50 protein-coding genes and 2 pseudogenes (1 of these 52 cut by a window edge) are annotated in these 55,575 nt (G+C 73.0%); 22 read left to right on the forward strand and 30 right to left on the reverse strand.

Translation table 11 applies throughout. The features are described from left to right. The 5 genes from exaC to xylB all read right to left on the reverse strand — a co-directional run. Positions 1-22: the start of an acetaldehyde dehydrogenase ExaC gene (exaC, locus tag BZZ08_RS14530; RefSeq protein ID WP_104632619.1), read on the reverse strand. Its footprint begins 1,502 nt before the window's first position; 22 of the gene's 1,524 nt are visible here — the first part of the coding sequence; it begins with the start codon at positions 20-22; its stop codon lies beyond the left edge, outside the window. Positions 23-161: 139 nt separating this feature from the next. Further along, positions 162-1,421, reverse strand: coding sequence for a GAF domain-containing protein (locus BZZ08_RS14535; protein ID WP_104632673.1), 1,260 nt, complete (start codon positions 1,419-1,421; stop codon positions 162-164). A 132-nt stretch (positions 1,422-1,553) separates the two neighbouring features. Further along, complete coding sequence (locus tag BZZ08_RS14540; protein WP_104632620.1) at positions 1,554-2,159, reverse strand: N-acetylmuramoyl-L-alanine amidase; 606 nt, start codon at positions 2,157-2,159, stop codon at positions 1,554-1,556. A 350-nt stretch (positions 2,160-2,509) separates the two neighbouring features. Beyond that, entirely contained in the window at positions 2,510-3,718 is a 1,209-nt protein-coding gene (locus BZZ08_RS14545) for an ROK family transcriptional regulator (RefSeq protein WP_104632621.1), read from the reverse strand. Positions 3,719-3,922: 204 nt separating this feature from the next. After that, a complete protein-coding gene (gene xylB / locus BZZ08_RS14550; protein WP_104632622.1) occupies positions 3,923-5,368 on the reverse strand; it encodes a xylulokinase in 1,446 nt (481 codons plus the stop codon). A gap of 155 nt (positions 5,369-5,523) precedes the next feature. Between xylB and xylA the strand changes: the two genes are divergently transcribed. Further along, positions 5,524-6,687 carry a xylose isomerase gene (gene xylA, locus BZZ08_RS14555; protein ID WP_104632623.1) on the forward strand — a complete coding sequence of 388 codons (1,164 nt, stop codon included), beginning with the start codon at positions 5,524-5,526 and terminating at the stop codon, positions 6,685-6,687. A 160-nt stretch (positions 6,688-6,847) separates the two neighbouring features. Here the strand turns inward: xylA and BZZ08_RS14560 are convergent, their stop codons facing one another. Both BZZ08_RS14560 and BZZ08_RS14565 read right to left on the reverse strand, forming a co-directional pair. Then, positions 6,848-8,116: an SWF or SNF family helicase gene (locus BZZ08_RS14560; RefSeq protein WP_104632624.1), complete on the reverse strand. Its 1,269-nt coding sequence runs from the start codon at positions 8,114-8,116 to the stop codon at positions 6,848-6,850. Continuing rightward, entirely contained in the window at positions 8,113-10,977 is a 2,865-nt protein-coding gene (locus BZZ08_RS14565; RefSeq protein ID WP_104632625.1) for a DEAD/DEAH box helicase, read from the reverse strand. The genes BZZ08_RS14560 and BZZ08_RS14565 overlap by 4 nt, the downstream gene beginning before the upstream one ends. Positions 10,978-11,247: 270 nt before the next feature. On the opposite strand from BZZ08_RS14565, the gene BZZ08_RS14570 reads away from it, so the two are divergent. Then, positions 11,248-11,430 carry a hypothetical protein gene (locus BZZ08_RS14570; RefSeq protein ID WP_073731279.1) on the forward strand — a complete coding sequence of 61 codons (183 nt, stop codon included), beginning with the start codon at positions 11,248-11,250 and terminating at the stop codon, positions 11,428-11,430. A 4-nt stretch (positions 11,431-11,434) separates the two neighbouring features. Here BZZ08_RS14570 and BZZ08_RS14575 read toward each other — a convergent pair whose 3' ends face one another. The 3 genes from BZZ08_RS14575 to BZZ08_RS14585 form a co-directional block, all read right to left on the reverse strand. Next, positions 11,435-12,829, reverse strand: coding sequence for a tannase/feruloyl esterase family alpha/beta hydrolase (locus BZZ08_RS14575; RefSeq protein WP_104632626.1), 1,395 nt, complete (start codon positions 12,827-12,829; stop codon positions 11,435-11,437). 176 nt (positions 12,830-13,005) lie between these two features. Beyond that, the gene (locus BZZ08_RS14580) at positions 13,006-13,848 is read right to left on the reverse strand and encodes a hypothetical protein (RefSeq protein ID WP_104632627.1); all 843 of its coding nucleotides are present in this window, start codon (positions 13,846-13,848) and stop codon (positions 13,006-13,008) included. A gap of 142 nt (positions 13,849-13,990) precedes the next feature. Beyond that, positions 13,991-14,299: a hypothetical protein gene (locus tag BZZ08_RS14585; RefSeq protein ID WP_198601472.1), complete on the reverse strand. Its 309-nt coding sequence runs from the start codon at positions 14,297-14,299 to the stop codon at positions 13,991-13,993. A gap of 133 nt (positions 14,300-14,432) precedes the next feature. Here BZZ08_RS14585 and BZZ08_RS14590 point away from each other — a divergent pair, with 133 nt between their 5' ends. After that, positions 14,433-15,293, forward strand: a complete 861-nt coding sequence (locus BZZ08_RS14590) for an oxygenase MpaB family protein (RefSeq protein WP_104632629.1) — start codon at positions 14,433-14,435, stop codon at positions 15,291-15,293. On the opposite strand, the pseudogene BZZ08_RS39540 reads toward BZZ08_RS14590, so the two are convergent. Further along, positions 15,279-15,437 (reverse strand): annotated as a pseudogene (locus BZZ08_RS39540) (PadR family transcriptional regulator); the annotation flags it as partial. The gene BZZ08_RS14590 and the pseudogene BZZ08_RS39540 sit on opposite strands and share 15 nt — an antisense overlap. A 2-nt stretch (positions 15,438-15,439) precedes the next feature. Between BZZ08_RS39540 and BZZ08_RS14600 the strand changes: the two are divergent. Beyond that, positions 15,440-15,859 (forward strand): annotated as a pseudogene (locus BZZ08_RS14600) (alpha/beta fold hydrolase); the annotation flags it as partial. 1 nt (position 15,860) lies between these two features. Here the strand turns inward: BZZ08_RS14600 and BZZ08_RS14605 are convergent. After that, positions 15,861-16,460 carry a class I SAM-dependent methyltransferase gene (locus tag BZZ08_RS14605; RefSeq protein ID WP_104632630.1) on the reverse strand — a complete coding sequence of 200 codons (600 nt, stop codon included), beginning with the start codon at positions 16,458-16,460 and terminating at the stop codon, positions 15,861-15,863. A gap of 152 nt (positions 16,461-16,612) precedes the next feature. On the opposite strand from BZZ08_RS14605, the gene BZZ08_RS14610 reads away from it, so the two are divergent. The 5 genes from BZZ08_RS14610 (at position 16,613) to BZZ08_RS14630 (ending at position 21,585) form a co-directional block, all read left to right on the forward strand. Then, positions 16,613-17,389, forward strand: a complete 777-nt coding sequence (locus tag BZZ08_RS14610) for an MHYT domain-containing protein (RefSeq protein ID WP_104632631.1) — start codon at positions 16,613-16,615, stop codon at positions 17,387-17,389. Between the two features lie 62 nt (positions 17,390-17,451). Beyond that, on the forward strand, positions 17,452-20,049 hold the full coding sequence (locus BZZ08_RS14615; protein WP_104632632.1) for a sensor histidine kinase: 2,598 nt from the start codon (positions 17,452-17,454) through the stop codon (positions 20,047-20,049). Next, entirely contained in the window at positions 20,046-20,483 is a 438-nt protein-coding gene (locus BZZ08_RS14620; RefSeq protein ID WP_104632633.1) for a roadblock/LC7 domain-containing protein, read from the forward strand. Before BZZ08_RS14615 ends, BZZ08_RS14620 begins: the two co-directional genes overlap by 4 nt. A gap of 18 nt (positions 20,484-20,501) precedes the next feature. Then, on the forward strand, positions 20,502-20,915 hold the full coding sequence (locus BZZ08_RS14625) for a DUF742 domain-containing protein (RefSeq protein WP_104632634.1): 414 nt from the start codon (positions 20,502-20,504) through the stop codon (positions 20,913-20,915). 64 nt (positions 20,916-20,979) lie between these two features. Further along, a complete protein-coding gene (locus tag BZZ08_RS14630; protein WP_104632635.1) occupies positions 20,980-21,585 on the forward strand; it encodes a GTP-binding protein in 606 nt (201 codons plus the stop codon). Between the two features lie 29 nt (positions 21,586-21,614). On the opposite strand, the gene BZZ08_RS14635 is transcribed toward BZZ08_RS14630, so the two are convergent. Then, positions 21,615-22,043, reverse strand: a complete 429-nt coding sequence (locus tag BZZ08_RS14635; RefSeq protein ID WP_104632636.1) for a PPOX class F420-dependent oxidoreductase — start codon at positions 22,041-22,043, stop codon at positions 21,615-21,617. A 104-nt stretch (positions 22,044-22,147) separates the two neighbouring features. On the opposite strand from BZZ08_RS14635, the gene BZZ08_RS14640 reads away from it, so the two are divergent. Both BZZ08_RS14640 and BZZ08_RS14645 read left to right on the forward strand, forming a co-directional pair. After that, positions 22,148-22,561, forward strand: coding sequence for a roadblock/LC7 domain-containing protein (locus tag BZZ08_RS14640; protein WP_104632637.1), 414 nt, complete (start codon positions 22,148-22,150; stop codon positions 22,559-22,561). 138 nt (positions 22,562-22,699) lie between these two features. After that, positions 22,700-23,671 carry a DUF6397 family protein gene (locus tag BZZ08_RS14645; protein ID WP_104632638.1) on the forward strand — a complete coding sequence of 324 codons (972 nt, stop codon included), beginning with the start codon at positions 22,700-22,702 and terminating at the stop codon, positions 23,669-23,671. A gap of 1 nt (position 23,672) precedes the next feature. Here the strand turns inward: BZZ08_RS14645 and BZZ08_RS14650 are convergent, their stop codons facing one another. Both BZZ08_RS14650 and BZZ08_RS14655 read right to left on the reverse strand, forming a co-directional pair. After that, a complete protein-coding gene (locus BZZ08_RS14650) occupies positions 23,673-24,539 on the reverse strand; it encodes an acyl-CoA thioesterase (RefSeq protein ID WP_104632639.1) in 867 nt (288 codons plus the stop codon). 19 nt (positions 24,540-24,558) lie between these two features. After that, positions 24,559-27,072: a DEAD/DEAH box helicase gene (locus BZZ08_RS14655; protein ID WP_198601473.1), complete on the reverse strand. Its 2,514-nt coding sequence runs from the start codon at positions 27,070-27,072 to the stop codon at positions 24,559-24,561. A gap of 145 nt (positions 27,073-27,217) precedes the next feature. Between BZZ08_RS14655 and BZZ08_RS14660 the strand changes: the two genes are divergently transcribed. Further along, entirely contained in the window at positions 27,218-28,012 is a 795-nt protein-coding gene (locus tag BZZ08_RS14660; RefSeq protein WP_104632640.1) for a metal-dependent hydrolase, read from the forward strand. A 20-nt stretch (positions 28,013-28,032) separates the two neighbouring features. Here BZZ08_RS14660 and BZZ08_RS14665 read toward each other — a convergent pair whose 3' ends face one another. From BZZ08_RS14665 to BZZ08_RS14680, 4 genes are all read right to left on the reverse strand, one after another. Next, positions 28,033-28,305, reverse strand: coding sequence for a type B 50S ribosomal protein L31 (locus tag BZZ08_RS14665; protein WP_104632641.1), 273 nt, complete (start codon positions 28,303-28,305; stop codon positions 28,033-28,035). Between the two features lie 63 nt (positions 28,306-28,368). Next, a complete protein-coding gene (locus tag BZZ08_RS14670; RefSeq protein WP_104632642.1) occupies positions 28,369-28,839 on the reverse strand; it encodes a DUF5709 domain-containing protein in 471 nt (156 codons plus the stop codon). 339 nt (positions 28,840-29,178) lie between these two features. Further along, positions 29,179-30,960, reverse strand: a complete 1,782-nt coding sequence (locus tag BZZ08_RS14675; protein ID WP_104632643.1) for an ABC transporter ATP-binding protein — start codon at positions 30,958-30,960, stop codon at positions 29,179-29,181. Beyond that, positions 30,957-32,834: an ABC transporter ATP-binding protein gene (locus tag BZZ08_RS14680; protein ID WP_104632644.1), complete on the reverse strand. Its 1,878-nt coding sequence runs from the start codon at positions 32,832-32,834 to the stop codon at positions 30,957-30,959. The genes BZZ08_RS14675 and BZZ08_RS14680 overlap by 4 nt, the downstream gene beginning before the upstream one ends. Before the next feature lie 230 nt (positions 32,835-33,064). On the opposite strand from BZZ08_RS14680, the gene BZZ08_RS14685 reads away from it, so the two are divergent. After that, on the forward strand, positions 33,065-33,823 hold the full coding sequence (locus tag BZZ08_RS14685; RefSeq protein WP_104632645.1) for a L,D-transpeptidase family protein: 759 nt from the start codon (positions 33,065-33,067) through the stop codon (positions 33,821-33,823). A 59-nt stretch (positions 33,824-33,882) separates the two neighbouring features. Here BZZ08_RS14685 and BZZ08_RS14690 read toward each other — a convergent pair whose 3' ends face one another. Next, on the reverse strand, positions 33,883-34,344 hold the full coding sequence (locus tag BZZ08_RS14690; protein WP_104632646.1) for a MarR family winged helix-turn-helix transcriptional regulator: 462 nt from the start codon (positions 34,342-34,344) through the stop codon (positions 33,883-33,885). Between the two features lie 146 nt (positions 34,345-34,490). On the opposite strand from BZZ08_RS14690, the gene BZZ08_RS14695 reads away from it, so the two are divergent. After that, the gene (locus tag BZZ08_RS14695) at positions 34,491-36,293 is read left to right on the forward strand and encodes an ABC transporter ATP-binding protein (RefSeq protein WP_104632647.1); all 1,803 of its coding nucleotides are present in this window, start codon (positions 34,491-34,493) and stop codon (positions 36,291-36,293) included. Between the two features lie 241 nt (positions 36,294-36,534). Next, on the forward strand, positions 36,535-37,290 hold the full coding sequence (mltG, locus tag BZZ08_RS14700) for an endolytic transglycosylase MltG (RefSeq protein ID WP_104632648.1): 756 nt from the start codon (positions 36,535-36,537) through the stop codon (positions 37,288-37,290). A gap of 12 nt (positions 37,291-37,302) precedes the next feature. Here the strand turns inward: mltG and BZZ08_RS14705 are convergent, their stop codons facing one another. Beyond that, positions 37,303-38,382 carry an NAD(P)-binding domain-containing protein gene (locus BZZ08_RS14705; RefSeq protein WP_104632649.1) on the reverse strand — a complete coding sequence of 360 codons (1,080 nt, stop codon included), beginning with the start codon at positions 38,380-38,382 and terminating at the stop codon, positions 37,303-37,305. A 55-nt stretch (positions 38,383-38,437) separates the two neighbouring features. Between BZZ08_RS14705 and BZZ08_RS14710 the strand changes: the two genes are divergently transcribed. After that, on the forward strand, positions 38,438-38,860 hold the full coding sequence (locus tag BZZ08_RS14710) for a secondary thiamine-phosphate synthase enzyme YjbQ (protein WP_104632650.1): 423 nt from the start codon (positions 38,438-38,440) through the stop codon (positions 38,858-38,860). Positions 38,861-38,888: 28 nt separating this feature from the next. Here BZZ08_RS14710 and BZZ08_RS14715 read toward each other — a convergent pair whose 3' ends face one another. The 4 genes from BZZ08_RS14715 to BZZ08_RS14730 form a co-directional block, all read right to left on the reverse strand. Next, positions 38,889-39,212, reverse strand: a complete 324-nt coding sequence (locus BZZ08_RS14715; protein WP_104632651.1) for a putative quinol monooxygenase — start codon at positions 39,210-39,212, stop codon at positions 38,889-38,891. A 258-nt stretch (positions 39,213-39,470) separates the two neighbouring features. Further along, complete coding sequence (locus BZZ08_RS14720) at positions 39,471-40,970, reverse strand: tripartite tricarboxylate transporter permease (RefSeq protein WP_104632652.1); 1,500 nt, start codon at positions 40,968-40,970, stop codon at positions 39,471-39,473. A gap of 1 nt (position 40,971) precedes the next feature. Further along, positions 40,972-41,517 (reverse strand): tripartite tricarboxylate transporter TctB family protein, encoded by a 546-nt coding sequence (locus BZZ08_RS14725; RefSeq protein WP_104632653.1) that lies wholly within the window; start codon positions 41,515-41,517, stop codon positions 40,972-40,974. Next, on the reverse strand, positions 41,514-42,500 hold the full coding sequence (locus BZZ08_RS14730; RefSeq protein ID WP_198601474.1) for a Bug family tripartite tricarboxylate transporter substrate binding protein: 987 nt from the start codon (positions 42,498-42,500) through the stop codon (positions 41,514-41,516). Before BZZ08_RS14730 ends, BZZ08_RS14725 begins: the two co-directional genes overlap by 4 nt. A gap of 274 nt (positions 42,501-42,774) precedes the next feature. Between BZZ08_RS14730 and BZZ08_RS14735 the strand changes: the two genes are divergently transcribed. Together BZZ08_RS14735 and BZZ08_RS14740 are read left to right on the forward strand one after the other, a co-directional pair. After that, the gene (locus tag BZZ08_RS14735) at positions 42,775-44,421 is read left to right on the forward strand and encodes a sensor histidine kinase (RefSeq protein WP_104632655.1); all 1,647 of its coding nucleotides are present in this window, start codon (positions 42,775-42,777) and stop codon (positions 44,419-44,421) included. After that, on the forward strand, positions 44,418-45,200 hold the full coding sequence (locus tag BZZ08_RS14740) for a response regulator (protein ID WP_104632656.1): 783 nt from the start codon (positions 44,418-44,420) through the stop codon (positions 45,198-45,200). The genes BZZ08_RS14735 and BZZ08_RS14740 overlap by 4 nt, the downstream gene beginning before the upstream one ends. Here BZZ08_RS14740 and xdhR read toward each other — a convergent pair. Beyond that, a complete protein-coding gene (gene xdhR, locus BZZ08_RS14745) occupies positions 45,163-45,753 on the reverse strand; it encodes a purine salvage operon transcriptional regulator XdhR (protein ID WP_104632657.1) in 591 nt (196 codons plus the stop codon). The two genes, BZZ08_RS14740 and xdhR, sit on opposite strands and share 38 nt — an antisense overlap. Positions 45,754-45,950: 197 nt before the next feature. Here xdhR and BZZ08_RS14750 point away from each other — a divergent pair, with 197 nt between their 5' ends. The 4 genes from BZZ08_RS14750 to BZZ08_RS14765 are packed head-to-tail and all read left to right on the forward strand — an operon-like array spanning position 45,951 to position 50,818. After that, on the forward strand, positions 45,951-46,553 hold the full coding sequence (locus tag BZZ08_RS14750; protein ID WP_104632658.1) for a 2Fe-2S iron-sulfur cluster-binding protein: 603 nt from the start codon (positions 45,951-45,953) through the stop codon (positions 46,551-46,553). Continuing rightward, complete coding sequence (locus BZZ08_RS14755) at positions 46,550-47,542, forward strand: FAD binding domain-containing protein (protein ID WP_104632659.1); 993 nt, start codon at positions 46,550-46,552, stop codon at positions 47,540-47,542. Before BZZ08_RS14750 ends, BZZ08_RS14755 begins: the two co-directional genes overlap by 4 nt. Continuing rightward, on the forward strand, positions 47,539-49,689 hold the full coding sequence (locus BZZ08_RS14760) for a xanthine dehydrogenase family protein molybdopterin-binding subunit (RefSeq protein WP_104632660.1): 2,151 nt from the start codon (positions 47,539-47,541) through the stop codon (positions 49,687-49,689). Before BZZ08_RS14755 ends, BZZ08_RS14760 begins: the two co-directional genes overlap by 4 nt. Next, positions 49,682-50,818: an XdhC family protein gene (locus tag BZZ08_RS14765; RefSeq protein ID WP_104632661.1), complete on the forward strand. Its 1,137-nt coding sequence runs from the start codon at positions 49,682-49,684 to the stop codon at positions 50,816-50,818. The genes BZZ08_RS14760 and BZZ08_RS14765 overlap by 8 nt, the downstream gene beginning before the upstream one ends. Positions 50,819-50,895: 77 nt before the next feature. On the opposite strand, the gene BZZ08_RS14770 is transcribed toward BZZ08_RS14765, so the two are convergent. The 4 genes from BZZ08_RS14770 to BZZ08_RS14785 all read right to left on the reverse strand — a co-directional run bounded on the left by BZZ08_RS14770 (position 50,896) and on the right by BZZ08_RS14785 (position 55,399). After that, positions 50,896-52,674, reverse strand: a complete 1,779-nt coding sequence (locus BZZ08_RS14770) for a glycoside hydrolase family 15 protein (RefSeq protein ID WP_104632662.1) — start codon at positions 52,672-52,674, stop codon at positions 50,896-50,898. 10 nt (positions 52,675-52,684) lie between these two features. Then, a complete protein-coding gene (locus BZZ08_RS14775; protein ID WP_104632663.1) occupies positions 52,685-53,515 on the reverse strand; it encodes a polysaccharide deacetylase family protein in 831 nt (276 codons plus the stop codon). Positions 53,516-53,619: 104 nt separating this feature from the next. Then, positions 53,620-54,528 carry a DMT family transporter gene (locus BZZ08_RS14780; protein ID WP_104632664.1) on the reverse strand — a complete coding sequence of 303 codons (909 nt, stop codon included), beginning with the start codon at positions 54,526-54,528 and terminating at the stop codon, positions 53,620-53,622. Positions 54,529-54,544: 16 nt separating this feature from the next. Further along, positions 54,545-55,399, reverse strand: coding sequence for an SDR family NAD(P)-dependent oxidoreductase (locus BZZ08_RS14785; RefSeq protein WP_198601475.1), 855 nt, complete (start codon positions 55,397-55,399; stop codon positions 54,545-54,547). Between the last annotated feature and the right edge of the window lie 176 nt (positions 55,400-55,575).

Raw genomic sequence — 55,575 nt, forward strand, 5'->3', positions numbered from 1 at the left:
CGGGCGCCGCGTAACGGGTCATCCTCTGTGCCTCCCTCATCGAGCGCTGCCCGCCGTTGGACAGCTCTGCGCGTGAGGCTAGGAAGCGGGACGTTGCAGCGACGTTGCGCGCGCCGCCTGCCGACGTGTGCTCTTGCGGAGGGCCGCTGACCGGCGGGCGCTCATCTCGCGTTCGGCGCCGCCAGCTCTGACTCCAGCGCCGCGAGCCGGGAGCACGTCGGCGCCGTGGGCCGGACCGCCGCGAGTGCGCGCCACACGTCGAGGTCGTCCTCCCCCCACGGTGTGTGGGCCCAGTCGGCCAGCAGGTCCGGATCACCGCAGGTGATCAGCGCGGCGCGCAGACCGTCGGCGAGCCGGCGCCTGAGCCGTACGACCGCCGGCGCCTGGGAGCCGGGCAGCAGCGGACCCGCGTACCTCGTCGCCGCCGCCGTCACCGCCCCGGCCCGCAGACGACGTTCGACGACACCCGCGTCGGACTCGACGGGCAGCGTGAGCCGGTACGGCCGGGACGCCAGTCGGCCGGGCCCCAGGATGCCGCGCAGGCGTGCCAGTTCCGCCCGCAGCGTCACCGGGGGCACCGTCTCGTCCTCGTACAGCGCGCAGAGCAACTCGTCGCCCGTCAGACCCTCCGGATGGTGGGCCAGCAGCACCACGATCTCGCTGTGCCGCCGGCTCAGCCGGACCCTGCGACCGTCCGCGCTCAGCAGGGCCTCGTCACGGCCCAGCGCGGTCAGCTCGGCCGCCTCGGGACCGGACCGCTCGGGCGTGAGCAGCGCCAGCTGCGACTCCGCGGCACGCGCCACCGCCTGTACGAAGCCCAGACTGTGCGGATGCGCCAGACCGTCCCCGCCCGTGATGTCCACGGCACCGAGCACCCGCCCGGTACGGGGATCGTGCACCGGAGCGGCGGCGCAGGTCCAGGGCTGGACCCGGCGTATGAAGTGCTCGGCCGCGAAGACCTGCACCGGCCGGCCGACGGCCACCGCCGTGCCCGGCGCGTTCGTCCCAACGGCCGACTCCGACCAGCGGGCCCCCGGCACGAAGTTCATCCGTCCCGCCCGGCGCCGGGTGGCCGCATCCCCCTCGACCCACAGCAGCCTGCCGTGCGCGTCGCACACGGCGAGCAGATGCTCGCCGTCGGAGGCGAACGTCCCCAGCAGCTCCCGGACCAGCGGCATCACCCGCGACAGGGGGTGTTCCGCCCGATAGGCGCCGAGGTCGCCGTCCATCAGCTCCACGCTCGCGGTGCCGTCCGGGCCGACACCCGCCCGGACCGACCGCCGCCACGACTCCGCCACCACGGTGCGCACGGGCCGCGGCACCGTCCCGGCTTCGGTGAAGGTCTCGTGGGCCCGGCGCAGGGTCCGCGCGCGCTCGGCGGGGTCGGCTCCCGGTTCCAGAGCCAGCCATGAATCAGTCAACGCGGCCTCCCCGGACGGTGTGGCGGTGTGGGACATCGTGACTCCGCTGCTACGCGCGGACAACCACTTCGACCAGCCGGATCACCCGAAGGTGGCGTTCCGGGGGACCGGGCGAAGAGGCCGGGGGAGCGGTCAGGAGAGGTTGACCAGTCTGATGTAGCGGGTCCAGTCCCAGAAGGGCCCCGGGTCCGTGTGGTCGCTGCCGGGCACCTCGTGGTGCGCGATGATGTGCGTGCGGTCCTTGGGAATCCCGTAGGAGGTGCAGATCGCCGCGGTGAGCCGGGCCGATTCCTCGTAGAGGGCGTCGGTGAAGTACTCGGGCCGGTCCACCCACCCTTCGTGTTCGATCCCGATGCTGCGGGTGTTGTAGTCCCAGTTGCCCGCGTGCCAGGCGATGTCCGCCTCCCGGACACACTGTGCGACGTGCCCGTCGGAGGACCGGACGACGTAGTGCGCGGACACCTGCCTCTCGGGATCGCGGAAGATGGACAGGGTGTCGGCGTACGTCTCCTGCGTGACGTGGACGACCACGTAGTCGACGGGATAGGCCGTGGGACGGGTCGACCGGCTGTAGTTCGACGTGTTCGCCGGCAGCCACTCCGCGGAGGGGTAGTCGACGGCACGGCTACGCGCGGTGGCCTGTGTACCGGAGAGCAGGGTGTACGGGACGGTGGCCAGCGCGGCGCCCTGGAGGAGCCGCCGCCTGGTCGGAGCGGGTGCTGTCCTTTCCCTTTCCATGGGATTGCCCTTTCGTCGGAGGGGCCCTGGGCCCGGTGGGGGTGGCTGCTCGGCCGTGCGACTCGGGGGAACGACATGCCGTAGCGACAGGCCGCACCGACAGGCCGCACCGACAGGTCACAGCGACGGGACGGAGCGGCATGAACCGCGAAGCAGAACGCCGACGCGGACGTCCGACCGCCCCGGGGCGAGGTGCGTCCGCGTGAATCACCGTACGGCGGGCGGGGGTTGCGCAGTAGAGCGCCGCGCCGTTCCGTGGACAGCCACCGCCTTGTGGACACACCGCTCACTCGATCGAGTGAATCGGAGTGATCGGGCAGGCCGTCGGCGAACCCCCTGCCGGACAGGCGTCAGGCCCGCTCCGCCAGGGCGCCCGGGTCGTCCAGGACGGCCCGCACCACGGAGTGCGCGGCGCCGAGCAGCGGTCCCTGCGGACCCAGCTCCGAGACCGCGACCGGGCAGGCGGGGCCGGCCGTGCGCCGGGCCAGTTCGTCACGCAGCGACGGCAGCAGCCAGGGCGCGAGACCGGCCAGGGCGCCGCCCAGCACCACGCCCTCGGGATCCAGCAGGTTCACCGCCCCGGTCAGGGCGATGCCGAGTGCCGTGCCCGCCTCGCGCAGAGCACGCCGTACGTCCTCGTCGCCCTGTGCGGCACGTCCGGCGAGCAGCCCGACGCGGTCTTCTCCGGGCTCCACACCCGCCGCCCGCAGTACCGCCTTCTCGCCGGCGTACTGCTCCAGGCACCCGCGCCCGCCACAGGCACACGCGGGCCCGTCGGGATGGACCGGCACATGCCCCAGCTCACCGGCGAACCCGCGGGTACCGCGCAGCAGCCGGCCGTCGAACACCACGGCCGCACCGATGCCGATCTCGGCCGAGACGTGCAGGAAGTCCCGGGGCGTGCCGTCACCGAGCCAGAGTTCGGCGAGCGCGCCGAAGTTGGCCTCGTTGTCCACCGTCGGCGGCAGGTCCGCGGGCAGCAGCGCGCCGAGGTCGGCGTCGTGCCAGTCAAGGTTCGGGGCGCGTACGACGGTCCGGCCGTCCCGGGCCACGAGACCCGGCACGGCCACCGCGAGCCCCGCCGGCCACAGTCCCTCGGCCTCCGCCTCCGACACGACCTGACGCACCAGCGCGGTGAGCTGCGCGAGGACCGGCTCCGGCGAACGGCCTCGATTGCTGCCGTACCGCACGGCACGCGCGCGTACCCGGCCGCGCAGGTCGACCGCGCAGACCGCGAGATGGTCGACGCCGACCTCCGCCCCGACGCCGGCCGGGCCCTGCGCGCTGACGGCGAGCGCGGACCCGGGCCGGCCCACACGGCCGGGGCGCTCGGGACCCAGCTCCTCCAGCAGGCCCGAGCGGACGAGTTCGTCCACGAGGGTCGACACCGCCGCTCGCGTCAGCCCGATCCGTGAGGCGACCGCGGCCCGGGACAGCGGGCCCTCGGCGCTGACGGTGTGCATCACCCGCGCGAGATTGCGGCGGCGCATTCCCTGCTGGGTGTCCGGCAGCGCGCGCCCGGGACGGGCCGGGTGGGCTTCGTGCGGCGGTGCGGTCATGCCTCCGTCAGTCCTCGTTCCGTCGTCGCTCGATCCGGCCTCGGGCCGGTGACCGCTGGTCGCGGTGCACGGTGTGCCGTCCGATGCCGGACCCGCCGGCCGGGGTGCCTACGACACGTCAGGTCCGGCCGCGACCCCCGCTGCGGCGCCCCCGCGACCGTTCGCGTACCGTCCGCCGGTGGCCGGGCCCGCGCGGGCACGTCCTCAGCGGGAGGCCGCGTCCCGTTCCAGCAGCGGTGCCGCGTCGGAGAGTACCCCGGTGATCCTGTTCAGCGTCGCCTGGTCCCGTTCCACGGCGTCGAGCACCGGTCCGGCGGCCGTGTTCCAGCGCCGGGCGACGGCGGCCGCGTCCTCGCCGGTCAGCAGGCCGGCCGCCTGTGCCGCGGCGCCGAGCGCGACCAGCTCCCTGGCCTCCGGGATCTGGACCGGGCGTCCCGACAGCCGCCGTACCGTCTGCTGCCAGGCCGTGCCCCGGGCGCCGCCGCCGATCAGCAGCAGTGGCGCGGACGGGTCCGCGTCGGCGTCCAGGACGAGGTCGAGCGCGCCGAGCAGCGAGTGGACGGCGCCGTCGTACGCGGCCTGGAGCAGCTGGCCGGCGGTCGTGTCGTGCCGCAACCCGTACAGGAGACCGGAGGAGTGCGGGAGGTTCGGTGTGCGCTCGCCGTCCAGGAAGGGCAGGAACGTGGCGTCGGCGCCCGGCTCGACGGCTTCCCGGTCCAGGCCCAGCAGGGACGCGACGCGGTCGACGGCGAGCGTGCAGTTGAGGGTGCAGGCCAGCGGAAGCCAGTCGCCGCGCGCGTCGGCGAAGCCCGCCACCGTGCCGGTCGGGTCGGCGGGCCGGCGCTGCGACACGGCGTACACCGTGCCCGACGTGCCGAGGCTCATCACCGGGACGCCGGGGCGCAGGCCGAGGCCCAGCGCGGCCGCCGCGTTGTCGCCGGTGCCGGCGGCGACCAGGGTGCCCTTGGAGAACGGCAGGCCGTGGCCGTCGCGTACCGTGCCGGCCACCTCGCCGGGCCGGACGACCCGGGGCAGCAACGCCGGATCGAGTCCCACGCGCGCGAGGATGCCCTCGTCGTACGCCTCCGTGCCCGACGCCCACCAGCCGGTGCCGGACGCGTCGCCGCGGTCGGTGGTCCCTTCGCCGGTGAGGCGCTCGGTGAGGTAGTCGTGGGGAAGCCGTACGGCCTTCACCGCGCGGACCGCGTCCGGCTCCTGCTCGGCCAGCCACGCCCACTTGGTGACCGTGAAGGAGGCGCTGGGGACGCTCCCCGTGCGCTCCGCCCAGGCCTTGGCCCCGCCCAGCTCGTCGATCAGCCGGCGGGCCTGCGGGGCCGAGCGCACGTCGTTCCACAGCAGGGCGGGGCGCACCGGCTCGCCCCGCGCGTCCAGCGTGACCAGGCCGTGCTGCTGCCCGCCGATGGAGACCGCGGCGGCCTCGCGGGCGGCGTCGCCGCACTGGGCCAGGGCCTCGCCCAGCGCTTCCCACCACTGGCGGGGATCGCTCTCGCGGCCGGCCCCGGACGACACGGTGTGGGGCGCCTGGCCGCTCGCGACGACCCGGCCGGTGGCCGCGTCGACGACCAGTGCCTTGGTGGACTGGGTGGACGTGTCCACGCCGACGACGAGCGGACCCTCGGCTGCTGACATCGGGCTTCTCCCTCTTCCGCGGGTGCTGGGACCCGGCCTTCACTCCTTCGGGGACACCTTGTCCCTTCCCAGGACCGTGTGTGCATACTAATTTGTAAAGTGCCATGACGAAATAGTCGGCAGCGATTGATCGGCAGCGAGTGAGGAGCCGCGGAATGAACTACCAGCCCACTCCCGAGGACAGGTTCACGTTCGGTTTGTGGACGGTCGGCTGGCAGGGCCGTGACCCGTTCGGTGATGCCACCCGGCGGGCCCTGGACCCGGCGGAGTCCGTGCGGCGTCTGTCGGAGCTGGGCGCGTACGGCGTCACGTTCCACGACGACGACCTGATTCCGTTCGGGTCGAGCGACACCGAGCGCGAGTCGCACATCAAGCGGTTCCGGCAGGCCCTGGACGCGACCGGCATGAAGGTGCCGATGGCGACGACGAACCTGTTCACGCACCCCGTGTTCAAGGACGGCGCCTTCACGGCCAACGACCGGGACGTGCGCCGTTACGCGCTGCGCAAGACGATCCGCAACATCGACCTCGCGGTCGAGCTGGGCGCGAGCGTCTACGTCGCCTGGGGCGGCCGGGAAGGCGCGGAGTCCGGCGCGGCCAAGGACGTGCGGGACGCCCTGGACCGGATGAAGGAGGCCTTCGACCTGCTGGGCGAGTACGTCACCGAGCAGGGCTACGACCTGAAGTTCGCGATCGAGCCGAAGCCGAACGAGCCGCGCGGTGACATCCTGCTCCCGACGGTCGGGCACGCCCTGGCCTTCATCGAGCGCCTCGAGCGGCCGGAGCTGTACGGCGTGAACCCGGAGGTCGGCCACGAGCAGATGGCCGGTCTGAACTTCCCCCACGGGATCGCCCAGGCGCTGTGGGCGGGCAAGCTCTTCCACATCGACCTCAACGGCCAGTCGGGCATCAAGTACGACCAGGACCTGCGGTTCGGAGCGGGCGACCTGCGGGCCGCGTTCTGGCTCGTCGACCTGCTGGAGCGGGCCGGGTACGCGGGTCCGCGGCACTTCGACTTCAAGCCGCCGCGGACCGAGGACCTCGACGGCGTGTGGGCGTCGGCGGCCGGCTGCATGCGCAACTACCTGATCCTGAAGGACCGGGCCGCGGCTTTCCGCGCCGACCCGCAGGTGCAGGAGGCGCTGGCCGCGGCCCGGCTGGACGAGCTGGCCCGTCCGACCGCCGAGGACGGTCTCGCCGCGCTGCTGGCCGACCGGAGCGCCTACGACACCTTCGACGTGGACGCGGCCGCCGCGCGCGGCATGGCCTTCGAGCACCTCGACCAGCTCGCCATGGACCACCTCCTCGGCGCCCGCTGACCGCTCCGGCCCCCGTGTGCGCGCTCCGGCCCCCTCCCTCGCGGACGGGGCCGGAGCCCGTCCGGATCGCCGACAGCCCGGATCCCCGGGCCCCGGACGGGACGGCGAAGAGACAGCACGGGGCCGGGCCAGGCAGCGCTGAACCGGGCCGGGCCCGGTGTTACGGCTCGTCCCCCGTCGCGAGGGCCGCCGCGGACAGGGCCGTCGCCGGGTCCTGGCCGGCACCGCCCACGGGGACCCATCGGCCGTGCTCTCTGCGGTACGGCCACCAACGCCCCTCGCGGTCCAGTCGGAGCTGGTGCGGTGCGCCGACGACGGTCCACCGGTTGGCCCGCGCCCGCAACGACGGCCGCTCGTCCTCCTCCCATGCCGACTCCAGTGCCGCACGCGCGCGTGCGAGCGTGTCGCCCTCCACCGCCCACTCCTCCTCGAGCACGGACAGGGCGGCCTCACCGCCGAGCCGCCAGGCGTGTACGGCCACGGCCAGTGCCTCTCGTGTGCGCCCCGAACCCGCACCGAGGCGGTCCAGCACATCCGGTCCAGGATCCCCCGCGGCCAGGCGCACCGCATCCTGCGCCACGGTCGGCTCCGCGGCCACGGCCCGTCGGTCGTGCCCGCCGCGCAGGGCCTCGGCGAGCAGGCGGTGGGCCTCCGCCGCCGTCCGGGAGGCCAGGAAGAACAGGCCGGACGGGTCGACGCCCGGCGGGGAGGCCGCCTCCGTGTCCAGGGACGGCGGCAGCCCCGGGCCGTCCCCGAGGCCGGGCGGCGCGGGCAGGGGAGGCAGCACATGCCCCGCCGCGTACGCCTCGGCGGCGTCCACACCCTCCGGTCCGGAAGCGACCTCCTGAGCGGGTGCCGAGCCGTGGCTCTGAAGGGCTTCCAGCACGGCGCCCTCCGCACGGCCCCGCATCAGCAACAGGACGAAGGGATCCTGGTCCAGCAGCCTGGCCACCTGGTAGCAGAGCGCCGCGGTGTGCCCGCAGTGGTCCCAGGCATCGCAGTCGCACTCCGGTTCCAGGTCGCCCATGCCCGGCAGCAGGTCGATGCCGGCGGCCGCGGCGTCCTCCACGAGGTGCGGCGGCATGTCGCGGTCCAGCAGCGCCGCGACATGCCCGGAACGCTCGATCGCCATGTCGACGAAGCGGTCCCACTGCGCGTCGGAGAGCTGCTCCAGAAGAACGTCGGCCCGATGCGCCGTGCGGTCCCGGTCCTGGACGACCGCGGTGATGCGTCCCGGCCGCACCGAGACCGCGCCGACCGCTCCCGCGCGCGCGAGCCTGCGCCCCGTCTTCACCTGCGCCGCGTCCATCGCCGCGTCCTCCAGCGACTTCAGCCAGGCGCGACCCCACCAGGTCTGCGCGAAGCCCTGCCCCTGTGCGGGCGGCAGCGCGACGAACGTCCGTTCCGCCTCGTCGTCGTACCGAGTCATCGCGTACCCCCTCGCAGTTCGACCAGGTCGGCCAGTTGCGCGTCCGTCAGTTCCGTGAGCGCCGCGTCGCCCGAGCCCAGAACGGCGTCGGCGAGTTCCCTCTTGCGGTTCAGCAGGGCGGCGATGCGGTCCTCGATGGTCCCCTCCGTGATCAGCCGGTGCACCTGCACGGGGCGGGTCTGACCGATGCGGTGGGCGCGGTCGGTGGCCTGCGCCTCGACGGCCGGGTTCCACCAGCGGTCGTAGTGCACGACGTGCTCCGCGCGCGTGAGGTTCAGTCCGGTGCCCGCTGCCTTCAGCGACAGCAGGAAGACCGGGACCTCGCCGTCCTGGAACCGCCGCACCAGCGACTCCCGAGCGGTGACGGACGTGCCGCCGTGCAGGAACATCGACGACACGCCGCGCGCGGCCAGGTGCTGTTCCAGGAGTCGTGCCATCTGCACGTACTGCGTGAAGACCAGCACGCTCGCCTCCTCGGCGAGGATCGTGTCGAGCAGCTCGTCCAGCAGCTCCAGCTTCCCGGAGCGACCGGTGATCTTCGGCCGGTCCTCCTTGAGGAACTGTGCCGGGTGGTTGCAGATCTGCTTGAGGCTCGTCAGCAGCTTCACGATCAGGCCGCGCCGTGCCATGTGGTCCGCCCCGGCGATCTCCGCGAGCGCCTCGCGCACCACCGCCTCGTACAGGCCCGTCTGTTCCGCCGTCAGCGACACGGGATGGTCCGTCTCGGTCTTCGGCGGCAGCTCCGGTGCGATCCCGGGGTCCGACTTGCGGCGCCGCAGCAGGAAGGGCCTGACGAGCCGGGCCAGTCGCTCCGCCGCCGCCGGGTCGTGTCCGCCCTCGACGGCCTGGGCGTAGTGCCGGCGGAAGCCGCCGAGCCGGCCCAGCAGCCCGGGTGTGGCCCAGTCGAGGACGGCCCACAGTTCCGAGAGGTTGTTCTCCACCGGGGTGCCGGTGAGCGCCACGCGCGCGCGGGCGCCGATGGAGCGCAGTTGCCGCGCGGTCTCGGAGTACGGGTTCTTCACGTGCTGCGCCTCGTCCGCCACGACCATGCCCCACGGCACGGCGGAGAGCCGGTCGGTGTCCAGGCGCATGGTGCCGTAGGTCGTCAGCACGAACTCGCCGTCCGCCAGGTCGTCGAGGTCGCGGCGGGTGCCGTGGAAGCGGCGTACGGGCGTGCCGGGCGCGAACCGCTCGATCTCCCGCTGCCAGTTGCCCATCAGGGAGGTCGGGCAGACCACCAGGGTGGGACCGGCGGCGTCCGCGTCCGTCTGCCGGTGCAGATGCAGGGCGATCAGTGTGATGGTCTTCCCGAGCCCCATGTCGTCGGCGAGACAGCAGCCGAGGCCCAACGACGTCATGCGGACCAGCCAGTTGAGGCCTCGTCGCTGGTAGTCGCGCAGCGTGGCCTCCAGGGCGGCCGGCTGGGCCACGGCCTCCTGGGCCTCGGGGTCGGCGAGGCGCTCCCGCAGGGTCGCCAGCCACCCCGTGGGACGCACCTCCACACGGCGCCCGTCGACCTCCGTCGAACCCGTCAGGGCGGCGGCGAGCGCGTCGACCGGCGTGACCTTGCGGTCCTGCCGGGCACGGGCCCGGCGGGCCTCCTCGGGGGCGACGAGCACCCACTGGTCGCGCAGGCGCACGACCGGGCGGTTGGCCTCGGCGAGCAGGTCAAGCTCCTCGCGCGTGAGGCCCTCGCCGCCCAGGGCGAACGTCCAGTTGAAGGCGAGCAGTGCGTCGGCGGACAGGAAGGACCCGCCGGCCTCGGACGCAGCGGTACGCGGCTCCCGATCGCCGTCGGGTGGTCCCACCTCGGCGCGCTCGGTCAGGTCGCGGACCAGCTCCCTGGGCCAGTGCACGTCCACTCCGGCGCCGGCGAGCGCCCGGGAGCCGGGCCCGAGCAGCTCGGCGACCTCTTCGTCGGTGAGGTCGACCGCGTCCGGTACGGCCGCCGACAGCAGGGGCGTGAGCGAGGGCCAGGCCCGTGCCGCCCGGCGCAGGGCGAGCAGGGCGTCCATCCGCGCGCGCGTGCCGAACGCGGCGCCCACGGTGCCGGCCCACACCTGAGCGGTGTCCGCGACGAGCGCGGGATCACTGACGCTGTGTACCTGGGGCACCGCCCGGAACGTCGGCCGGGCGTCCCGGGGAGCCGCGGCCGACAGCCCCCGCACCTCGATACGCAGTGACAGCCTTACGCCCGTGTCCTGCCCCGCGGCGACGTCCAGGGCCCATTCGCGCAGCTCGGGCGAGAGCCGGGGCTCCCTCGAGGCGTAGGCGGGTCCGGCCGTCAGGAGTTCGGCGGCGGGGGAGCGGGGCAGCGTGTCCGCGACGGCGTCCAGGAAGGAGCGCACCAGGTGTTCCGGATCGGGCAGGCGCGGGGGAACCGTGTCGTCGACCGGGACCGCGTGCGCCTCGGGCGGCATGGCGGCGGCGAGATGGCGGACGCGCTCGGTCTCCTCCGCGCCCAGCGGGCCCGCGCGCCAGGCGTCGTACCCGGCCGCGGACAGGCCGGGCAGTAGCAGCCCCCGCGCCACGAGATGCAGGGCCTCGACCGCGACCGCTCCCCAGAACACCGACGCCGGATGTCCGTCTGCACGGGCACGCGCGCGTGTGAGCACCGGCAGGGCGGCCCGTACCGGGAGCAGCACCGCCGGCACACTCACCGCCTCCACGCCCTCGTCGTCGGGCACTACGACCGTCAGGCTTCCCGCGGTCCCCGAGGGGACGGTGCCGGGCGCTTCGCCGTCGGGCCGCCAGAAGGCGACCGCGCCGGTGCGGGCTGGATCGCCGGGCAGGAAGACGGCGCAGCAGTCGACGAGTGCGGTGATCTCGGAGGGGGTCGGAAGAGCGTTCTGCGCAGCGATGACGTATTCCTCAAATTTGACTAGCCGGGGCGCGGCGGCCGAGTATATGCGATCGCGGAACCCTTGGGTTGCGATTGGTTTGTGGCATGGCTCACTCTTCGGATGGGGAGGTGTCTCCCGGAGCCTCCGGACTCAGTCGGGACGACGAGCTCTCAGGGGCGCCTAAGGGTCGGTCCTCAGGGAGTTCTCAGGGTCGCGTCGCGGAACCGGCGGGAGCGCGGGTCCGTTTTCAGGACAGAGAGCGGCAGTGGCCGCGAAGGAGGCGACATCATGTCGAAGAACGCCAAGGTCGCAGCGGGGGGTGTGGCGGTCGGACTCATCCTGCTGATCTGGCTGCCCTGGTGGGCCGCCCTGCTGATAGTTCTGGGAGTCCCGGCCGCCGCATACCTCACCCTCGACCCGTCACAGCGGCGCAGGCTGCGCCGCGTCACGCGCAAGGAGATAGGCCGTTGACGCGCTAACGCCGCGTCGTGGCCGGTCCGGTCAGGGCGCAGGAGTTCAGCACATCGCCGTCCGAGGGTTCACCGACCGTGTGGTCCGCCGGTGGCCGGGTGCCCCGCTCCACCCACCCGGTCAGCACGTCGAACGCGGAACGGAAACAGGGGAGGATCGGCCGCAGCCTGTCGGGATACGTGTCGTACAGCCCGTCGACGTGGGTTCCGCCCCGGACCGTGTAGTAGCGGTGCAGTCGGCCGCGCCCGCTCACGTCGACCATCCGTGCGTACACGTCGGAGTCGGCGGCCTGGGGAAGCAGCGCGTCCAGATCGCCGTGCAGTGTGATCAGCGGCTTCCCGATGCGTCCGGTCAACGCCACCCGTGCGACCGCGCGGTGGACGGAGGCAGGACGTGTCGCGTAGTCGTACGTCGCGTCGGACGGGCAAGGCGCCAGTATCTCCTCGGCGGAGGACCCGGCGGTGGGCCCGGGACAGTGGGGGTCGTAGGCCGGGTCGAACTCGGCTCGGTAGATCTTCTGCGTCACGCCCCAGTAGGCCTTCTCGTGGTACGGCCACAGAAACTCCGAACCGCGCGCGAATCCCACCGCGTACAGGTCCTCGTCCCGGGCCGTGCCCAGCGTCCGGGCCACCGTCGCCGGAAGCGAGGTGAGCAGTCCGGGGCCGTCCTCGGCCCACAGTGCCCCCTCCCAGTCCACGCCGCCGTCGTAGAGCTCGGGGTGGTTCTCCAACTGCCAGCGGGTGAGGTAGCCGCCGTTGGAGATGCCGGCGATGTACGTGCGCAGCGGGGCGTGTCCGTAGCGCCGGGCGGCGGTCTGCCGGGCGGCCCGGGTGAGCTGGGTGGTCCGTGCGTTCCACTCCGCGACCGCGTCTCCGGGCCGCTTGCCGTCCCGGTAGAAGTCCGTTCCGCTGTTGCCCTTGTCGGTCGCGGCGTACGCGTACCCCTGCGCCAGTACGCGGTCGGAGATCGCCTTGTCCGTGGCGTACTGCTTGCGGGTGCCCGGTGCTCCCGTCACGACGAGGCCGCCGTTCCAGTGGTCCGGCAGCCGGAGCACGAACTGGGCGTCGTGCCGCCAGCCGTGGGTGGCGTTGAAACGCGAGGAGTCCGGGAAATACCCGTCGACCTGGATGCCGGGAACCCCGGACGGTGTCCGTGTCCCACTCGCCGTCAGCCCGGCCTGGTCCGCGAGGTCGGTGTACGGGGTGCCCGCCAGTCCCGTGGTCGTCAGGTCGGCCAGGCAGGCGCTGCGCTGCACAGCCGCGCCCGGCACCCGCACGCGCTCCTTCCGGGCGCAGTGTGCGCCGGTGTCGGCGGCGGCCGCGGCGGTGGGCGACGGCCCGGTGAGCGAGACGGCGGTCAGGACGGCGGCGAGGAACGGGACACCACGGGGCAGACGCATCAGGTCCTCCGAGCGATGGGGGAGTGGAGCCGAGGGCTGCCCCATCGTGCGGGTCCGCCACGACCTGCTCCATGGGCTGGAGCCACATGTGTGGAGCGTGGGTCATGGCGGTTGAAGACAGTCGAGGACGCCTGCTTCCCCTCGGCCGAGGGGTGGGGCGCCTTCCGTGTCCCGGGTCAGCTCGGCCGTACGGCCATCTTGTCGAGGGCCTCCAGGAGTCCGGGCAGCGACGGTCCCCGCCCCACCGGCAGGACCTCACCGGGCTCCTCGTCGAGCAGGACGAACGCGATGTCGTCGGTCCTGGCGACGAGCGACCAGCCGGGGCCGTCCGCACGCAGCGTCCGCGCGTCTCCCGGCGCGAACGAGGACCGGACCCGGCCGAGCGGCGGCGGCGTGCCGATGTAGCCGCGTGCCTCCGCGAGGACCCGTCGGACACCCTCGTGCCGGAAGGTTTCGGCGCCGGACGGGTCGTCCACGGCGACGGCCTCGTCCGCGGTGTCGCCGCCCGGCGTCGGGAACTCCGCGTCGTCGATCTGCTCCCGCCACTGGGCCCACTGCAGGGCGATCTCGTCGGCCCCCAGTCGGCGCTGCGCCGGGCCCCAGACAGTGGTGTCAGGCGGGCACAGCGCGGGCTGGTCGGTGGACTCGGGTCCCGGGTCGTGCGGTTCGGGCACACCGGGTGCTGCCACGGCGACCGCGAGGGGCCAGCCGGGCAGCGCGGTGACGACCGTTCGCTCGTCCGGGGACAGGTCGTACTCCATGCCGCAGTCCCAGGATGCCACGGCGACCGCGACCAGGGAGACGTCGTCGATGACGACGGTCCACCGGGCGCCGTCGCCGTCCTGGCCGAGCACCAGGCCGTAGCCGTCGGCCAGCGGTGGGAGACCGAGCGCGGCGCACGCCTCCGGGTAGTCGTCGCCCAGCACACTCGGGAACTTCGCCGGCGTCAGCAGCACCGCCGTGAGCACGTAGAGCGCATCGTCCGCGGCGGCGACGGCGTCCTCGTCCGTCCCAGCCATCCCAGCCTCCCCATCGGTTCGTCCAATGGCGGGCACCCTAGTGCGCCCGGGAAGCCCTTGTCACGACTCCCAGACGCACCCGAGCTGCAGCTTTCCGGTTGGACGGGGGCGAATCGACCACACGCCACCCGGGGTGCGATGCTCAGCTCGCGGGCAGTCCGAGGAGCGCGCGTGCCACGTCCCGCGGGGGCTCGTCCCGTTCCCGCGCGAGGGCGATCACGGCCCGGCACGCCAGTTCGTTGACCCCGAACGACAGGGCCTCCGGCGACACGCGGCCTGCCGCCTCGTCGATCCGGTCCTGATCGTCGTCCACACACGCCGAGACGTAAGCGGCCGCGGCCTCGAAGAGGTTGTGCGAGCGGGACCCGCCTCCCGCGTTCCCTTCCTTGATCTGCTCCGTGCGCCGAGCGGTGCGGGATCTGTCCCAAGCCTCGCGGATCCTGCCGAACAAGCGGACCACCCTCCCCAAGCGATCACCCTGACTGACCGTGCGTCTCTCGCTGCTCAACGTAGAGTCGAAGCCTCGACGGCAGAAGGGGGCGGTCAGGGTGCGGCGGTTCGAACTACTGGCACGGATCCGGCGCATGGATCCCTACGAGGACGCCTCGGAGATCTATCGGCTCTCCTCGGCCTACGAGTTCCCCTGGGACTTCGCCCGTGCCCTGGAGTTGGCGCTCTACCGCACCTACGCCGTGCCGAGCATCGGCCGGCTGCTCGCCGAGACGGCGGAGTTCACCGACCGGCCCCAGAAGCGGTACGACGACACGGCGCTGCTGCTCGACGCCGTGGTCGAGCACGGCTTCGACAGCGAGCAGGGCCGCACGGCGATCCGGCGCATCAACCGGATGCACCGCAGCTACGACATCACCAACGACGACATGCGGTACGTCCTGTGCACGTTCGTCGTGATCCCCAAACGCTGGATCGACACCTACGGGTGGCGCAGGATGTCGCGCCACGAGACCGTCGCCTCCGCCGTCCACTACCGCACGCTGGGACGGCACATGGGCATCCGGGACATTCCCGGTTCCTACGAGGAGTTCGAAGCCTGTCTCGACGCCTATGAGGAGGCCCACTTCGCCTGGGACGAGGGTGCGCGCCGCGTCTCCGACGCGACGCTCGACCTCATGGCGTCCTGGTATCCCCGCCCCCTCGCGCCGCTCCTGCGCGCCGGGACCCTCGCCCTGCTCGACGAGCCCCTGCTGCGGGCCTTCGGCTACACCCCGCCGCGCCCCGCCACCCGCGCGGCCGTGCGCCACGCCGTCAGACTGCGCGGACGCGTGGTCCGTCTGCTGCCGCCGAGGCGTGCCCCGCACCACGCCCGTCAGAACCGGGAGATCAAGGGCTACCCGAACGGCTACCGGCTGGCCGATCTGGGCACCCGCCCGGTCCCCGGCGTCCGGGGCTGCCCGGTCCGCCACATCGGCGCGTCAGCCGCCGAGTGAAGCGATCGTCTCCCGCAGCCGGCTGAGTTCGGCCCGCGAGGCCCTCGCGGCGATCAGTACGCCACGCCGGACGGGGTCGTCCTACTCCTCGGCGCCCAGTGGGCGGTCACCGTCGTAGAAGAAGCTCGCGGGCTCCCATCGGAAGCCCGGAACTGGTCTCCCGCCTGATCCTCACGGAGGCCAACCTCGACGCTGCTCCGCCGCCGACCGCGGGCAGCAGCATCATCGCCTCCTACCAGGAGGACGATTTCGCCCACGGCGGCCACGCGCGCGTGCTGGAGGCCGTCGGCCCCCAGTGGGCGGCGACGACGCGGCTGACGGATCCACGCGCCCTGCACCGCTCCGCCGTCGGGCTGTGCCGGGGATCGGATCCCGTAATGCGCACCCTTCTCGAAGGGCTCACGGTCGAGCGCGTGTACCTCCAGGGGGGACTCGGCGGCGAACTGGAGGGCCGGGAGTCCCTGGAGGCCGCGGGCGTGCGGGTGACGACCGTGCGGGGAGCCGGGCACAACGTCATGCTCGACCGCCCCGACGCGTTCGCGGCGGCGGTCGCCGGACGGGGCTGACTCAGCCCGCGCGGGTCGCCAGGGCCAGGAAGCGGGCGTCCTCGTCGACGTACGCCGTCATGTCCCATCCGGAACCGGCCAGCAGCGGACGGAGGTTGCGCTCGGCGCGCAGGTCGTCCGGCGTGAGTTGCCGTCCCTGCCGGGCCGCGAGCGCCGCCCGGCCGATCGGGTGGAACAGCGCCAGCACACCGCTGGGACGCACGACGCGCGCCAACTCCCGCAGATTCCCGGCGGGGTCGGGCAGGTGCGCGACGAGACCCGCCGCGAACACCGCGTCCAGCACCCGGGAACGCAGTGGCAGCGCGGCCACGTCGGTCAGCAGCAGGCGCCCGTCACGGTCCCTGCCGGCCCGTACGGCGGCCTGGAGCATGGCAGGAGTCAGATCGGCCCCGACGACCAGCCCCGCCGGCCCCACGGCCGTACGCAACGGGGGCAGCGCCCGGCCGGTGCCGCACCCCGCGTCCAGTACGCGATCACCTTCGCGCAGCCCCAGCTCGGCGACCGCGGCCGTGTAGGCCGGGCCGTCGTCGGGGAACCGGCGGTCCCAGTCGGCGGCCCGGGAGCCGAAGAACTCCTGCACGTGCGTGTGATCGTCGCTCATGCCTCGCATGATGTCTCAAGAGCACGGAAGATGCCGCAGCGCACATGTTCGAGCGTGACGCGATCGTTCCAGCGCCCCTCTGTGTCAGATAGCGACGCCTTTCGAAATGCGCCCCCGTTGTGCGCCCCGTTCGGGACTAGCGTCCCTGGGCCATGGGACACCTGGACCACGCCGCCCTGGGCTGGCTGACACCCGCGCTGTCGTACGCGATGGCCTGTACCGGCGCAGCCCTCGGCCTGCGCTGCACCGTGCGCGCGCTGGCCGCCACCGGGCGCACACGCCGCAACTGGCTGCTGACCGCGGCCTCGGCGATCGGCACGGGCATCTGGACGATGCACTTCGTCGCCATGCTCGGCTTCCGGGTCGGCGGCACCGACATCCGGTACGACGTACCGCTCACCCTCGTGAGTCTGCTCGTCGCCGTGCTCGTCGTCTGCGCGGGCGTCTTCGCCGTCGGCTACGGCCGCAACCGGGTGCGAGCACTGCTGCTCGGCGGACTCACCACGGGGTTCGGTGTCGCGAGCATGCACTATCTCGGCATGGCGGCCATGCGCCTGCACGGCGAGGTGAGCTACGACCCGGTACGCGTGGGACTCTCCGTACTCATAGCCGTCGCAGCCGCCACCGCGGCCCTGTGGGCGGCGCTCAACACCGAGTCGCCCCTCGCGGTCACCCTCGCCTCGCTGGTCATGGGGGCGGCGGTGAGCAGCATGCACTACACCGGCATGTTCGCGGTGAGCGTGCGCGTCACGCCCTCCGGCGAGCCACTGCCCGGGGCCACGGCGATGCAGTTCATCTTCCCTCTCGCCGTCGGTCTCGGGTCCTACCTCTTCTTGACGTCGGCCTTCGTCGCGCTGTCGCCGACGGCCGGGGAGCGCGAGGCGCCCACCTCGGCCCGGCAGCAACCCGCTGGGAGCGCCGCCCCGTAACGGCGGACCCGGGCCGCAGGGCCCGGCGACAACGCACCGACCCCGCCCCGAGCGAGGAGGCCATGCGCCCACCCCGAGCCACCCCCGTACCTCCCACGCCCGAAGCAGGCGTCGGGACGCCGCCCCAGCCGCCCCAGCCCTCCGTGCGCGGCCGACGCGCGCACGCCGGACCACCCGCCGACGAGGGTCCGACGGAGCCCGCCGGCGTGGCGGGCGACCCCGCCACGCGCGCGTGGCCCGGGCGTCTGCAGCCCCGCACCGTGCGCGCCAGGATCGTCTGCCTCCTGATGGTGCCCGTCGTCTCCCTCCTGGCCCTGTGGGCGTACGCCACCGTCACCACCGCCCAGGACATCTCCCGGCTACGGCAGGTCCAGCGCGTGGACGCCCGGGTTCGGGTCCCCGTGAGCGCCGCCGTCGCCGCCCTGCAGACCGAGCGGCTCGCGGCCGTCCGGCACGCCACCGACCCGTCGTCGGTCCCGGGTGCCGACTTCCGGGAATTGACCGCGCGCACCGACCGCGCGGTGGGAAAGCTGCGGCTCGGCGACCACCACACCGTGGCCGACAGCGGGGAACTGCCCGCCGGAGTGGCCCGGCGGCTCCAGGCGTTCGTCGCCGGGGCCGAAGGACTGGGGCCGCTGCGCACCGCCGTCCTCGACGACCGCGCGGACTGGGAAGAGACCTATCGCCGCTATACGGCAGCCATCTCGACGGCCTTCCACGTGGGCGGCGCGCTGAGCGGTGTTCAGAACGCCGATCCGGGCTCCGACGCGCGCGTCCTGGTCGAATTCGCCCGCGCGGGCGAGGCACTGGCCCAGGAGGACACCCTGCTGGCCGGTGCCCGCCTGGCCGACGGACTCGCCGGTGCGCGACTGCGCCTGTTCACCGGCGCCGTCGACACCCGCCGGACGCTGACCGAGTCCGCCGTCGCCGATCTGCGCGGCGACGAACGCGCGGCCTGGCGGGACCTGGCCGACAGCGACGCCTACCTGGCCGTGGGCGCCACGGAGGACCGGCTGCTCGACAGCGGTTCGCGGGGAGGCCCCGTCGAGGCGACGGCACCCCGGTCCGCCTGGGACGAGGCGCACCCGCGCGTACGGGACGGCATGCGGGCGATCGAGCGGGACGCCGGGCGTTCGGTCGCCGACCGGACCGACCCGTTCACCCGCGGTGTGCTCACTCCGGCCGGGGCGGCGGTCCTCTTCGGCCTCCTCGCCGTCGCCGCGTCGCTCGTCATCTCCGTCCGCATCGGCCGTGGCCTGGTGGTGGAACTGGTGAGCCTGCGCGACAGCGCCCTGGAGATAGCCCGGCACAAACTCCCCGAGGCGATGCGCAGGCTGCGCGCGGGGGACGAGATAGACATCCGGGCCGAGGCACCGCCCCGGCCGCCTGCCGAGGACGAGGCGGGGCAGGTCGCCGAGGCCCTGGCCAGCGTGCACCGGGCCGCCCTGCGCGCCGCGGTGGAACGTGCCGAACTCGCCGGCGGCATCGCCGGGGTCTTCGTCAACCTCGCCCGCCGCAGTCAGATTCTCGTCCACCGTCAACTGAGTCTCCTGGACAGCATGGAACGCCGTTCCGACGACCCGGACGAACTCAGCGACCTCTTCCGGCTCGACCACCTCACCACCCGCATGCGGCGCCACGCCGAAAGCCTGATCATCCTCTCCGGTGCGGCACCAGGCCGCGCCTGGCGGATGCCGGTCTCCCTGACCGACGTGGTCCGTGCCGCCGTCTCCGAAATCGAGGACTACGCGCGCGTGGAGGTACGACAACTCCCCGAGGCCTCCGTCAAGGGCGCCGCCGTCGCCGACGTCACCCACCTCCTGGCCGAGATCATCGAGAACGCCGCCCAGTTCTCGCCACCCCACACGCGCGTGCGGGTCACCGGTGAACCGGTGGGCAACGGCTACGCGATCGAGGTCGAGGACCGCGGCCTCGGCATGGGCAAGGACGCCCTCGCCGAGGCCAACCACCGCATCGCACGGTCCGAGACGCTCGACCTGTTCGACAGCGACCGGCTCGGCCTGTTCGTCGTCAGCCGACTCGCCGCGCGACAGGACATCAAGGTGCACCTCAAGACCTCCCCCTACGGCGGTACCACCGCGGTCGTCCTCCTGTCCACCGCCCTTCTGCACGGCGAAACGGCGGCGACTCCTCCGGAGGCGGCACACGAGGCGGCCCGGCCCGAGGAGCACCTGTACGCGCGCGTGCCCGGCACTGCCGGGCGGCAGGACCCCGTAACCGCCCCGGTCGACCGGCCGGCACTGGCATCCGCCGCACCGGCGGGGACACGCGCCACCACATCCGGCCGGCCTCCGGGAGCACCTGCCCTGCGACTGCACCGGTCCTCCGACGACCCCGATGCCTCCCGCGCCCCAGCGCAGAGCGCCGGCTCACACCCACCGCAGCCGACCGGGGAGTCCGACGACCTTCCCCGCCGGGTCCGGCAGGCCAGTCTCGCCCCCCAACTGCGCGACGGGGGCCCCGTGGGCCCGGCGCGGCCCGGCCCCGCACGCGGCGACGAGGAGCGCACCCCCGAGGTCGTGCGGGACCGCATGACCGCCTACCGCGACGGCTGGTCGCGCGGCCGTGGCCGTCGCCCCGGCCGCCCGGCACCGCCGGAGCCGCCGACCGGCGACCGTACCGAAGGAGACCCCGCATGATCCAGAATTCCGGCACGGGAACCGCCCGGCGGACCCGCGAACTCGACTGGCTCCTGGACGACCTCGTCGGACACGTGCACGAGGTGCGGCACGCCGTGGTGCTGTCGAACGACGGGCTCGCCGTGGGCGCGTCGAACGACCTGGGCCGCGAGGACGCCGAGCACCTCGCCGCCGTCGCCTCCGGCTTCCACAGCCTGGCCAAGGGGGCGGGCCGGCACTTCGGCGCCGGGGGCGTGCACCAGACCATGGTCGAAATGGACGACGGCTTCCTGTTCGTGGCCGCGGCGGGAGACGGCTCCTGCCTCGCCGTCCTCACCGCCGTGACCGCGGACATCGGTCTGGTGGCCTACGAGATGGCACGGCTGGTGAGACGCGTCGGCGAGCACCTGCACACCGCGCCACGTGCCGCCGCCCGACCACCCTTCGGCGCATGACCGGGAAGGGCCCCGAGGATGACCGACGACATCACGGGCGGCGACCGGGAAGGGTCGGGCAGCCAGTGGTACGACAACGAGGCCGGACCCCTCGTCCGCCCCTACGCGATGACCGGCGGCCGCACCCGGCCGGGCCCCTCGGGAGTGCGGTTCGACCTGATCGCCCTCGTCACGCGCGTGGTCGGCGCACCGGACGTCGACGACACCGTGCTCGGACCGGAACACCGCACCCTGATCGGCCTGTGCCGCACCGAGACCCAGTCGGTCGCCGAACTCGCCGCCGACGCGGATCTGCCCGTGGGTGTCGTCAGGGTGCTCCTCGGCGACCTGGTGGAAGTGGGGTGCGTGACGGTCAGCCGCCCCGTGCCGCCGGCGCAGTTGCCCGACGAACGGATCCTGCGCGAAGTGATCGACGGACTGCGCGCCCTGTAGAGAAGCCCGAAAGACCATGACCGGCACCCACGTGCACGACCACCCGCACCGAGAGAAGTGATCGATGGTCTCCGAACGCCTTGACGCCACGGACGGCGACACGACCGCGCTGGCGCTGAAGATCCTGGTCGCCGGAGGGTTCGGCGTGGGCAAGACCACCCTGGTGGGCGCCGTCAGTGAGATCAGGCCGCTGCGCACGGAGGAACTGCTCAGCGAGGCCGGACGGCTGGTGGACGACACCGACGGCATCGACCGGAAGGTCACCACGACCGTCGCCATGGACTTCGGCCGCATCACCATCCGTTCCGGCCTCTCCCTCTACCTCTTCGGCACGCCGGGACAGGACCGGTTCTGGTTCCTCTGGGACGAACTGGCGCAGGGCGCGCTCGGCGCCGTCGTCCTCGCGGACACCCGGCGCCTGGCGGACTGCTTCCCCGCGGTGGACTACTTCGAACACCGGCACATCCCGTTCGTGGTGGCCGTGAACTGCTTCACGGGAGCACGCCGCCACGACGAGCACAGCGTCCAGCGGGCTCTCGACCTCGACCCGGGAACGCCCGTGGTGCTGTGTGACGCCCGGGACCGCGACTCGGGGAAGGAGGTACTGATCCGGCTCGTCGAGTACGCCGGGCGGATGCACACCGCCCGGCTCCTCGACTCCGTCCGCTGACCGGACCGACGCCCCCGGCAGGGAGGCCGTCAGTCCGCCACCGACTTCTGGGCCAGGACCTTGTCCACGGTGACACGGACGAGGAGTTCGCCCGGGACGCCGTTGCGCGCCCCGAACTCCTCGGCCCGTTCCTCGCCCATGTAACGGGCGGCGATGCGGGCGGCCCAGTGCCGCAGTTCGCCGAGGTCCTCCGAGATCCGCGCACGCCCCTGCAGCACGACGAAGTCGAAGGGCGGCCGGTCGTCGTCCACGCACAGGGCGATACGGCCGTCACGGGCCAGATTGCGCCCCTTCACGGTGTCCTTGCCGGTGTTGAACACCAGGTCGTCCCCTTCCAGCAGGAACCAGATCGGCGCCACGTGCGGGCTGCCGTCGGCCCGAACGGTCGAGAGCTTTCCGGTGCGGGTGCCGTCCGAGACGAACGCCCGCCATTCCTCATCGGTCATCTTCTGTGCCATGCCCCCATCCTCCTTGCCCGGAGCACGGGCGTGGTGAAGGCTGGCGGACGGATCCCCCGGCCAGGGGGAGGCAACGCGTACGGGGAGACACGGGGAGACCGATCATGGTGCAGAACCAGGGACTGGGCTGGTTGCTCGACGACCTGACCGCGCGCGTCGAACACGTACGGCACGCGTTGGTCCTGTCCAACGACGGATTGGTGACCGGGGCGAGTACGGGCCTGCGACGCGAGGACGCCGAGCACCTCGCCGCCGTCTCGTCCGGACTGCACAGCCTGGCCAAGGGCTCGGGCCGTCACTTCGGCGCCGGTCAGGTACGGCAGACGATGGTCGAGTTCGACGACGCCGTGCTGTTCGTCACCGCCGCGGGTTCTGGCAGTTGCCTGTGCGTGCTCAGCGGGGCGGAGACCGACATCGGGCAGATCGCGTACGAGATGACACTGCTCGTGAACCGGGTGGGCGAGCACCTCGACGTCGATGCGCGGCAGCCGGGACGGATATCGCCCACCGAGCCCTGACCTGCGCTTTCGGTGTCCCCGGTGGTCGGCCGCAGAGTTATCCACAGGCTCGCCACGGATGCCGCGGCAGCGGCTACGGTTTTTTGTGTCAGCGGGCGCGGACGGCGCCGGCCACACACTCCACGGGGGAGACGCATCATGTCCGGCAACACCATCACGCACGGGGTCGCCCCGGTCGGCGAGCCGACCGGCACCACCAGGGGCGCCTCGGTCACACTCCATCGCGCGGCGCGGGAACTGGGCCTCAGGCGAAGCGAGCTCGACCTCGCCGTGCGGCTCGGCCGGGTTCGCACGGTGTTCGACGACGGAGGAGGCGGGCGGCGCGTCCCCCGCGACGAGATCGACCGGATCCGGGCGTCGGACGGTTTCCCCGAGGTGCTCCGGGCCGGTGTCCGGGCCGTCGGGACCACGGAGGGCGCGGCCCTCATGGACGTGACCACGGCCCGGTTCACCCGTCTCGCGCGGCTGGGAGTGCTGGTGCCCGTGCAGTTCTACGTCAACCGGTACCGCGCCGTCGTCTGGCTGTATCTGGCGGAGGAGCTGCGGCAGTTCAGGGCCGACGAGCGCAACACCGCACTGCTGAAGGGCCGCACACCCGAAGGACTGCGGGACCAGCTGGAAGAAGGGCTTGACCTGCGTCCTCGCAACTGGCGGGGAAGGCATCTCGGATTCCTGCTCCGGCGGGCTGACGACCCCTGGGCCCGGGCCGCGGCGGTTGCGTCGCTGCTCGACGCCGCCGAGATCCCGGACGTGGTCACCGATCCCTACGAGCGCTCCCATCTGCTCCGGTTCCGCCCCGCACCCGTCACGCACGGCTCGCCGGGCTCCCCGGCCGCGCAGCTCGCCGAGGAGATCCTGACGGCCGCCGACCCGGACGAGGTCGCCTGGCTCCGCTCGGACCTGGCGGCCGCGGTGAACACGGCCCGCCGACACCGTCCGGCTCCCCGCCCGGCCCTGCACGCCGTGCCGGGCCCGCCCGGTCCGCGATCCGTACAGGGCGAGACGGCACAACCGGGGCGGCCCGCGGCGGAGCACCCCGCACCACCCGGGGCGGAGTACCCCCGACGGTTGAGCGGCCTGTTCGGCAGGCTCTGGCGCAGAGACTCCTGACCTACAGAGCCCGGAAAAGCCCTTCCTGCACCACGGACACCAGCATGCGTCCCTCCGTGTCGTAGATCCGCCCACGGGCCAGCCCGCGCCCGCCGGTCGCGATCGGCGACTCCTGGTCGTACAGGAACCACTCGTCGGCCCGGAACGGCCGGTGGAACCACATGGCGTGGTCCAGCGACGCCATGTCGAACCCCCGGGGACCCCACAACGGCTCCACCGGGATGCGCACCGCGTCCAGGAGCGTCATGTCACTGGCGTAGGTCAGGGCGCAGGTGTGCACGAGCGGATCGTCGCCGAGCGGTCCGACCGCGCGCATCCACACGGCGCTGCGCGGCTCGGCGCCCTCGACCTCCTCGGCACTCCACCGCAGCCGGTCGACATAGCGGATGTCGAAGGGCTGACGGCGGGCCATGCGCTCGAACTGCTCCGGCAGCGCACCCAGGTGCTCCCGGACCTCGTCGGCGACCGTCGGCAGGGACTCCGGATCGGGGACCTTGCGGGCCGGCGGCAGCTGGTGCTCGAAACTCCCCTGCTCAGGCTTGTGAAAGGAGGCGGTGAGCGTGAAGATCGTGCGGCCCTGCTGCACCGCGGTGACCCGGCGGGTGGTGAACGACCGTCCGTCCCGGTCCCGTTCGACCTGGTACACGATCGGCACGCCGGGGCGTCCGGGACGCAGGAAGTACGCGTGCAGCGAGTGCACCGGGCGGTCGCCGTCGGTGGTGCGGCCCGCGGCGACCAGCGCCTGGCCGGCCACCTGGCCGCCGAAGACCCGCTGCAGCGACTCCTCGGGGCTTCGGCCACGGAAGATGTTGACCTCGATCTGCTCCAGGTCGAGGAGGGCGACGAGGCTCTCGGCCGGATTCGTCATGGGTGGGGTTCTCCTGTGCTCACAGCTGGCCTACATCGGAGACACGGACGACCGCACGGCCCTCCGTGTCGGAGGCGGTGAGATCGACCTCCGCACTGATGCCCCAGTCGTGGTCGTCGTTCGGGTCGTCGAAGATCTGCCGCACGCGCCACAGCCCGTTCTGCGGTTCCTCCTCGATGATCAGCAGCTTCGGACCGCGGGCGTCCGGGCCGGTGCCGAGGTCGTCGTACTCGTCCCAGTACTTGTCCATGGCCTCGCCCCACGCGTCGGCGTCCCAGCCCGCGTCGGCGTCCATCTCGCCCAGCTCGCCGACCTGGTCCAGGGCGGCCAGCTCGACACGGCGGAACATGGCGTTGCGAACCAGCACACGGAAGGCGCGCGCGTTGGCGGTGACCGGCCGTACCTGATCGGCCTTCTCCTGCGCCTCCTCGGCGGTCATCTCCTCCGGGTTGGCGAGCTGCTCCCATTCGTCGAGGAGGCTGGAGTCGACCTGGCGCACCATCTCGCCGAGCCACTCGATCAGGTCCTGGAGGTCCTCGGACTTCAGATCGTCCGGCACGGTGTGGTCGAGGGCCTTGTAGGCGCTCGCCAGGTAGCGCAGCACGATGCCCTCGGTGCGGGCCAGTTCGTAGTGGGAGACCAGCTCCGTGAAGGTCAGTGCCCGTTCGTACATGTCACGGATGACCGACTTCGGGGACAGCGGGTGGTCACCCACCCAGGGGTGGCTCCTGCGGTACGTGTCGTAGGCGTGGAAGAGCAGCTCCTCCAAGGGCTTCGGGTACGTGATGTCCTGGAGACGCTCCATGCGCTCCTCGTACTCGACGCCGTCCGCCTTCATCGCGGCCACGGCCTCACCACGCGCCTTGTTCTGCTGGGCGGCGAGGATCTGCCGCGGGTCGTCCAGCGTGGACTCCACGACCGACACCATGTCCAGCGCGTACGACGGGGACTCCGGGTCCAGCAGTTCGAAGGCGGCCAGGGCGAACGTGGACAGCGGCTGGTTCAGCGCGAAGTCCTGCTGGAGGTCCACCGTGAGACGCACGACGCGTCCCTCCGCGTCCGGCTGGTCGAGCTTCTCCACGATGCCGCCGTCCAGCAGCGAACGGTAGATGGCGATGGCCCGCCGGATGTGCCTGAGCTGCTGCCGGCGTGGCTCGTGGTTGTCCTCCAGCAGGTGCCGCATCGCGGAGAAGGCGTCGCCAGGGCGGGCGATCACCGACAGCAGCATGGTGTGCGTGACCCGGAAGCGGGACGTCAGAGGTTCCGGCTCCGAGCCGATGAGCTTGTCGAACGTGCTCTCCGACCAGGCGACGAACCCCTCGGGAGCCTTCTTCCGGACGACCTTCCGCCGCTTCTTCGGGTCGTCACCGGCCTTGGCGAGCGCCTTCTCGTTCTCGACGACGTGCTCGGGCGCCTGGGCGACCACGAACCCCTCCGTGTCGAACCCGGCCCGCCCGGCCCGCCCGGCGATCTGGTGGAACTCCCGGGCCCTCAGCGTGCGGACCCGGGTGCCGTCGTACTTGCTCAACGCCGTGAACAGCACGGTGCGGATCGGGACGTTGACGCCCACGCCGAGTGTGTCCGTTCCGCAGATCACCTTCAGCAGGCCGGCCTGCGCGAGCTTCTCCACCAGCCGCCGGTACTTGGGCAGCATGCCGGCGTGGTGGACCCCGATGCCGTGCCGCACGTAGCGGGAGAGATTGCGGCCGAACTTCGTGGTGAAGCGGAAGTTGCCGATGAGGTCGGCGATCCGCTCCTTCTCCTCGCGCGTGCACATGTTGATGCTCATCAGGGCCTGTGCCCGCTCCACGGCCTGCGCCTGGGTGAAGTGCACGATGTACACGGGGGCCTGCCGGGCCGCCAGAAGATCGGTGAGCGTCTCGGTGAGCGGTGTGTAGCGGAACTCGTAGGAGAGCGGCACCGGCCGGGTGGCCGAGCGGACCACCGCGGTGGGACGGCCGGTACGGCGCGCGAGGTCCTTCTCGAAGAAGGAGACGTCACCGAGCGTCGCCGACATCAGGACGAACTGGGCCTGCGGCAGTTCCAGCAGGGGAATCTGCCAGGCCCAGCCGCGGTCCGGCTCCGCGTAGAAGTGGAACTCGTCCATGACGACCTGGCCGATGTCCGCGTGCTTGCCGTCACGCAGCGCGATGGACGCCAGGACCTCGGCCGTGCAGCAGATGACGGGGGCGTCGGAGTTCACGGAGGCGTCGCCGGTCAGCATGCCCACGTTCTCGGTGCCGAAGATCTTGCACAGCTCGAAGAACTTCTCCGACACCAGCGCCTTGATCGGTGCCGTGTAGAAGGTGACCTCGTCCCGGGCCAGGGCGGCGAAGTGCGCGCCCGCCGCGATCATGCTCTTGCCGGAGCCGGTGGGCGTCGACACGATCACGTTCGCGCCGGAGACCACCTCGATCAGCGCCTCCTCCTGGTGGGAGTAGAGCGTGAGACCGCGTTCCTTGGCCCACGCCTCGAACGCTTCGTACAAGGCATCGGGGTCGGCGGTCCGCGGCAGCTGATCGATGAGGGTCACGCCCCCATCTTGCCTGCCCCGGGCCGCGATGGGGGAATCGGCTGTCCGTGTGAAGATCACGAACGCTACGCTGGGTCGCCGGCGCGGCAACAGCGGACCCGGACAACTGCACAGCGGCACACGAGGAATGGGGCGGGCAACGGCGATGATGGGACCAGCACACTCACTGTCGGGTGCCGCGGCGTGGCTCGGCGTCGGGGCGGCGACCGCCGCCGCGGGACGGCCGATGCCCTGGCCGGTGCTGCTCGCCGGAGCCCTGATCTGCGCCGGAGCGGCGCTCGCCCCGGACCTCGACCACAAGGCTGCCACCATCTCCCGGGCCTTCGGACCGCTCTCCCGGGGGCTGTGCGAGATCGTCGACAAGCTCTCCTACGCCGTCTACAAGGCCACGAGGAAGCCGGGCGACCCGCGCCGCTCCGGCGGACACCGCACGCTGACGCACACCTGGCTGTGGGCGGTCCTGATAGGCGGGGGCGCGTCGGTCCTGGCCATCACGGGCGGCCGTTGGGCGGTGCTGGCGCTCCTCTTCGTGCACATGGTGCTGGCCATCGAGGGGCTGCTCTGGCGGGCCACCCGCGGTTCCAGCAGCGACGTGCTGGTCTGGCTGCTGGCCGGGACCAGCGCGTGGATCCTCGCCGGCATCCTGGACAAGCCGGACGGCGGCGCGGACTGGCTGTTCACGGCGCCGGGCCAGGAGTACCTGTGGCTGGGGCTGCCGATCGTGCTCGGCTCGCTGGTGCACGACATCGGGGACGCGCTGACCGTTTCGGGCTGCCCGATACTCTGGCCCATACCGGTGGGCCGCAAGCGGTGGTACCCCATCGGCCCGCCGAAGGCCATGCGGTTCCGAGCGGGCAGCTGGGTGGAGCTGAAGGTACTGATGCCGGTGTTCATGCTGCTCGGGGGAGTGGGCGGCGCGGCGGCGCTCAACTTCATCTGAGCGACGCGGGCCCGGCCGGCTCAGCCGGTTTCCCCGGTGTCCTGCCCCTCGCCCGCGCCGTAACGCCGCTCGAAGCGGGCGACGCGGCCCTCCGAGTCCACCGTTCGCGCCTTGCCCGTGTAGAAGGGGTGGCTCTCCGAGGAGATCTCCACGTCCACCACCGGGTACGTCTCGCCGTCGTCCCACGCGATGGTCTGGTCGCTGGTCGCGGTGGACCGGGTCAGGAAGGCGTACCCGGCACTGCGGTCACGGAAGACGACGGGCCGGTAGTCGGGGTGCTTGTCCTGCTGCATGGCTGCTCCTCGTACCGCACGGTTCATGGGAGCGACGGCACGGGGCTGCCGCCGCGATTGGTGTCAGCCGGGCAGGGAGTCCTCGTCGACCACGTGCATCGCGGCCTCCTCGGCGGAGGCGGCCGCGCCGTCGATGCCCACGTCCATGGCGACCAGCGCCGGCTCCTCGTCCTCGTGCGCCCCTTCGTCGGGTGCCACGAGCCGGCCGGAGCGGCCCGCGCCGACCTCGTTGTCCAGCAGTTCCCCGTCGGTGCCGTCGGAGTCGCCCAGCCCGTCACCGTCGGGCGCGAGCTCGTCCGGCCGCTCCTCGGCGAGCCGCTGGTCCAGCGTTTCGCCGCGGCGGCGTTCGGCGGCGGTCACGCCGGTGTGCTCCACCGCCCAGGGGCGCTCGGGCGGGGACCAGCCCCGGTCGAGGGGATCGTCGACACCGTCCTCCTCGAGGGTGTCCTCACCGTCGAGGAGCCCGGTGTCCTCCCGCTGCTCGGATCCGTCGGGCTGGTAGACGTCATCTCCCCATCCGTCGACGCTGTTCACGGATACCTCCAGGGGGTGGGGACCGGCCCCTTCTCACCGTGGACGGCGGCGGGCCGCCGCTGCACGGGGCACAGGCCTCATCTGTCGCGGAACCGCGCGGTTCCCGGGCCTACCTCGAGCCGGTGCCTGCTCCCAGCCTTCCACTCCCTTTCGGGACCGCGCAACGGCACGGACCCCGCCGGGTTACGCGGCAGGCCCGCCCCGGCGGCTTCGCCGGGCCGGCCGACCCACGCCGGGCGCCGCGGCACCTGCGGCGCGTCCGCCCCGGGGCCACCGCCCGGCCTCCCACCGGAGCCCCGCCCGACAGGGCCGACTCGGCCGCGAAGGTGCGCGGGGCGGCTACCCGTGCCAGGACCGCCACAGCGCCGCGTAGGCACCGTCGGTCGCGACCAGCTCGTCGTGGCTGCCCAGCTCACTGATCCGGCCGTTCTCGACCACGGCGATGACGTCCGCGTCATGGGCGGTGTGCAGGCGATGGGCGATCGCGATCACCGTGCGTCCGTCCAGGACCCGGGCCAGGGACCGTTCGAGGTGACGTGCGGCCCGTGGGTCGAGCAGGGACGTCGCCTCGTCCAGCACCAGGGTGTGCGGGTCGGCCAGCACCAGGCGGGCCAGCGCGATCTGCTGGGCCTGCGCCGGGGTGAGCGCGAAGCCGCCCGAGCCGACCTCGGTGTCCAGCCCCTCGTCGAGCCCACGGGACCAGTCGTCCGCGTCGACCGCTCCCAGCGCCGCCCACAGCTCGGCGTCGGTGGCACCGGTCCTGGCGAGCCGGAGGTTGTCGCGCAGGGAGCCCACGAAGACGTGATGCTCCTGGTTGACGAGGGCGACGTGCGAGCGGACCCGTTCGGCGGACATCCGGGACAGTTCCGCGCCGCCCAGGGTGATCCGGCCCTCGCGCGGACCGTAGATGCCCGCGAGCAGCCTGCCCAGGGTGGACTTGCCCGCACCAGAAGGGCCGACGAGGGCCAGCCTGGTCCCGGGGGCGACCTCCAGCGACACCTTGCGCAGCACGTCAACGCCCTCCAGGTAGCCGAAGCGCACGCGGTCGGCGTGCACGTGCCGTCCGTCGGGGGTCAGCGTGCCGTCACCGGCGTCCGGCTCGATGTCCCGGACGCCCACCAGCCGGGCCAGGGAGACCTGGGCCACCTGCAGCTCGTCGTACCAGCGCAGGATGAGGCCCACCGGGTCGACGAGCATCTGCGCGATCAGGGCGGCCGTGGTCAGCTGGCCGACCCCGATCCAGCCCTGGAGGACGAAGACACCACCGATGAGCAGGACGGAGGCGAGCACGGTCACATGGGTGACGTTGATGACGGGGAAGAGCACCGACCGCAGCCAGAGGGTGTAGCGCTCCCAGGCCGTCCACTCCTTGATCCGGCGCTCCGACAGCTCGATCCGACGGGCGTCGAGACGGTGGGACTCGACGGTGCGCCCGGCGTCCACCGTCTCGGCGAGGGCGGCGGCCACCGCGGCGTACCCGGCGGCCTCCGAGCGGTAGGCGGCGGGCGCCCGGCGGAAGTACCAGCGGCAGCCGATCACCAGCAGCGGCACCGCGATCAGCACCGCGGGAGCGAGCGGCGGTGCCGTGACCACCAGGCCGCCGAGCAGCAGCACCACCCATACGGCGCCGATCGCGAGCTGGGGCACGGCCTCGCGCATGGCGTTGGCGAGCCGGTCGATGTCCGTGGTGATCCGGGAGAGCAGGTCGCCCGTGCCGGCCCGTTCCAGCACACCGGGCGGCAGCCCGACCGAACGCACGAGGAAGTCCTCGCGCAGATCGGCCAGCATCCGCTCGCCGAGCACGGCCCCCCGCAGCCGTACCTCGCGCACGAAGACGGCCTGTACCACGAGGGCGAGCACGAAGAGCGTGGCCGTGAGGCCGAGACGCAGTTCGCGCGCGTCGTCCGAGACCCGCTCCACGAGCCCGCCCAGCAGGTAGGGGCCCGCCATCGAGGCGATCACGGCGACGGTGTTGACGGTGACGAGGAAGAGGAACGCCCGACGGTGCCGGCGCAGCAGTTCCCCGATGTAGGCACGCACGGTCGGGCGGGCGCCGACGGGCAGGGTGCCGGCCGTCGTCGGGACCGCCGGGTCGTAGGACGGTGGCGCGACGCCGATCATGCCGTCTCCTCGATCTCTTCCAGTCGGTGCAGTACGTCGTCGTCACTCAGGGCGCCGTCACGGTCGTCGACGCGGCCGTCGTCGTTCAGGGGCCGCGCCGGCTTCCTGCCGGCCGGTACGGCGTCCGGGTGCGCCGCGGCCTCCTTGTCGGTCTCGCGGGTCACCACCGCCCGATACCGGGGTTCGGCGTGCAGCAGTTCCCGGTGCGCGCCGACAGCGGCGACCTCGCCGTCGTGCAGGAACACGATCCGGTCCGCGCGGTCCAGCATCAGCGGTGACGAGGTGAACACCACCGTGGTGCGCCCGGCGCGCAGTGCCCGCACGCCCTCCGCGATCCTCGCCTCGGTGTGCGAGTCGACGGCCGAGGTCGGTTCGTCCAGAACCAGCGCCTCCGGGTCCGTGATCAGGGACCGGGCCAGTGCCAGGCGCTGTCGCTGGCCGCCCGACAGCGACCGGCCCCGTTCGGTGATGCGGGCGTCCATCGGGTCGTCGGCGCCGAGCGAGCCCTGCGCGAGTGCCGCCAACACGTCACCGCACTGGGCGGCGGCGAGCGCGTCCTCGGTGGCGACGGCACCGGACGCGGGCACGTCCAGCAGCTCGCGGAGCGTTCCGGAGAGCAGTACCGGGTCCTTGTCCTGCACCAGGACCGCGGTGCGCGCGGACTTCAGGGGCAGCTCGTCCAGTGGCACCCCGCCCAGCAGGGCGGACGCACCCTGCTCCGAGGGATGCCCGCCGAGCCGTTCCGCCAGCAGCCCGGCCGCGTCCGGGTCACCGCACACCACGGCGGTGAGCCCGCCCGCCGGAGCCAGGAGACCGGTGGTCGGGTCGTACAGGTCCCCGGTGGGGATCTCGGCGGCGCGCGAACCCCCGGTGTCCGTGGCGCGTTCCAGGGCCAGCACCCGAGCGGCCCGTTTCGCCGAGGGGCGGGAGAAGGAGTACGCCATGGCGATCTCCTCGAAGTGCCGCAGCGGATAGGTGAGGATCATGACGGAGCTGTAGACGGTGACGAGTTCACCGACGCCGATGCGGCCCTGTCGGGCCAGGTGGACGCCGTGCCAGACCACCGCGATCAGCAGCAGTCCCGGCAGCAGCACCTGGATCGCGGAGATCAGGGACCACATGCGGGCGCTGCGCACGGCGGCGTGGCGCACCTCCTGGGAGGCGCTGCGGTAGCGGTCGAGGAAGAGTTCCTCGCCGCCGATGCCGCGCAGCACGCGCAGTCCGGCGACGGTGTCCGAGGCGAGCTCGGTGGCGCGGCCGGCCTTGTCGCGCTGGACGTCGGCCCGCCGGGTGGCGCGGGGCAGCAGGGGCAGCACCGCGAGGGCCAGCACCGGCAGCCCCACGATCACGACGACGCCGAGCGCCGGCTGGTAGACGACCAGCGCCACGCAGACCAGCACGATGGTGAGCGCGGCGGCGGTGAAGCGGGAGACGGCCTCCACGAACCAGCCGATCTTCTCGACGTCGCCGGTGGACACGGCCACGACCTCACCGGCCGCCACGCGCCGGGTCAGCGCCGAGCCCAGCAGCGCCGTCTTGCGGGCCAGCAGTTGCTGGACGCGGGCCGCGGCGGTGATCCAGTTGGTGACGGCGGCGCGGTGCAGGAAGGTGTCGCCGAGCGCGTTGCCGACGCAGCACAGGACCATGACGCCGCCCGCGAGGGCGAGCCGGCTGCCGGAGCGGTCGACGACCGCCTGGATGGCGAGACCGACACAGAAGGGCAGAGCGGAGACGGAGGCGAAGTGCAGCAGGCCCCAGGCCAGTGACTTGAGTTGGCCACCGAGCTGGTTGCGGAACAGCCACCACAGGAATCGGGGGCCCGAGCGTGCGTCCGGCACACCCGGGTCGGGATACGGAAGGTCTTGGATCTGCATGACGTCCCAGTGGCTCGTGTCAGGGGATGCCGTTGCCATACGGCGTCAAGAGGCTGCAAACCGTGCAAGGTTGGCGTCGCCACGTGCCCAAAATCAAGCGGTTTTCCGCGGCGGCGTACGAATCCGGCTGCGGAGCGCCGCGCGCCGTCCGCCCATGTCGGCAGCAGTCCACCCGCCCCCGTCCGCCGCCGTCCTGACGGCATGGGCGCAGGGGATGCGACGATGGACGAATGGCACGTGGTGGTGGACGGCGTACAGCGGTCGTGACGGCGGCTCTCGGCTCCCTGTTGGCGGTGACGGCGCTGTCCGCCTGCGGCGGCCCGTCGGGGGACGGCGCGGACGCCCGGGCGAGCGGACCCCCGGGCGGGGACGGCCGGAGCAGTGCGGCGGCCGACCCGACGAGGATCCCCGGTGTCGGCGACCGGCTCCAGAAGCGCATCCCCAGCAACTCGCGCCAGGTCGTCGCGGTGTACGGAGACGGCAGGGATTCCGCCGACTCCACGGTCGTGCTCTACACGAAGCAGGGCTCCGCCTGGCACCGCGCCCGCAGTTGGGCGGCGCACAACGGCACCAAGGGGTGGACGACCGACCACCACGAGAACGACAAGCGCAGTCCCGTCGGCGTGTTCACGCTCAGCGACGCGGGCGGCGTGCTCCCGGACCCGGATCCGGCCCCCGGCACGGGGCTGCCGTACAGCAGGTCCGCGAGCTTCGCGGCCCCGCGGTGGTGGGCGAAGTCGTACTGGCACGACTTCGACTACGTCATCGCCATCGACTACAACCGTGTCAAGGGCACCCCGCCGAACGACCCGACCCGCCCCGAGGGGACGTCGAAGGGCGGTTCGATCTGGTTGCACATGGACCACGGCAGCGGTACGTCGGCCTGCGTCAGCCTGCCCAAGCCGGCGATGGAGTACCTGCTGCGCACGTTGGACCCGGACCGGCACCCCGTGGTGGTGATGGGGGACAGGGCGCACCTGAAAGCCTGAGCGCGGGGCTTTCGGCACCCGGCCACCCGGATCACCCGGGACCGGACCGACTGCCCGGATCACGCCGTCCGGCGGCCCTCGCCCGGGTCCGGCCCGTCGATCAGGGTGTCCAGCAGCCCGCCCAGCACCGCGCGCTGCTCGTCCGTCAGCGGGGCCAGGATCTCCTCGGCGGCGGACCGGCGCGCACCGCGCAGTTCCCCGAGGGCCGCGCGCCCGTCGTCGGTCAGCTCGATCCGGATGACCCGGCGGTTGGCGGGATCCGGGACGCGGCGCACCTTCCCGGCCGCTTCCAGCCCGTCGACCAGAGTCGTCACCGCCCGGGGCACGACCTCCAGGCGCTCGGCGAGATCCGCCATGCGCGGGGGCGAGCCGTAGTGCGCCAGCGTGCGCAGCAGCCGGGACTGGGCCGGGGTGATGCCGAGGTCGCGGTGCTCGAGATGGCGCTTCTGGATGCGGTGCACCCGGCGGGTGAGCCGCAGCAGCTGCTCGGCGAGCAGGCCGTCGGAATCGGGGGCGGTCATGGGGGAACAATATCAGGATGATGTTCATTGTGAGTATAGGTAACAATGACCTATGATCCGTAGGTCCGCGCATGCCCGCGGCAGGCCCCCGAGGTCTGCGCTGCGAAGGCGCCGCGGGCCTCCCCTCGCCGCCTCCGAAGGAGCCCATGCACCCCGATCGCGAATCCGCCTGGACCGCACCCGCCGACGCCAAGGAACAGCCCCGGCAGGTGCGTCGCATCCTCAAGCTGTTCCGCCCCTACCGCGGCCGCCTTGTGGTCGTCGGCCTGCTGGTCGGCGCCGCGTCCCTGGTGTCGGTCGCCACGCCCTTCCTGCTCAAGGAGATCCTCGACGTCGCGATCCCCGAGGGGCGTACGGGCCTGCTGAGCCTGCTCGCCCTCGGCATGATCTTCGGCGCCGTCCTCACCAGCGTCTTCGGCGTGCTGCAGACCCTGATCTCCACGACCGTGGGCCAGCGCGTCATGCACGACCTGCGCACCGCCGTCTACGGACGGCTCCAGCAGATGTCCCTCGCCTTCTTCACCCGCACCCGCACCGGCGAGGTCCAGTCCCGCATCGCCAACGACATCGGCGGCATGCAGGCCACCGTCACCTCCACGGCGACCTCACTGGTGTCCAACCTCACCAGCGTGGTCGCCACGATCGTCGCCATGGTCGTCCTCGACTGGCGCCTGACCGTCGTCTCGCTGCTCCTCCTCCCGGTGTTCGTGTGGATCAGCCGCCGCGTCGGCAGGGAACGCCGGAAGATCACCACCCGGCGCCAGAAGCAGATGGCCGCGATGGCCGCCACGGTCACCGAGTCGCTCTCCGTCAGCGGCATCCTGCTCGGCCGCACCATGGGCCGTTCCGACTCCCTCACCCGCGCCTTCGCGGACGAGTCCGAGAGCCTGGTCGACCTGGAGGTGAGGTCGAACATGGCGGGCCGCTGGCGGATGGCCGTCATCACGATCGTCATGGCCGCCATGCCGGCCGTCATCTACTGGACCGCGGGCATCGCCCTGCAACTCGGCGGCCCCGACGTCTCCCTCGGTACGATCGTCGCCTTCGTCTCGCTCCAGCAGGGGCTGTTCCGCCCGACCGTGAGCCTGTTGTCGACCGGTGTGCAGATCCAGACCTCGCTCGCACTCTTCCAGCGCATCTTCGAGTACCTCGACCTGCCGATCGACATCACCGAGCGGGAGGACCCCGTCCACCTCGACCACATCAAGGGCGAGGTCCGCTTCGAGAACGTCGAGTTCGGCTACGACGGCAAGGGCGGCCCGGTGCTCGACGGCATCGACATCACCGTCCCCGCCGGCAGCAGTCTCGCCGTCGTCGGTCCCACCGGCGCAGGCAAGTCCACACTCGGCCACCTGGTGCCGCGGCTGTACGACGTGACGGGCGGCCGGGTCACCCTCGACGGGGTCGACGTGCGCGACCTCGACTTCGACACCCTCGCCCGCGCGGTCGGCGTCGTCTCGCAGGAGACATACCTCTTCCACGCCTCCGTCGCCGAGAACCTGCGCTTCGCCAAGCCGGACGCCACGGACGCGGAGCTGGAGGCGGCGGCGAGGGCGGCCCAGATCCACGACCACATCGCCGCCCTGCCCGACGGCTACGACACCGTGGTCGGCGAGCGCGGGCACCGGTTCTCCGGCGGCGAGAAGCAGCGCCTGGCCATCGCCCGCACCATCCTGCGCGACCCGCCCGTCCTGGTCCTGGACGAGGCGACCAGCGCCCTGGACACCCGTACCGAGGCCGCCGTGCAGGGCGCCATCGACGCCCTGTCCGCCAACCGCACCACGATCACCATCGCGCACCGCCTCTCCACCGTCCAGGGCGCCGACCGGATCGTGGTCCTCGACTCCGGACGACTGGCCGAACAGGGCACGCACGAGGCACTGCTGGCGCAGGACGGGAGGTATGCCGCGCTGGTGCGCCGGGACGCCCGACTGGAGCCGACAAGATGACGATATGCCGGGTTTGGGACCGTATGGGGGTTACCGTGCCCGCATGCAGATGAACACTCCGCCACGGAGCGCGAGAAGCGTGAGAAGCGCGAGGAGCGCCGGAGGCCCCAGAGCGAGCCTCAGAGGGTCCACAGGACTCAGGGGTCCCAGAAGCCCCAGAAGCCCCAGGCGAACGATCCGGCTGACGCGCCGGGGCCGTATCGCCCTGATCGCGGCCGGCGCTGTCGTCGCCGGTACCGCCGTGGCGGTGCCGCTGCTGACGACGGAGGACGAGGGCGAGTCCCGTCCCACCTCCCTGGTGATCCCGGAGGGCTGGCGCGCGACCCAGGTCTACGGGGCCGTCGACAAGGCCCTCGCCCTGCCCGCGGGCACCACCAAGAAGTCCCTGGCCAAGGCCGACCTCAAGCTGCCGAACGACGCCGAGGGCAACCCCGAGGGCTATCTCTTCCCCGCGACCTATCCGCTGGGCGAGAACCCGGCCCCGGAGAAGCTGCTGACGGCCATGGTCGACACGGCGAACAAGAGGTTCACCGGCGCGCCGGTCGCCGCGGGCGCCCAGCGCAACGCGCTGAACGTCTACCAGGCGGTCACCATCGCCAGCATCGTGCAGGCGGAGGCCGCCGCCAAGGAGGACATGGGCAAGGTCGCCCGGGTGATCTTCAACCGGCTGGAACGCGGCATGCCGCTGCAGATGGACTCCACCATCAACTACGCCCTGGGCCGTTCCACCCTGAAGACCACCGACAAGGACACGAAGATCGACAGTCCTTACAACTCGTACCAGCGCATGGGGCTGCCGCCCACCCCCATCGCCAGTCCGGGCGACGAGGCGATGACCGCCGCGATCAATCCGACCCCCGGTGACTGGCTCTACTTCGTCACGGTCAAGCCGGGCGACACCCGCTTCACCGCCGACTACGCCGAACACCAGCGCAACGTGGACGAGTTCAACCGCCTCCAGCAGAGCGCGTCGAAGCAGGCCGAGGCCGCCAAGTGACCGGTCGGGGCGTCACGCGGCGACCGGCTCCTCCTCGGCCAGCAGCCGCCTGATGTCCCGCACGGCCGCGCGTCCCGCCCGGTTGGCGCCGATGGTGCTGGCGGAGGGCCCGTAGCCGACGAGATGGATCCGCGGGTCGGCCAGCGCACGCGTCCCCTCGACACGGATACCGCCACCCGCCTCCCGCAGCCGCAGCGGCCTCAGATGGTCGATGGCGGCCCGGAACCCGGTCGCCCACAGGATGACGTCCGCGGCCACCCGCCGCCCGTCGCCCCACTCCACCCCCTCGGGCGTGATCCGGTCGAACATGGGCTGCCGGTCCAGCACACCCGACTCCAGCCCGGCCCGGACCGCCTCGTTCAGCGGCAGCCCGGTCACCGACACGACACTCTTCGGCGGCAGCCCCTGCCGCACCCGTTCCTCCACGAGCGCCACCGCCGCCCGGCCCGCGTCCTCGTCGAAGGGCCCCTCGCGGAAGACGGGGGGCCTCCTGGTCACCCACGTGGTGGCCGCCGCGTACGGGGCGATCTCCATCAGGTGCTGGGTGCCCGAGGCGCCGCCGCCGACCACGATCACGCGCCGACCGGCGAACTCCTCCGGCCCGGCATACTGCGCGGTGTGCAGCTGCCGTCCCCGGAAGGTCTCCTGCCCCGGATAGCGCGGCCAGAAGGGCCGGTCCCAGGTGCCGGTCGCGTTGATCAGCGCACGCGTCGCCCACGACCCGGCCGACGTCTCGACGTCCAGCCGTCCGTCCGTCCCCTCGCGCACGGCACGCACATCGACCGGCCGCAGCACCCGCAGGTCGAAGGTCCGCTCGTAGTCCGCGAAGTAGCCGCTCACCACCTCGGCGGACGGCCGCGCCGGATCCGCGCCGGTCAGCTCCATCCCCGGCAGGGCGTGCATCCCGTGCACCTTGCCGTACGTCAGGGACGGCCACCGGAACTGCCAGGCACCGCCGGGCCCGGGGGAGTGGTCGAGCACCACGAAGTCGCGCTCGGGCTCGAAGCCCGTGCGCCGCAGGTGATAGGCGGCGGCGAGCCCGGCCTGACCGGCACCGATGACGACGACCTCGACCTCGCGTGTGTGGTTCACGCATCTACCAACTGCGTGGCAGGCCCCGATCTTCCCCCGGTGTCAGGATGGGGTCATGTCAGATGCCTTCACCACCCGAGTCCTCAACGTCGCCACCGGCTCGGCGGAGCGGGTCGCCGACATCACCGGTGACTGCGAGTCCTTCCTGCGCGAGGCTGCGTCCGGTCGCGACGGCCTCCTCAACGTGTTCGTCCCGCACGCCACCGCCGGGATCGCGATCATCGAGACCGGCGCCGGCAGCGACGACGACCTGCTGTCCGCCCTGCACACCCTGCTCCCCGCCGACGACCGCTGGCAGCACCGCCACGGCAGTCCCGGACACGGCCGCGACCACGTGCTGCCCGCGTTCGTGCCCCCGCACGCGACGCTGCCGGTGATCGGCGGCCGCCTGGAGCTCGGAACCTGGCAGTCGGTGTGCCTGGTGGACACCAACCGGGACAACCCCGACCGCCGGGTCCGGCTGAGCTTCCTCGGCTGACGGCAGCCGTCCGCAGGGTTCCGGCGTCCTACTCCACCGCCATCTCGCCCAGCTCCGACCAGCCCTCCTGGTCGACCGTCGTGTTCACGATGCGGGGTGTGCGGGCCAGGTGGCGCGGCAGCTTCTCCTGGGCGGCGCGGAAGTGTGCGGACCGGACGTGGGCGGCACCCGCCTCGTCGTCGCGGAACGCCTCGACCAGTACGTACTCGGTGGGGTCGTCGACGCTGCGCGACCAGTCGAACCAGAGGCAGCCGGCTTCCGCCCGGGTGGCCCGGGTGAACTCGCCGGCGATCTCCGGCCACTGGTCGGCGTGTTCGGGGAGCACCTGGAACTTCGCCGTAATGAAGATCATGGGTTCGGTTCGCTTTCTGTGATGCGGGACCTGGAGGCCGTTTCCCGGTCACGGCACGAGGACGGCGCGGCCGCGGAAGTAACCCGCGACCGCGAGCACCGTCGGCTCATGCAGGTCGAGGCAGCTGCCGACGAGGTTACCGAGGCTCGGCATGAGCCGCGCCACCTGCGCCGCGAGACGGCCCGGTACGGGATCGACGTACCGGGCCGCACGCACCGCTCCTGGGCACGCGCACGCGCCGCCGGACCGGACCGGGGATCAGGCGCCCGCTCGCGTCCGTCCCCGGACCACCAGCCGCTTCACCAGTGGCCAGGTCAGCAGCAGCACGATCACCGCGTACACCGTCACCGAGAACGGCGTGTTGACCAGACCCGACACGCTGCCGTCGCTGATCTGCAGGGCACGGCGCAGCTGCTGCTCGGCGTTCGGGCCGAGGATGACACCGATCACGGCGGGCAGGATGGGCAGCCCGTAGCGCCGCATGCCGAACCCGATCAGACCGATGACCAGCAGGATCACCAGGTCGACCACCTCACCGCCGACCGCGTACGCGCCGACCGCCGCGAAGAACATGATCCCCGCGTACAGGTACGGCCGCGGGATCCGCAGCAGCTTGGCCCACACCGGCGCCAGCGGCAGGTTCAGGGCGAGCAGCAGCACCATGCCGACGAAGAGGGAGGCGATCAGACCCCACACCAGCTCGGGCTCGCGTTCGAAGAGCAGCGGTCCGGGCTGGATGCCGTACTGCTGGAAGGCGGCCAGCATGACCGCGGCGACCGCGGTGGTCGGCAGGCCGAGCGTCAGCATGGACACCAGCGTGCCCGCCGCCGAGGCCGACGCCGCCGACTCCGGTCCCGCCACGCCCTCGATGGCGCCCTTGCCCCACTCGTCCTTGTGCTTGGACAGCCGCTTCTCCGTGACGTACGACAGGAAGGTGGGGATCTCCGCGCCGCCCGCCGGGATCGCGCCGAACGGGAAGCCGATGAACGGGCCGCGCACCCAGGACTTCCAGGTGCGCTTCACATCGGCGCGGCCGAGCCAGGGACGGCCCACCGGGATCGGTTCGGCCGCCCCGCGCCGCAGGTGGGCCGCCACCCACAGCGCCTCGCCGATCGCGAACAGACCGACCGCCACGATCACCACGTCCACGCCGTCGGCGAGTTGCAGCGAGCCGAAGGTCAGCCGCTGCTGGCCCGTCATCTGGTCCAGGCCCACCAGGCCGATCGTCAGACCGATCAGCAGCGAGGCCAGGCCCCTGATCCGCGACGAGCCCAGCACCGACGTCACGGCGATGAACGCCAGCACCATGATGGCGAAGTAGTCCGGCGCACCGATGTCCACCGCAAGGTCGGCGACCGTCGGCGCGAGCGCCACCAGCAGGACCGTGCCGATCATGCCGCCCGCGAAGTGACCGATGGCCGCGGCCGCCAGCGCCTGTGCGCCGCGCCCCGCCTTGGCCATGGGGTTGCCCTCCATGGCCGCGACCACGGCGGCGCTCTCGCCGGGGGTGTTGAGCAGGATGGAGGTGGTCGAACCGCCGAACATCGCGCCGTAGTAGATGCCCGCGAACATGATGAACGCCGCGACCGGGTCCAGCCCGTACGTGACCGGCAGCAGCAGCGCCACCGCCATCGCCGGACCGATGCCGGGCAGCACGCCGATGGCCGTGCCGAGCAGCACACCGAGGGCGGCCCACAGCAGGTTGAGCGGGGTCAGGGCCGTGCCGAACCCGTCCATGAGGGAGTTGAGGGCGTTCATGTCAGAGCACTCCCATCAGCGGACCACCGGGCAGCGGCACGCCGAGCAGCTTGTCGAAGACGACGTAGGTGATCAGGGACAGCACCGCGGCGATCAGCGGATCGCGGTCCACGCGGCGGCTGCCGAGCGCGAAGGCGGCGCCCCAGAAGAGCAGCGCCCCGGCGACGGGGAAGCCGGCCGGCTCGATCAGGGCGGCCGCGCCGAGGAAGATCCCGGACAGCAGCAGCACCGTGCGCCAGTCGGCCGGTTCGGACAGGTCGATGTCCTCGCCGCCCTCGGCCTCGCCCCGGCCGCCGCGCAGCACGTCGACGGCGAGCAGGGCGGCGATCACCAGCAGACCGATGCCGACCACGACCGGCACGGTCTTGGGTCCGACCGGGCCGCGCTGGGTGATGTCGACGTCCATGGTGAGCGCGTCGGTCAGGACGAGCACGCCGAGCGCCAGCAGCAGGGCGCACACGCCCAGTTCGGAGTGCTCGCGCAGCCACGAGCGCCGGCCGGCGGCCGCGGTCCCGCGGTTCTCGGGGAGTTCGGTCGGCGTCGTCACAGTCCCAGCTCCTTCAGCACCGACACCACACGCTTGTCCTGCGCGTCCAGGAAGTCACCGAACTCGTCACCGGTCAGGAACGCGTCGTCCCAGCCGTTCTGGTCCATGGACTTCTTCCACTCGGGCGAGTCGTGCAGTTCCTCGAACAGGCGGATCAGCTTGGCGCGCTGCGCCTCGGACAGACCGGGCGGGGCGACGATGCCGCGCCAGTTGGTGAAGTCCACGTCGTAGCCGGACTCCTTGAGGGTGGGCGCGTCCTTGAGGTCGTCCACCCGCTCGGGACCGGTCACCGCGAGCACCCTCAGCTCGCCGGCCTTGATCTGGTCCAGGTACTCGCCGACGCCGGAGACCCCGAAGCCGACCTTGTTGCCGAGGATGGAGGCCAGCAGCTCGCCGCCGCCGTCGAAGGGGATGTAGTTGACCGACTTCGGCTGGATCCCGGCGGCCTGCGCCATCAGCATCGGTGCGAGGTGGTCGGGCCCGCCCGGCGACGAACCGCCGCCCACCGGTATCTTCCCCGGGTCCTCCTTCCAGGCGCCGATCAGCTCGTCGATCGTCTTGTACGGCGAGTCCTTGGCGACCACGACGACGTCCTGCTCCTCGGTGAGCCGCGCGATCGGCGTGGCGTCGGCGAGGGTCTTGGGCGCGTGGTTGGAGCGGGCGGCGCCCACGACGCCGAGGCCCATGGACATGGCGAGCTTGCCGTTGCCGTGCTCGCTCACCAGCCGGCTCAGGCCCACGGTGCCGCCCGCGCCGGGCAGGTTGAACACCTCGATGTTGTGCGTGAGCCCGGCGTCCTCGGCGTTCTTCGCGGCCGTGCGGGCGGTGATGTCGTAGCCGCCGCCGGGCGTGTTGGGGACCATGAAGCGCAGGCCCGGAATCTGGGTGCCGGAGTCCGAGTCGTTGCCTGAGGAGAGCAACGGCGGTCCCGCCAGCACGAGCACGGCGGCCCCGAGCAGGGCAAGGGGGGTGCGCAGGCGCACGTATGACACCACCTGTCGGTTGGGTAGAGGGGTACGGGGAGCCCTGTGGGGGAGGGTGACGTGGGCCACATGGTGCCCGCGTGCCCGCCGCCTGTCTTCCTTGCGGAACCAAGGGAGGTTGTGTTCATTGCGGTCGCCGCGGCCGCGGCATCAACATCGCCGTCGGATCGCCGGTTCATTGCGAAGCAGGCACATCCCTTTCCCTCGCCGCAGGTGGGCGCCATGATGGCGACTCGGCACCCCCGCCCCTCCATGAGCCCAGAACGAGTCCGCCGTGGCCCCCACCTTCCGCCGTCAGACCCTCGCGGGCGAGATGCTGGTCCTCCAGCTCGCCATCGTCGTGGTGGTCCTGCTCGCGGTGGCCGCCGTCTCGCTCGCCCAGTCCAAGGCCACCTTCAACCGCGTCGAAGGCCGCCGGGTCACCGCGCTGGCCGAGCAGCTGGCCGCCACGCCGCTGGTCCGCAGCCAGCTGCTGCGCCCGGTGCCGCAGGAGGCCCTCGCCCCGCTGGTCAACTCCACGCAGACCCAGTCCGGGGTCACCTCCGTCACGGTGGCCGACGCCGACGGCCGCGTCGTCAGCTCCACCGACCCCACGCTGATCGGCGCCCGGCTGCCGCGCGGCGAGGGCGCCGGTGTGTCGAGCGGCTGGTCGGGGCCGCTGACCGTGCAGGGCAGCCGGGAACTGGTCGCCCAGGTCCCGGTGCTCGGTGCCACCCGGCAGACCCTCGGCCGCCACCTCGGCACGGTGATGGTCGGTGAGGCCGACCCGACGGTGTGGCAGCGCCTCAGCGGTGCCTCCTCCTACCTCCTGGCCTACCTCGGCATCGCCAGCGGCCTCGGCGTGGCCGGCTCCTGGCTGCTGGCCCGGCGCGTCAAGCGGCAGACCCTCGGCCTGGAGCCGCGCGAGATCGCCGGCCTCGCCGAGCACCGGGAGGCCATGCTGTACGGCATCGCCGAGGGCGTCGTCGCCCTCGATCCGCAGCACCGGCTCACCCTGGTCAACGAGGTGGGCCGGCGCCTGCTCGACCTGCCCGCCGACTGCGTGGGCCAGAGCCTGGACGGCCTCGGCATCGACGGCCGGCTGCGCGACGTCCTCGCCGGCGTCACCTCCGAAACGGCCGAGCCGCGTGACGAGGTCGTCGTCCGCCACGGCCGGGTCCTGGTCATGAACCGCATGACCGTCACCAAGGACGGCCGCCCGTTCGGCTCGGTCACCACCCTGCGCGACCGTACCGAACTGGCCCGCCTGGAGCGGGAGATCGGCTCCTTCCGCAGCACCTCCGAGCTGCTGCGCGCCCAGGCCCACGAGTTCGCCAACCAGCTGCACACCATCTCCGGGCTCATCCAGATCGGTGAGCAGGACGAGGTGGTGCGCTACATCCGCGGGCTCAACCAGCGCCGCCAGTCCCTGGACGTCACCCTCAGCCGCCGGGTCCGGGACACCGCCGTGGCCGCGCTGATCACGGCGAAGTCCTCCCTCGCGGCCGAGCGCAGGGTCGCCCTGCGCGTCTCGGACCGTACGGCGCTGGACCGGCTGGAGCCGGCCGACGCCGCCGACGTGGCGACCGTGGTCGGCAACCTCGTCGACAACGCCGTGGACGCCGCCGCGGCCCTGGACGGCGCACACGAGGCCTGGGTCGAGGTCGAGCTGCGGCAGGACGCCGCCAGCGTCGAGATCGTGGTCCGCGACTCCGGCCCCGGCGTGGCGCCCGAACTGGCCCGGGAGGTCTTCTCGCACGGCTTCACCACCAAGGCCGCCCGGCAGGGCGAGCGGGGCATCGGCCTGGCGCTGACCCGGCTGGTCTGCGAACGTCACGGCGGTGAGATCTCGGTGACCAACACCCCCGAGGGTGCCATGTTCACCGCACGCATGACCGTCAGCCACCTCGCCGACGCGGTGGCGGAAGGAGCAGCACCATGACGGCTACGAGCGGCACGTCCGACGCGACCGCCGCGAACCCGGAGACGCCACGGGCCGCCGCGCCGATCGGCGTGCTCGTGGTCGACGACGACTTCATGGTGGCCCGCGTCCACCGCGCGTTCGTCGAACGGGTCGAGCCCTTCCGGGTCGTCGGCGTCGCCGGGACCGGGGAGCAGGCGCTGGCCGCCGTCGCGGAACTCCGCCCCGACCTGGTCCTGCTCGACCTGTACCTGCCGGACGTCTTCGGCCTCGACGTCATCCCACGGCTGCGCGCCGCGGGCCACGACTGCGACGTCATGGTCATCAGCGCGGCCCGGGAGGCGGACGCGGTGCGCGGCGCCGTGCGGCACGGCGTGGTCGACTACCTCCTCAAACCGTTCGAGTTCGAGGACCTGCGGGTCCGGCTGGAGCGCTACGCCGTTCAGCGGGGCCGGCTGCTGGGCACGGTGGTGCGCAGCCAGGCCGACGTCGACCGGGTACTGGCCGGGGCCGCGGCACAGGCCGCGCCGGCCCCCGCGCTGCCCAAGGGGATGAGTGTGGAGACCGCCGGACTCGTCGAGCGGGCCCTCCGCGGGGCCGACGGCACCCTGTCCGCGAGCGAGTGCGCGGCGCTGACCGGCATCTCCCGGGTCAGCGCCCGCCGCTACCTGGAGTACTTCCACACCGTGGGCAGTGCGGAGGTCTCCCTGCGCTACGGGGTGGCCGGACGCCCCGAGCGCCGCTACCGCTTCCGGGGCGCGGTCACCGGCCCGGCGCTCCGGCCCGCAGGCCGTCCATGACGAAGTCCAGGAACCGGGTGACTCGCGGCTGCCAGTTCTCCCCGGGGTCGATCAGCCACAGACCGCCGAGGACGAGGAAGAAGTCGTCCCCGGTCAGTCCGGGCCGGATCGTGCCGGCCTCGTCGTTGGCCCGGAGCAGGAGTTCGGCCGCCTCCTCCAGCGGGGTGGGGCGCGGCTTCTCGGGGGCCCCGGGTGCGCTGGTGACCAGCCGGATCGCGTCCGCCAGACCCGCCTTGGTCATGGCGAACTCGGCCAGGCGGTCCATCCACTCGCGCAGGGCCCGGTCGGGTTCCCGGGTGGCCAGCATCTCGGGCGCGGCCTCGGCCACCTGCTGCATCCCGTAGCGGTAGATCTCCAGGACGAGTGCCTCGCGGTTCGGGAAATTGCGGTAGAAGGTGCCCTGCCCGACCCCCGCCTTCTTGGCGATGGCGCTCAACGGGGCGTTCGCGCAGTGCGTCAGTTCCTCCGTGGCCACTGCCAGGATGCGCTCGCGGTTGCGCTGGGCGTCCGAGCGCAGGGGAGTGTCCGGCTTGTCCTTGTTCGACTGCGGCACTCGTCCTCCTTCCGGGTTCGTGGCCGAATCCCGACCTTGCTAAGCGGACAGCTGTCCGTTACGTTTTCCGTGAGTGGACAGTTGTCCGTTTACCCGCCCACTCTACCGGCGGAAAGCGGCCGACGGCCCCCGCCCACCCGTGAACCCACTGCCTACAGCCAGTTTTCCCGGTCACCAGACACCAAAGAAGGCTGATCATGGCCCCAGCGCCCTCGTCGACGTCCAGCGCCGTCGTCCTGAACATCAACGGCGAGAAGCACCAGCTGACCGTCGACCACCGCACCACCCTGCTCGACGCCCTGCGCGAGCGCCTCGACCTCACCGGTACCAAGAAGGGCTGCGACCAGGGGCAGTGCGGCGCCTGTACCGTCCTGGTCGACGGGCGTCGCGCCGTCTCCTGTCTGAACCTCGCCGTCGCCGCCGAGGGACGCGAGATCACCACCATCGAGGGGATGGCCGAGGGAGACCGGCTGCACCCGGTCCAGCAGGCATTCCTCGACCTCGACGGCTACCAGTGCGGCTACTGCACCCCCGGGCAGATCTGCTCGGCGATCGCCGTCATCGAGGAGCACGCGGCCGGCTGGCCCAGCGCCGCCACCGAGGACGTGCGCCCCGAGGCCGGGCCGCCACCGCTGACGCCGGACGAGATCCGCGAACGGATGAGCGGCAACCTGTGCCGCTGCGGCGCCTACGTCTCCATCGTCCAGGCGGTCACCCGCGCCGCCGAGGCGCACGAGGCCGCGGCCCACGACGACGACCGTGCCGACCGGTCCGGGACCACCGAGGAGACGGCCGCATGAGGGAGTTCGCATACCAGCGCGCCGACGACGTCTCCGGCGCCGTGGCCCTGCTCGCCGCCGACCCGGACGCCCGCTTCCTCGGCGGCGGCACCAATCTCGTCGACCTGATGAAGACCGGCGTCGAGCGCCCCGCCCGGCTCGTCGACGTCCGGGAGCTCCCCCTGGACGGCATCGAGGAGACCGCGGACGGCGGCCTGCGCATCGGCGCCACCGTCACCAACAGCGACCTCGCCGCCCACCCCGAGGTGCGCCGCCGCTACCCGGCCCTGGCACAGGCGGTCCTGGCCGGCGCCTCCGGCCAGCTGCGCAACATGGCCACCGTCGGCGGCAATCTGCTCCAGCGCACCCGCTGCGGCTACTTCACCGACCTGAGCAAGCCCTGCAACAAGCGGGCCCCGGGCAGCGGTTGCTCCGCGCTCACGGGCGAGCACCACAACCACGCCGTCCTGGGCGCCTCCGACCACTGCGTGGCCGTCCACCCCTCCGACATGGGCGTGGCCCTCACCGCCTTCGACGCCGTCGTCGGCTACGAAACCCTCGACGGGCCGGGCCAGGTGACGCTGGCCGACTTCTACCTCCCCGTCGGGGACACCCCGCACCGCGAGACCGCTCTGCCGCCCGGCGCGCTGATCACGGGCGTCACCCTGCCGCCCGCCCCGGTCGCCGCCCGCTCCCGCTACCGCAAGGTGCGCGAGCGTGCCTCGTACGCCTTCGCGATCGGCTCGGTCGCCGCCGCGCTCGACGTCGAGGACGGCGTCGTGCGCGAGGCCCGGCTGGCCTTCGGCGCGGTCGCCTCGCGGCCCTGGCGGGCCCGCGCGGCCGAGTCCGTGCTGACCGGAGCGGCGGCCGACGGCGATACCTTCGCCGCCGCCGCGGACGCCGAACTCGCGGCCGCCAGGCCGCTGCCCGACAACGGATACAAGGTGACCCTCATGCGCAACCTCGTGGTGGCCGTCCTGACCGAACTCGCCGAGGAGACCGCCCGATGACCACCGCCACGACCGGCCGTACGGCGCACAGGGGCGTCGTCGGCACCTCGCACACCCGCGTCGAGGGCCGCGACAAGGTCACCGGGGCGGCCCGCTACGCGGGCGAGATCCCCTTCGCCGACCTCGCGCACGGCTGGCTGGTGCTGTCCACCGTCGCCCGCGGCCGCGTCCGCGCGATCGACACCGAGCCCGTCCTCGCCATGCCCGGCGTACTGGCCGTCCTGCACCACGGCAACGCCCCGCGTGTCGACACCGACTACATCGGCCTGCTGGGCATCCCGCCGGACCCCACCGCCGCGGTCTTCCAGCAGGACCGGGTGCACCACGTGGGCTGGCCGGTCGCCCTCGTCGTCGCCGAGACGCCCGAACAGGCCCGGGAGGCCGCCGAGGCCCTCGTCGTCGCCTACGACGAGGAACCGCACGACACCGCCCTCACCACCGGCCACCCGGGTGCCCACCCGGCCGGCGGAGTCATGCCCGGCGAGACCGCCAAGGGCGACCTGGAGGCCGGCCTCGCCGCCTCCGCCGTCGTGGTGGACGAGGAGTACACCACTCCCGAAGAGCACCACAGCATGATGGAGCCGCACGCCGCCACCGCCCTGTGGGACGGCGGCCGGCTGGAGGTCGTCGACTCCAACCAGGGCACCACCTGGATCCAGGGCGAACTGGCGAACATGTTCTCCCTCGACGCCTCCGCTGTGCGAGTGCGTTCCGAGCACATCGGCGGCGGCTTCGGCAGCAAGGGACTGCGCGCCCACCAGGTCGCCGCCGTGATGGCCGCCACCGAACTGCAGCGGCCGGTGCGCGTGGTCATGACGAGGCGCCAGATGTTCTCGCTGGCCGGCTACCGCAGCCCCACCCTCCAGCGCGTGCGGCTCGGCGCCGACGCCGACGGCCGGCTGCGCGCCCTGGAGCACCGCTCGCTGAACCAGACCTCCACGGTCTACGAGTTCGTCGAGCCCAGCGCGGGCGTGGCCCGGGTGATGTACGACGCCGACGCCCACCACACGGCCAATGAGGTCACGCCGCTCGACGTGCCGTCGCCGACCTTCATGCGCGCGCCGGGCGAGGCGCCGGGGTCCTTCGCCATCGAGTCCGCCCTCGACGAACTCGCCGAGCGCAGCGGCATCGACCCCATCGCACTGCGCCTGCGCAACGAACCCGAGGTCGGCCCGGTCTCCGGTCTGCCCTTCAGCAGCCGCAACCTGGAAGCCTGCTTCCGCGAAGGAGCCCGGCGGTTCGGCTGGGGCGAGCGCGATCCGCGCCCCGGGACGCGCCGGGAGGGGCGCTGGCTGCTTGGCACGGGCACGGCCGCCGCCTCCTTCCACGCGGGTGCCGGTCCCTCCACGGCCGTCGTCACCGCGCAGGCCGACGGCGGCTTCACCGTGCGGATCGCCGCCGCCGACATCGGCACCGGGGCCCGTACGGCGCTCACCCTCGTCGCCGCCGACGCCCTGGAGGTCGCGCCCGACCGGGTCCGGGTCCGGATCGGGGACAGCGACTTCGGCCCCGCGATGATCGCGGGCGGCTCGATGGGTACCCGTTCCTGGGCCTGGGCGATCCGGCTGGCGGCCCGCGAACTGCGGGAGCGGCTGGCCCTCGGCACGACGATCCCGCCGGAGGGCATCACCGTACGGTCCGACACCACCGAGGCCCTCGGCGCCCTCGCCCAGAAGGAGCGGCACTCCTTCGGCGCGCAGTTCGCCGAGGTCGCCGTGGACACCGCCACCGGTGAGGTGCGGGTGCGCCGCATGCTCGGCATCTTCGCGGCCGGCCGAATCGTCAACCCGCTCACCGCCCGCAACCAGCTCGTCGGCGGCATGGTCTGGGGCATCTCCATGGCGCTGCACGAGGAGGCGGTCCGGGACCGGACGAGCGGCGCCCTCTACGCCCCCGACCTCGCCGGGTACCACGTGGCCACCAACGCCGACGTGGGCGACATCCAGGCCGACTGGGTGGACGACCCCGACCCGGACGACCCGGTGGGCATCAAGGGCGTCGGCGAGATCGGCATCGTGGGCGCCGCGGCGGCCGTCGCCAACGCCGTCTGGCACGCGACCGGCGTACGCCACCGCAGCCTGCCGATCCGGCCGGACCGGGTGCTGTCGGCGGGGGTGCCCGCAGCAGGGGGCGGCCCGCATGCTTGACATCGCCGACGAGCTGGACCGCTGGCTCGCGCAAGGGCGGGAGTTCGCCGTCGCCAGTGTCGTCTCCGTCGGCGGCAGCGCACCGCGCGGGCCCGGCGCGGCCCTCGCCGTCGACCGCGACGGCACGGTGATCGGCTCGGTCTCCGGCGGCTGTGTGGAGGGCGCGGTGTACGAGCTGTGCACCGAGGCCCTGGACAGCGGCGAGAGCGTGCGCAGACGGTTCGGCTACAGCGACGAGGACGCCTTCGCGGTCGGGCTGACCTGCGGCGGGGAGATCGATGTGCTGGTCACGCCGGTCGGCGCGGACGCACCGTCGCGCGAGGTGTTCCGGGCGGTGCTCTCGACCGCCGCCCGGGGCGGGACCGTGGCCCTCGCCCGGGTCGTCCGGGGCCCGGCCGAGCTCCTGGGCCGGGCGCTGCTGGTCCGTCCCGACGGCACCCACGAGGGCGGTCTCGGCGGCCATCCCGGCCTGGACCGCACCGCGGCCGCCGAGGCCGGGGCCCTGCTGGACGCCGGACGCACCGGCACGGTCGGACTCTCGGAGGACGGCTCGCACTGCCCCGGCGGGCTCACCCTCCTCGTCGAGTCCAGCGTGCCGCCGCCACGCATGATCGTCTTCGGCGCGGTCGACTTCGCCGCGGCGCTGGTGCGGGCCGGGAAGTTCCTCGGGCATCACGTCACCGTGTGCGACGCCCGGCCGGTCTTCGCCACGCGGGCCCGCTTCCCGGAGGCCGACGAGGTCGTCGTCGACTGGCCGCACCGCTATCTGCGGCAGACCCGGACCGACGAACGCACGGTGCTGTGCGTGCTCACCCACGACGCCAAGTTCGACGTGCCGCTGCTGACCGAGGCCCTGCGCCGGCCGGTCGCGTTCGTCGGCGCCATGGGCTCGCGCCGCACTCACGAGGACCGCGACCGGCGGCTGCGGGAAGCGGGCCTGACCGAGGACGAGCTGTCCGGGCTGCGCTCACCGATCGGCCTGGATCTCGGCGCGCGCACCCCGGAGGAGACGGCCCTGTCCATCGCGGCGGAGATCGTCGCGGCCCGCCGCGGCGGAACGGGCGTACCCCTGACGGGCGGTTCGGCACCGATCCACCGGGAGCGGGAGGTGACGGGAGCGGCTGCCTGAGGGGCGCGGACCGGCCCACTGCCGGACCGGTGGACCCCGGACAGGCTCGAGAACGGGCCGGACGGACGCCTGGAGACTCAGGGCAGGGTCGACTCGTCGGCCAGGCGGACCGCGCATTCCAGCATCATCGCGTGCACGAAGGCCTGCGGGAGGTTGCCGCGGAGCTGGCGCTGGCGCACGTCGTACTCCTCGGCGAACAGCCCGGGCGGTCCGCAGGCCGCCCGGGTGCGCTCGAACCAGCGGAAGGCGCCGACCCGGTCGCCGACCCGGTGCGTGGCGAGCGCCATCGCGAAGCCGCAGAGCAGGAACGCGCCCTCGGCCTCGCCGAGCGGCATCCCGGAGTGCTCGAAGCGGTACAGGTACCCGTCCTCGGCCAGTCGGGACTCCACGTACGTGCGGGTGGCGGCGTCACCGTCGCCGTCCCCGAACGCGCAGCCGCGGGCCATCGGCACCAGCAGCGCGGCCTCCGGCCCGTCGTCGTCCTCGGCCCGCCGCCAGCGGCCGTCGGTGCGCAGGCAGCGGCGCCGGGTCTCCCGCAGCACCGTGTCCGAGAGGTCGGCGCACCGGTGCCCCGCGGCCCCGGGCAGCACCTCCGCCATCCGCCGCAGACCGCACACCACGCTCAGCCGGGAGTGGGTCCACCACCGGTTCTCCAGCTCCCACAGGCCGGCTTCCGGCTTCAGCCACTGCCGCTCGATGACGTCCACGGCGACGGCCGCGGCCCGTTCCGCCTCGTCGGTCAGCCGGTCGTGCGCGGCGGCCGCGGCGAACAACTGGAGCGCCTCGCCGAAGGTGTCCAGCTGGAACTGCGCCCCCGCGTCGTTGCCGACGTGGTCGTTGCCACCGGGGTAGCCGGGCAGTCGCAGGGAGCGTTCCTCACCGACCGGCCGCCCGTCGACTGTGTAGGCGGGGCGCACCCCGTCGCCGTCCGCGAGAATGCGCTCGGCGACGAAGCGCACGGCGTCGTCGACCAGGGGATGCGGTCCGTGTGCGGCGACCGCGAGGCCGGCGTAGCACTGGTCGCGCAGCCAGGCGTAGCGGTAGTCGTAGTTGCGCCCGCTGTTGGCCCGTTCCGGCAGGGACGTGGTCGCGGCGGCGACCATCCCGCCGGAGACGCTGGTCAGCCCGCGCAGCACGGCGTACGCGTGCCGGGCGTCGCGGGGCGCGATCAGCCGCGAGCAGTCCGGTACGGCCTGCTCCCACTCCCGTTGCGTCGCCCGCCACAGCGCGTCGGCGTCGAGCGGTCCGGACTCCGGCCCCTCGGACAGTTCCAGCACGAGGTCGTGCGTCTCGCCCTCGCGCAGCCGGAACTCGCCGCACAGTCCCGCCCCGTCCTGCCACACCGCGTCCGGTGCCCCGGCGAGCCGCATCCGCAGCCCCTTCGTCCCGGCCGTCCACACGCCGCCCTCCTGCCGGGGGTCCCGCATCCGGACGCCCCCGAAGCCGGGCCTCGGGTCCAGGTCCAGGCGCAGCCGCGCCTCGCCCCGCTCCACCCGCATGCGGCGCAGCAGTACGAGCCGGTCCGTGCGGGTCGGCAGGGCCAGCGCCTCCCGGCACTCGATCACGCAGCCGGCGGTCACCCACCGGCTGATCCGGATCAGCGTGCCCTCCTCGTAGGAGCCGCCCCAGACGTGCCAGGGGTCCGCCGGCTCCACCGTGAAGTGCCCGGCCCCGCCGATCAGCGCCGAGAACACCGCGTCGTCGTGCCACCGCGGGGCGCACAGCCACACGATCCGGCCCCGGGGGTCCAGGACGGCCCCCCGCTCACCGTCGGCGAGTACCGCGTACTCGCGCAGCGCCCAGGGTGGGCACGACGTGTCCGGTTCCGGCGTGCGCCGATCGTCGCTGTCCTTCATGACGCTACGGCTATCCCGGCGCCGATGACCGAAACGACGCCGTCCCGGTGGTCCCGGCGGTCCCCGCACGCACTCCGGTTTCCGTGGCCACGGAGGTCACCGGGGCCCCGCACGTCCCGTGCTCGCCCAGGGGGCCCACCGTCAGCCCCGCCTCGCGGCAGTCGCGCACGATGCCCGGCAGCGCGCCGAGCGCTGCCCGCCAGCTGCCCGGAGCGGAGGCGTGGTCGGTGTCGTGGAGGAGGATCGTGCCACCCCCGCGCAGGTCCGCCGCCACGGTCGCGCGTACCGAGGCGGGCGTGGCGTCGTGCCGCCAGTCCTTGCCCCACGCGGTCCACAGCACGGGCCGCAGCCCGGCCCGGCGGGCGGCCGCCCAGCGACCGGAGGTGAGGATGCCGTAGGGCGGCCGGTACCAGCGCGGAACACCGCCGGCCACCTCGGCCACCACCCGGACGGCACGCCGCAACTCACGCGCGTCCCGCACCGGCGACGGCCACCAGGGGCGGTCGTGCGTCCAGCCGTGGACGGCGAGTTCGTGTCCGCGCCGGACCAGCTCACGGGCCGGCGCGGGGTGGCGCGCGACGTTCTCGCCCAGGACGAAGAACGTGGCCCGCACCCCGAGTTCGTCCAGTACGTCGAGGAACCGCGGCGTGGACACCGGGTCGGGACCGTCGTCGAAGGTGAGCGCGACATGACCGGGGCGGCCCCGGCCGGCCAGACCGGGGAACCGGCGGCGGCGCAGTTCCGGCAGCCAGGTCGCGGCCGGACCGATGTGGGCCAGCGCGGCGGCGAGGACCGGGGCGACGGCGTACACCGCCCGTCCGGCGCGAAACCCATGATGCATCCGTGGTGCCTCCGGTCTGTTCCCCGCGCTTCGTCCCGAGTCGTGCGGACCGCGTTCCGTTCCGGGGCGCCCGGTCCCGGTCCGTGCCGCTCCGTCCGCTCCGTTCACCGCTTCACCGCCCGCCCGGGGCCGTCCCGCGCCGCCGGGGCCGTGTCCCAGGCGCCGTGCACCGACGGTGCCCTGGCCAGTCCGACGCTGCCGAGGCCGATCAGCGCCACGCCGATCAGTTCGGGCAGCACCCGCACCCCGAGCAGGATCTCCTCGCCGAACAGGGCCCAGCCCAGCGCGACGCTGGTCAGCGCGTCGCCGAGGGTCAGGGCCGGCTGCGAGGCGGCCAGGGTCCCCGCCCGCAGGGCGCTCTGCAGCAGCAGGAAACTGGCCACCCCCACCACCGCGGTGGCGTACGGCGGCCACTGGGTCAGCACCTCGCCCACCCCCTGGGGGAGCCGTCCGGTCAGTTCCTTGAGCAGCGCCGCCGTACCGCCGAACCCCACCGCGGACGCCGATCCGAACAGCGCCGCGCGGGGCGCGCCGTGCACCAGGCTGCCGACCGAGGCGAGGACCGTCATCAGGAGGAACAGCGCCAGCCCCGCCCAGATCCATCGGCCCGCGGTGGCGGTGTCGTGACCGGCCGACGGAGCGGCGGAGCCCAGGAACAGCGCCAGCCCCACGGCCAGGGCGACGAACGCCAACCACGTCCGCGTGTCCGGGCGCCGGTGGAAGACCGCACTGCCGACGACCAGTGTGAACAGCAGTTCGGTGGCCATCAGCGGCTGGACGACGGCCAGACTGCCCACCGCCAGCGCGGCCGCCTGGAGCACCGTCGTCAGCGCGAGCAGCGCCGCCCCGCCGACCCAGTACCGGTCCCGCACCAGCCGCAGCAGCGAGCGCACCACCGTGTGCCTGGCCCCCGCCCGGTCCTCGTCCTGCGCCGCGGCCCGGCGCTGCAACACCGACGCCGCAGCGTTGGACAGCGCCGCGAACAGGGCGAGGACGACGGTGAGGACACTCACCGCGACGCGCTCCCGGTCATCCGAACCGTGCGGCCAGCCGCCGGTACAGCCCCGGAGCCGCGCCCCGCACCCGGCACGGCAGGCGCAGCCACGAGGGCACGTACACCTCGTCCCGGCCCCGTAGCACCGCGCTCCGCACCGCGTCGGCCACGCGCTCGGGAGGCACCGGACGCGGCCTGGAGCGCCGGTAGGGAGCGCCCCGGCGCTCGAAGAACGGAGTGTCGACGACGCCCGGCACCACGTGGGTGACCCCCACGCCGGTGCCCCGCAACTCGTAGCGCAGCGAGTCCGCGAAGGCGCCGATCGCGGCCTTGGCGGCGGAGTACACGGCCTCGTCGCGCACCGCGACACTGCCCGCCAGCGATCCGATGAGCACCACCCGTCCCGAACCCGCCGCCACCATCCCCGGCAGCAGCAGCCGCACCAGCCGCAGCGTGGCCAGCACGTTGATGTCGAGCACCTCGTCGATGGTGTGCGGCGGCATGTCCAGGAACTCCCCGGCCCAGCCCACCCCGGCCCCGGCCACCAGCAGGTCCACCCGGCCCGCCGTGGCCAGCGTGAAGTCGGTGAGCTGCCGGTCGGCGCCGGGGAGGGTGAGGTCGGCGGCGAACGCGGTGGCCGACGCGTCGTCGGCGACCTGGCGCAGCCGCACCGGGTCACGTCCGGTGAGCACCAGCCGCCAGCCGTCCTCGTCACCCAGCCGACGGGCCACGGCCGCGCCGATGCCGGAGGACGCCCCCGTCACGAGCGCCGTGCGGGTCCGCGTGTCCCGGACCCCGACGGGCTCCCGCGGGGGCCTCGCGTGGTCCGCGTCGGGTGCGACGACCTGCGGTCCGGGGACGGACCGGGGACGGGAGAACGCATGGACCATGGGGACCACCTTGGCTCGGGGCGGGCACCGCGAAGCGTCCGACCGTGCGGTCGGGCTCCGGCGTCCGGCCGGACGGGCGGTCACGGAGTATCCCCCAGGGACCGCCCGAAACGCCCGCTTGCGCGGTGGTTTGGAAGTGGCGGCACCGGCAACTTGGTCCGCCGTGCATCCTCGCA

Source organism: Streptomyces sp. MH60 (assembly GCF_002939385.1).
In the GTDB taxonomy this organism is placed as follows: domain Bacteria; phylum Actinomycetota; class Actinomycetes; order Streptomycetales; family Streptomycetaceae; genus Streptomyces.

Excerpts from the sequence above, each read along its gene's own strand:
- BZZ08_RS14540 (WP_104632620.1), bottom strand. The coding sequence starts at position 2,159 with ATGGAAAGGGAAAGGACAGCACCCGCTCCGACCAGGCGGCGGCTCCTC.
- BZZ08_RS14545 (WP_104632621.1), bottom strand. The coding sequence starts at position 3,718 with ATGACCGCACCGCCGCACGAAGCCCACCCGGCCCGTCCCGGGCGCGCG.
- xylB (WP_104632622.1), bottom strand. The coding sequence starts at position 5,368 with ATGTCAGCAGCCGAGGGTCCGCTCGTCGTCGGCGTGGACACGTCCACC.
- xylA (WP_104632623.1), top strand. The coding sequence starts at position 5,524 with ATGAACTACCAGCCCACTCCCGAGGACAGGTTCACGTTCGGTTTGTGG.
- BZZ08_RS14560 (WP_104632624.1), bottom strand. The coding sequence starts at position 8,116 with ATGACTCGGTACGACGACGAGGCGGAACGGACGTTCGTCGCGCTGCCG.
- BZZ08_RS14570 (WP_073731279.1), top strand. The coding sequence starts at position 11,248 with ATGTCGAAGAACGCCAAGGTCGCAGCGGGGGGTGTGGCGGTCGGACTC.
- BZZ08_RS14575 (WP_104632626.1), bottom strand. The coding sequence starts at position 12,829 with ATGCGTCTGCCCCGTGGTGTCCCGTTCCTCGCCGCCGTCCTGACCGCC.
- BZZ08_RS14580 (WP_104632627.1), bottom strand. The coding sequence starts at position 13,848 with ATGGCTGGGACGGACGAGGACGCCGTCGCCGCCGCGGACGATGCGCTC.
- BZZ08_RS14590 (WP_104632629.1), top strand. The coding sequence starts at position 14,433 with ATGGATCCCTACGAGGACGCCTCGGAGATCTATCGGCTCTCCTCGGCC.
- BZZ08_RS14605 (WP_104632630.1), bottom strand. The coding sequence starts at position 16,460 with ATGAGCGACGATCACACGCACGTGCAGGAGTTCTTCGGCTCCCGGGCC.
- BZZ08_RS14610 (WP_104632631.1), top strand. The coding sequence starts at position 16,613 with ATGGGACACCTGGACCACGCCGCCCTGGGCTGGCTGACACCCGCGCTG.
- BZZ08_RS14615 (WP_104632632.1), top strand. The coding sequence starts at position 17,452 with ATGCGCCCACCCCGAGCCACCCCCGTACCTCCCACGCCCGAAGCAGGC.
- BZZ08_RS14620 (WP_104632633.1), top strand. The coding sequence starts at position 20,046 with ATGATCCAGAATTCCGGCACGGGAACCGCCCGGCGGACCCGCGAACTC.
- BZZ08_RS14625 (WP_104632634.1), top strand. The coding sequence starts at position 20,502 with ATGACCGACGACATCACGGGCGGCGACCGGGAAGGGTCGGGCAGCCAG.
- BZZ08_RS14630 (WP_104632635.1), top strand. The coding sequence starts at position 20,980 with ATGGTCTCCGAACGCCTTGACGCCACGGACGGCGACACGACCGCGCTG.
- BZZ08_RS14635 (WP_104632636.1), bottom strand. The coding sequence starts at position 22,043 with ATGGCACAGAAGATGACCGATGAGGAATGGCGGGCGTTCGTCTCGGAC.
- BZZ08_RS14640 (WP_104632637.1), top strand. The coding sequence starts at position 22,148 with ATGGTGCAGAACCAGGGACTGGGCTGGTTGCTCGACGACCTGACCGCG.
- BZZ08_RS14645 (WP_104632638.1), top strand. The coding sequence starts at position 22,700 with ATGTCCGGCAACACCATCACGCACGGGGTCGCCCCGGTCGGCGAGCCG.
- BZZ08_RS14650 (WP_104632639.1), bottom strand. The coding sequence starts at position 24,539 with ATGACGAATCCGGCCGAGAGCCTCGTCGCCCTCCTCGACCTGGAGCAG.
- BZZ08_RS14660 (WP_104632640.1), top strand. The coding sequence starts at position 27,218 with ATGATGGGACCAGCACACTCACTGTCGGGTGCCGCGGCGTGGCTCGGC.
- BZZ08_RS14665 (WP_104632641.1), bottom strand. The coding sequence starts at position 28,305 with ATGCAGCAGGACAAGCACCCCGACTACCGGCCCGTCGTCTTCCGTGAC.
- BZZ08_RS14675 (WP_104632643.1), bottom strand. The coding sequence starts at position 30,960 with ATGATCGGCGTCGCGCCACCGTCCTACGACCCGGCGGTCCCGACGACG.
- BZZ08_RS14680 (WP_104632644.1), bottom strand. The coding sequence starts at position 32,834 with ATGCAGATCCAAGACCTTCCGTATCCCGACCCGGGTGTGCCGGACGCA.
- BZZ08_RS14685 (WP_104632645.1), top strand. The coding sequence starts at position 33,065 with ATGGCACGTGGTGGTGGACGGCGTACAGCGGTCGTGACGGCGGCTCTC.
- BZZ08_RS14690 (WP_104632646.1), bottom strand. The coding sequence starts at position 34,344 with ATGACCGCCCCCGATTCCGACGGCCTGCTCGCCGAGCAGCTGCTGCGG.
- BZZ08_RS14695 (WP_104632647.1), top strand. The coding sequence starts at position 34,491 with ATGCACCCCGATCGCGAATCCGCCTGGACCGCACCCGCCGACGCCAAG.
- BZZ08_RS14710 (WP_104632650.1), top strand. The coding sequence starts at position 38,438 with ATGTCAGATGCCTTCACCACCCGAGTCCTCAACGTCGCCACCGGCTCG.
- BZZ08_RS14715 (WP_104632651.1), bottom strand. The coding sequence starts at position 39,212 with ATGATCTTCATTACGGCGAAGTTCCAGGTGCTCCCCGAACACGCCGAC.
- BZZ08_RS14720 (WP_104632652.1), bottom strand. The coding sequence starts at position 40,970 with ATGAACGCCCTCAACTCCCTCATGGACGGGTTCGGCACGGCCCTGACC.
- BZZ08_RS14740 (WP_104632656.1), top strand. The coding sequence starts at position 44,418 with ATGACGGCTACGAGCGGCACGTCCGACGCGACCGCCGCGAACCCGGAG.
- BZZ08_RS14750 (WP_104632658.1), top strand. The coding sequence starts at position 45,951 with ATGGCCCCAGCGCCCTCGTCGACGTCCAGCGCCGTCGTCCTGAACATC.
- BZZ08_RS14755 (WP_104632659.1), top strand. The coding sequence starts at position 46,550 with ATGAGGGAGTTCGCATACCAGCGCGCCGACGACGTCTCCGGCGCCGTG.
- BZZ08_RS14760 (WP_104632660.1), top strand. The coding sequence starts at position 47,539 with ATGACCACCGCCACGACCGGCCGTACGGCGCACAGGGGCGTCGTCGGC.
- BZZ08_RS14765 (WP_104632661.1), top strand. The coding sequence starts at position 49,682 with ATGCTTGACATCGCCGACGAGCTGGACCGCTGGCTCGCGCAAGGGCGG.
- BZZ08_RS14770 (WP_104632662.1), bottom strand. The coding sequence starts at position 52,674 with ATGAAGGACAGCGACGATCGGCGCACGCCGGAACCGGACACGTCGTGC.
- BZZ08_RS14775 (WP_104632663.1), bottom strand. The coding sequence starts at position 53,515 with ATGCATCATGGGTTTCGCGCCGGACGGGCGGTGTACGCCGTCGCCCCG.
- BZZ08_RS14785 (WP_198601475.1), bottom strand. The coding sequence starts at position 55,399 with ATGGTCCATGCGTTCTCCCGTCCCCGGTCCGTCCCCGGACCGCAGGTC.